This window comes from Pontibacter indicus (genome assembly GCF_900156345.1).
GTDB lineage: Bacteria > Bacteroidota > Bacteroidia > Cytophagales > Hymenobacteraceae > Pontibacter > Pontibacter indicus.
In genome coordinates, this window is record NZ_FTPP01000002.1 from 1 (window position 1) to 57671 (window position 57671).

The window sequence follows — 57671 nt, forward strand, 5'->3', positions numbered from 1 at the left end:
TTGTGAATTGACGCGGTGGGAATCTTTAAGATTCGCCCGCGCGGATGTACCTATTCTTGTTTTCTTTTCTGTCTCAACAATCTCTCAAAGAACTTCCCGGAAGACTTCTTCTTCCGCTAGCGCCCCGGCGTTCCAGGGCGTGTGTTTTACTCTTACTACCGTGCCGACCGTCCGTTGTTTTCGGTGTGCAAAGGTCGGAAATCTTTTCCAATCCGCAAGCAAAATCTCAATCTTTTTTTCTTTTTTTTCTCAGTTCGTTTAACTGAGAGGCACTTTCCTTTCCGCTCTGGCAACCTTCGTTCCGGAGCGGGCTGCAAAGGTAGGCAGACTTTTTCAATCCGCAAGCGCTCTGCAAAACTTTTTTTTCTTTTCCTTCAGGCCCTGTTAAGGCAGCCTTCCGAAACCCCCTTCCTTGTGAAGCGGGCTGCAAAGGTAAGCAGAGTTTTTCATTCCGCAAGCCCCGGGCAAAAGTTTTTTTTCAGTATTTGCTCCGATGCCTTCAGCCTTACTTCCTGCATCTGGGCCGCCCTGCCGGCTGACCTTGTGTCCCTGGCGAGGTTTCGTTCGCGTTGGGATTACAAAGGTCTGAAAAATATCTTAATTCGCAAGGGGCATGTTATAACATTAGTCTCTGTTTTGATGCGGTTCCATTTAACTAGCTGGTTTGCACCATCAAATTTTCGAAAATAATTTAAAAGTTTTTCACTTCAACATCTAGCCACATTCTATTGCACCGTTTTTACCGCTATTTATACCTGTTACAACCTCTCCGAAACGAAACAAGGTGTAGACTTTCGCTCCGTCTACACCTTGTTGATCTTACTCCATTATATATAGCCTGCTACACCGCTGCTGCCTCAGCATATTCCTTCAGATACCTATACCTTTTAGTCAGCTCCCCGTTTCTGGCAATGGTCGCTCTTTCGAGCATCCCTCCTTCGTCATTATTAAAGAACTGCGGGAATACATAATCTATAATGTTACGTCCAAAGTCGCGGGAAGCATTGCGCGGTAGTTCGCAAGGCAGATTGTCTACCGCCATTACGGTAATGTTTTCTTTTCGGCTAAAGGCTGGCTCAAGCTCTCCTGTCTCCGGATTATAATCAAAAGCCGGATCAGGTATAGTGGTGGAGCGCTTGGTCGTAGGTATGGAGCCGTCCACGTCGCAGGTGATGTCGGCAATGGTGTCTATCTTGAAGTCGGGCTGGCGGGTGTCCTCCTCTGAAAACAGCTTCGGTGCACGCGGGTCCCAGTAGGCGCAGGCCATTAACAAATCCGTCACTTTTGTGAACTTGCGGAACGTGGATTGGTATAGCTCAGGGTGCGCGTAGAAATCCGGCGAGTCCCATACCTCCACATCGGGGCGGTTGTTGTAATCGCCGGAGTGTAGTTGGGCGTATACCGGCTCGCTGAACTGCTTATATAAGTAGTCGAACACGCTCACTTTCCGGATACCCATTTTATCGAGCACTTCCATCGCGCCGCCTGCCACACGGCCCCCGCCTGTCACGGCAATCTTAATAGGCGGTAGCTTCACTTTAAAGTATTCCTCCTGCATGTCTTCCATCTCGTGGCAAAGGTAGGCGGGCTTCAGGTCGAAGAGATTCCACTTTTTGCCATAAGTAAGTATGCCGTTGTAAGCGCCCACTATACCTGCATACCTGCCGAAGGCTACTACCCGCTGTCCCTGTGCGTTGGTCAGGAGTTCATAGTCTATTAAGGTGATGTTCTTGTCGAGCACGGCACGTAGCAGCTTGGCGTTGTGCGGCTGCTTCTTTATAGTATGTGAAAAGAAGAAATACGTCTTATTCGGAATCAACTGGTCAACCGGCACTTCCTTCACGCCCATGAGCACGTCGCAGTCGCGCAGGTCCTGCTGCAAAGGTATACCCAGCTCGGCATACTCCTCGTCCGTAAAACAGCGGACATCGCTCGGCTGCACGATCACCTCTGCATCAGGAAACTCCTGTATGGCTTCTTCGCACTTTTTAGGGGTGAGCGGCACGCGTTTGTCTACCGGCACTTTGCCTTCCTTAATGATCCCAATTTTGACTTTTTTCATAGGTGCCTCTTTCTGAATTGTTCTGCTGGATTTTGTGTTTACTAGTCTGTAGTCTGAAGTGGATAATGCCTGGACATCCGGTTGCCTGCGCTTTGCAGCACACACCATTATAGAAGCGTCGGCAATTTGCAGCCTCCTGCCACATACAGAACTATTTAGCTTTCATGCTTCAATATAATAAACAATTACTATTACTTTTGTAGAAATTATTGAAAGAGAGCCTTTGGCTTGTCTTCCACTGGAAAGTTAAAACCCAAATTCCCAATCAATACTTCATCATTATGATTCTTAAAACAAAACCTGCTGACACTTTTAAGGAGCGCCACAACGGTCCGGACAAAGAGCAAATGCAGGACATGCTTAAAACCATCGGGGTGAACTCGCTGGACCAACTGATTGAGGAGACCGTACCGGCCGCCATTCGACTTAAGAAGCCGCTGAACCTGCCAAAGGCTCTTTCTGAAACCAACTTCCTGAAGCAATTCGGTGAGATCGCCAGAAAGAACAAGGTATACAAATCGTATATCGGCTTGGGCTACAACGACACCATCTTGCCGCCTGTTATCCAGCGTAACATTCTGGAGAACCCGGGTTGGTATACTGCCTATACCCCATACCAGGCTGAGATCGCGCAGGGTCGTCTGGAGGCGCTGATCAACTACCAGACCATGGTGATGGACCTGACCGGTATGGAGATTGCCAACGCATCGCTGCTGGACGAAGGTACTGCCGCCGCTGAGGCCATGGGTATGTTCTACGCGCAGCGCAAAGGCGCCCGCAAAAATGCCAACCGCTTCTTCGTATCCAACCAGGTGCTGCCACAAACGCTGGACGTACTGGTATCGCGCGCTACGCCGATCGGGATTGAGCTGGTAATCGGCGATCACCGTGAGGTGGATTTCTCTGACGAGACATTATTTGGTGCCCTGGTGCAGTACCCTGCTGCCGACGGCGCCATTTTTGATTATACCGACTTCATCAGCAAAGCACACGAGCAGGACATCCTGGTAGCCGTGGCAGCTGATATTCTTTCTCTGACGCTTCTGACACCTCCGGGTGAGATGGGCGCCGATGCGGTAGTAGGTACAACGCAGCGTTTCGGTGTGCCAATGGGCTTTGGTGGTCCGCACGCTGCTTATTTTGCCACTAAGGATGCCTTCAAACGTGTTATCCCGGGCCGTATCATCGGTATCTCGGTAGATGCCGCTGGTGACAGAGCCTATCGTATGGCATTGCAGACACGTGAGCAGCACATCCGTCGTGAGAAAGCGACCTCCAACATCTGTACGGCACAAGTACTGCTGGCGGTGATTGCCGGTATGTATACCGTATACCATGGCCCACGCCGCCTGAAGTACATCGGCCTGAACACGCACGCCCTGGCGCAGCAGCTGGAGAAGGGCTTGAAGGCGCTTGGCTTCGAGCAGCTGAACGAAGCTTACTTCGACACGCTGAAAATTGCGGTGGAGAGTGCTGATATGAAAAATGCCATCCGCACCGAGGCGGAGGCTGCGGGCATGAACTTCCGTTATTTTGAAGAAAACTTCATCGGTATTTCCCTGCACCAGAACACCGAGCTGGAAGATGTGAAAGACATCTTGGCGGTGTTTGCCAAAGTAGCTGGTAAATCTGCTGATGTATTGAACATCGACGAGCTTCCGGAGGAGACTGAGATCACCTGGTCTGAGAAACTGATCCGTACGAGCGAGTACCTGACGCACGAGGTGTTCAACAAGCACCACTCCGAGCACGAGATCCTGCGTTACATGAAGCACCTGGAGAACAAAGACATTTCGCTGGTTCACTCCATGATCTCTTTGGGCTCTTGTACTATGAAACTGAATGCTACGGCTGAGATGATTCCGATCACCTGGCCGGAGATCGGGCAGCTGCACCCATTCGCGCCTGCTGACCAGACGCAAGGGTATGCTGAGATCTTCAAGAACCTGGAGGCCTGGCTGTGTGAGATCACTCGTTTCGACGCGATGTCGCTGCAGCCAAACTCGGGTGCACAGGGCGAGTACGCTGGTCTGATGGTGATCCGTGCCTACCACGAGTCACGCGGCGATCATCACCGCAATGTGGCGTTAATCCCTTCTTCTGCACACGGTACCAACCCAGCTTCGGCGGTTATGGCCGGCATGAAGGTAGTGATCGTGAAGTGCGACGAAAGAGGTAACATCGACGTAGCGGACCTGCGTGCGAAAGCAGAGCAGCATAAGAACGAACTGTCTTGCCTCATGGTAACGTACCCATCTACACACGGTGTATATGAGGAGTCGATCATTGAAATCTGCCAGGTTATTCACGACAACGGTGGCCGTGTTTACATGGACGGTGCCAACATGAACGCCCAGGTAGGTTTGACTTCGCCAGCGCACATCGGTGCTGACGTGTGTCACCTGAACCTTCACAAGACCTTCTGTATACCTCACGGTGGCGGTGGTCCTGGCATGGGCCCAATCGGTGTGGTAAAAGACCTGGCTCCGTTCCTGCCTGGTCACGCTGTAGTGGACCTGGGTCGTCCGGAAGCAATCAATGCCGTGTCGGCTGCGCCTTGGGGTTCTGCCTCTATCCTGCCGATCTCTTATGCCTACATCGCGATGATGGGCGGCGAGGGCTTGACGGAAGCAACCAAAGTGGCGATCCTGAACGCCAATTACATCAAGGCGCGTCTGGAGAAACACTATCCGGTGCTGTATGTAGGTGCTAACGGCCGTTGCGCACATGAAATGATCCTGGATTGCCGTGAGTTCAAGAAATACGGTGTAGAGGTAGAGGACATTGCCAAGCGTCTGATGGACTATGGTTTCCATGCTCCAACGGTATCGTTCCCGGTAGCGGGCACCCTGATGGTGGAGCCAACTGAGTCGGAAGCACAGGAAGAACTGGATAGGTTCTGCGATGTGATGATCTCGATCCGTGAGGAAATCCGTGAGGTTGAAGCAGGCAAGGCTGACCAGAAGAACAACGTGCTGAAGAACGCACCGCACACCCAGAAAGTTGTTTTAGTAGAAAACTGGGAGCGTCCTTACACACGTGAGAAAGCTGTATTCCCGATGTCCTACCTGCGCGACAGCAAGGTATGGCCAACCGTTAGCCGCATCGACAGCGCTTACGGTGACCGTAACCTGGTGTGCTCTTGTGCTCCGATCGAAGCTTACAACGAAGATCACAACGAGATGGTAGCTGTTGGCTAACCCGTCTTAAGCTTATACCTGAAAAGCCTGGCCCTTTTGGTCAGGCTTTTTTGTTTTGGGAGCGTGTAGTCGCCTCTCCTTTACCAGCCTACCCCTCCTAGAGGTAGCAAGGGTCTTAAGTCCTTAACTTATTTTCTGTCATTTCGGCCTGGGGGTAGGAGCCCTCTATTGGGGAGAAACCTGGAATAACGAAGCGCTCTGAAAATCCCCAACTCTCTCAGTGCCTTCAAGCTGACAGTATAGCCTACAACTGCTTCTAAAGCTGGCAGCATTCCCTCAAAACTCCACCGCCATACCTAGCCCCTGCCCCGCGCCGTATACCTGTTTTAGACAATATCCTATACCTAAACCAACACGCTATGCGAAATGCTATACCTCCCATCAAACAATGGCTATACCTGCTACCTGTCCTGCTGATCGGTTTGAGCGGCTGCATACCTTCTATTACGGCAGACAGCACCTACGACCGAAGTGTAGATTTTCAGGTATACCGAACCTTTGCATTGCTGGAACCGGCAATGGCCAATACCTCAGCTGATCCAAACTTGTATGAGCCGTTGCTGGACAGACGGATGCGCGATGCCATCGCGGCTGAATTGGTGAAGAAGGGCATGACGCTGGATGCGGAGAATCCGGATCTGCTGGTGGCTTACGATGTGTCGGTGGCGCAGGATGCTGCCACGGCTTCGCCTGACTTCGGGTACGCTTATTGGTTTGGCTATCGATTCAATTACAATACGGCCGATTTCCAAGGCTATAGGCCCGTGGCCCAGTATACGCCCGGCACGATGCTGATCGATCTGATTTCGGCCAGCACCAACGAATTGCTGTGGCGGGGTGTGGCAGAAGGCGAGATCACGGTGACACAGACTGACGAAAGCAAGATCAGAAGGTCCATCATCAGCATCTTGTCGCTATACCCACCTAACCAACCACCCAGAAGGTAGCCTACAAACGGTACGACAGATTGAGGCCGCCATAATAATTGCGTGAAGCGGCCGGCTGAAAGTAGCGCCCGCCAAAAGCATTCAGGTCATTGCCTAGGCTATACTTCTGGTCTGTCAGGTTTTCGGAGCCGGCGAAAATGTCCAGCGCAAACTTGTTCCCTAGCTCACGTCGCAGCCCGAGCCGTGTCCCGGCTACGAAGTAAGAATCAGCATACACAGTGTTTTCGTCCGTGAGCGGAATCTCGTCTACATAGTTTCCCGTCAGGTATAGGTATAGCCCAAAGCGGGTGGCCAGGTCGAGGCCGGCAGTCAGGGTATGCGGGGCCACACCGGTGAGTTTGTTGCCGCTCAGGTCGGTGTCGTCTTTCTGGTAATCGCGGAAGCGGAAATGGCTGTAGGTATAGCTGCTCCATACCTTGAGCAGACTCACCGGCTGCGTCGCATCTTCGAGTAAGGTATAGCCCAAGGCTGTCTCGAGTCCGCTCTGGGAAGTAGCGCCCACGTTGCGGAACACAGCGATGCTCGACAGATCCTGCCGACTTGCAATGGTTTCGCGCAGCCTGAAGTGAAAGGCCACCACATCAAAACTCAGCTTTCGGCCCAAAGTATAGCCGCGTATACCGGCCTCGTAGTTAATGCCTTTCTCCGCTTCCAGTTCCTGGTTCAGGGCACCGTCCGAAGTCAGCAGTTCTTCTTCGGAAGGCGGAGAAAAACCGGCACTCACACTACCATGTACTGATATCTGCTCAGTCAGCCGTTTGAGCAAGGCTACCCGGGGCGAGAGCACGGCACTGAAATCGCGGGTATACTGGTAAGGTCCGCCGGCCGGAGCCTGGTGTAGACGGGTGATTTCATATCGGGTATCGTTCAGACTGAGAGCAGCCGTGGCTATCCAGCTGCCGGGTAGTTCGAACTCGGCTTGTGTGAAAAGCAAACCTGTTTTGGCCAGCACTTCGTCATCGGTGCGCAGCGAGTCCGTGCGGCCGCGGTTATTGCCGTAGGTGCGGGCAGCCTCGAAACCGCGCTGGTATTCGCCACCGAAAGTAACGGTTGTAGGTATAGCACCCAAGTTGGCATTGTATACAAAGCGGCTGCGCACGCCATACTCCTGGTTGGTATTGCGCTCGTAATCGGTGTTGAAGGGGTGGTCCCTATACCTGAAAAGGCCGTAAACAGCCGTCGTGTTTTTAAGGTTCTCCGTGAAACGGTACTCCTGCGACAAGCCAAGATTTATACCTTGCTGGTTCATGGACGCATTCTGGGCTACGCTCCCGAACATCCCGCCACGTGCCTGCTTTGGGTCCTGCTCATACTGCTCTCGGGTCAGTCCGCCGGGCAGTTGGTAAAAAAGATCGGAGAAGATCAGGTTAGCCTGGATGGTGCTCTTCTCAGATGGGTTGAAAGTAGCGGTAAGCAGCAGCGTTTCGCGGTCCATGCCCGATTGCTCGCGGTAGCCGTCGAGTTGCTGTCGGGTGTACTGCAGGTATAGACTTTGCTTCTCGCTGCCCACACTGGCGCTGGCGGTGTAGCGCTGCAGCCCAAAAGAGCCGAAAGTGGTGCCGGCCTGCAGCAATTTCTCTCCGGGAGTCGCCCTGCGGGGTTCGAGCAGCACCGTGCCACCTGTGCCTGCCCCGTAAAGGCTGCCCGCCGGCCCTTTCAAAATTTCCATGCTGTTGAAGTTCGCCGCATCCAGCAGGTTCAGATTCGTGATGCCGTTCGATTCGGTAAAGGGAATTTCGCTCAGGTATACCTTCACGTTTCGTATCCCATAAGGCGAGCGCAAACTGCTACCCCTGATCGAAAGGCGGTAACTGGCCGTGGCCCGCTCCTCCATCCGCACACCCGGCACGGTATTCACCGCCCGCACCAACGAGCTTTCGTCAAAGCGCTGCATCACCTCCCGGTCGATGATGCTCAGGGCGCCGGCGGTTTCCAGCAGAGGCCGGTTTGTTTCGTAGCCCGTCACCACCACCTCTGACAGGCTGGCTGCCAATGGTTGCAGGTATACCTGCAGTGCTATACCTGGCTGGGTGCGCTGCAGTGAAACCGTATCGGGCCTATACCCGATGTGTGAGATCAACAGGAAAGAAGCCTCGTCTGCCACGGTCAGGCTGAAGCGACCAGAGGCATTGGTTAGGGTTTGTTCGCCGCTACTGGCTGTGATGGTCACTCCTTCCAGCGCCTGACGGGTTTGGGATCGCATAACCTGCCCCGAAACCTGCTGTTGGGCATGAGTCAGCAAAGGCAGTAGCATCAGGGTAGTCAGGGAACAGAGGCGAAGCAGGGGGAGTATGAAGTTCATGAGTGCAAGTTGGCTGCTAACAAAACGGCTTTTATCTGGCAAGGTTAGCATCACATAGAATTTGCTATTCCTTACCGGTTGCAACAATCATAGCCGGTATTCGGTTAAATCAAAACACAAATTCTCTCCACAAACTTAACCGAACCAAAGCTATGAAGAAAATACTTACAACTACCGCCTCCCTAAGCCTGGCTCTGGCGCTCACCAATTCACCAATATTTGCCCAAGAAGGCGAAAAGCCAGTAAGCGCTTCTGTAGAGGGCCACATCTTTAAACCAGCCCGCGTAGATGCCACCGATGCCCGTGTGAAGCAACTCAAAGTACCGGCCGGCTTCCAGATCACCAAATTTGCCGAGAACCTGAACAAGCCGCGCATGATTGCCGTGAGCAAGGAAGGCGTAGTTTACGTGACCGACCGCGACAAAGGCACCGTGACCATGATCCGCGACACGAACAAAGATGGCAAGGCGGATGAGCAGAAAGTGGTGGCCACGAAAGAGCAGATGCACGGCATTGCCATACGCGACAATAAAATATGGCTGGCAACCGTCAAAGAACTTTATACCGCCAACATCAACAAGGACGGCACCCTATCCGAACTGCAACTGTTGGCTGACGATCTGCCGGATGGCGGTCAGCACCCGAACCGCACCTTGCGCATCGGCCAGGACAACAAGCTCTACATTTCGATTGGCAGCACCTGCAACGCCTGCGACGAGCCCAATAAGGAACACGCCACTATTCTACAGGCCGACCTCGACGGTAAAAACCGCAAGGTATACGCCAAAGGCCTGCGCAACACCTTGGGCTTCGACTGGCACCCGCAAACGAAAGAGATGTTCGGCATGGACCACGGCATTGACTGGCTCGGCGATGATGAGCAGCGCGAGGAGCTGAACAAGATTGAGCAAGGCGCTGATTACGGCTGGCCTTACATCTACGGCGAAGGCAAGGAAAATCCCGGTGACCAGCCCAAGGACATGAGTTACGAAGAATACAAGAAGAAAACAAAGTACCCGCTGCTCACTTATACCGCCCACGCTTCCGGCCTCGACATGATCTTTTACCGCGGCAACCAGTTTCCAAAAGAGTATAGCGGCGATGCCTTTGTGGCTTTTCACGGCTCCTGGAACCGCTCCAAGCCAGCTGGCTACAAGGTGTCGCGCATCCGGTTCGAGAACGGACAACCCAAAGAGTTTGTGGATTTCGTGACCGGCTTCCTGGTAGACGATAACAAGGCGCAGTTTGGCCGTGTGGTTGGCCTGGCGACACATACCGATGGTTCCCTGCTCATCACCGACGATTCCAATGGGGTGGTGTACCGGGTGGCTTATACTGGAGGCAAGAAATAGGCTGCTTCCTTGGCATAAAGTTAAATAAAAAGGCTCCGTAGAATCTGCGGAGCCTTTCCAAACTATGAAAGCTAATGAAACTTTGATTTCCCTATAAGTGAGCCCCTATTTGATTCGGAACTCTGTTCTTCTGTTTTGCTGGTGCATTTCCTCCGGACAAGACACCCCGTCGGTACAGTTGTTTACCAGCCTTGTTTTACCGTAGCCTTTGGCAGTCAGCCTGTCTTTGGCTATACCTTTTGTGATCAGGTAATCCACGGCGGCCTGTGCTCTGCGCTCTGAAAGCACCTGGTTGTACTTCAGGCTTTCGCGGCTATCAGTATGTGAGCTCAGCTCGATCCTGATGGTCGGGTTTGCCTCCAGCACTTCGGCCAGCTTGTCCAGTTCTTTGGCAGCATCCGGACGGATATCCCACTTGTCCAGGTCGTAGTAGATGTTCTCCAGCACAATAGCTACGTTCTTCTCGTCGCGGTCGAATACCATGGCTACCTGCACCGTATCTGCGGCTGTTTTTGGCACTTCCACCTTCACATTTTGGTTGAGGTAGCCTTGTTTTGAGCCTTGCATGACATAGGAGTTTCCTTTGCGACCATCCATAAAGTACTGCCCTTTTGTATTCGTCAAGGCAGTGCTGCTGTCGTTCATATTCTGCTGCGCGATCAGGAGCTGTACCTGCGGCAGTGGAAGCTGCACATTTTTCTTCTGCTCGTTCTGCTTGCGCTCCAGTGTGGTCACAGCTATTACAACCGGTTTCTGCAACACTTTAAAGCTGTAGATATCGTCGGTGCCGTTGCTGCTTTCGCGGTTAGACGACAGCAGACCGGTTTCCTCGTCTTCGTTGAACATGATGCCATAGTCGTTCTTCGACGAGTTGATCGGATGGCCCATGTTATTCACGGCTGTCCAGGCGGCGTGCTTGCCCTCAGCGGCGAAAATATCGAGTCCGCCCATGCCCATGTGGCCGTCAGAAGAGAAGTAAAGTTTACCATTCTGGTCCACGTAAGGGAAGCTTTCACGACCCGGCGTGTTGATCAGGATACCGGCGTTCACAGGTTCTCCCCAGCTGCCGTCCGGCTGGCGCAAAGTATAGTAGATGTCCGTCTCGCCCACACCGCCCGGCATGTCCGACACGAAGTACATGATCTTGCCGTCAGGCGACAGGGCCGGATGCCCCACGGAGTACTCTGTTACATTGTTAAAAGCAAAAGGCTTGATCTCGGTCCAGGTCGTGCCGCGTCGTTGCGAAGAATAAATCTCCAGTCGGTTGATGTACTCCTGCACCTGCGACTTGTCTACCCAGCTGGTTGGGTCGGCGTTGCCAGACTTGCGCTGCTGTACCAGTTGCGTACGCGTGAAATACAGTGTCTGTCCGTCTTCCGTGGCCGAGGCCGTGGCGTTGTGGTACTGGTCGTTGATCATTTCATGCAGTGCAGCGGGTTTGCCCCAGTTGCCACCGCCGTCGCGGCTGGCCATAAAGAGCTGCAGGTAGGGGCGACCGGTCCAGCCGTAGGTGCCGGCAGTTTTTCCTTCCTGATCCACGCCACGGTCCGAAGTGAAAATGATCGCGTCCTTGCCGTAGTTCATTGGGCTGAAGTCAGAGAAACCTTGCGCGTTCAGTCCGCTCAGGCGCTGCACCTCGGCCAGTGGCATTTTCTGGTTGATCCAGTTCATGGCTTTGTCGCAGGAGGCCATCAGGTGCTGGGCACGCTCCTCTGCAGCCGGCACTTCTTCGGCCCACAGCATGTACTGCTGCTTGGCTTCGTCGTATTTGCCGTTGCTGCGCAGCGCCTCGGCGTAATGGTAAATGTTCTGCGGGTCACGGCCTGGCATGGCCACCACTTGGGCGTACCAGCGCTCCGCTTCCACGGTCTGGCGCGTTAGACGGTAAGAGTCGGCGATGCGCTCGGCTGTTTTCACATCCGGCTTGCGCTTCTCGGCCGCTTTTTTGTACTGCTCCAGAGCCAGAGCAAATTCAAACTTTTCGTAGTGCTTGTCTGCTTTGCGGAGCTCCTGCTGCGCCTCGGCTACAGGTGCTGCGCCCAGCAACAGGGCAGCGGTAAGGTATAAGGGTATATGTCTGAAATTCATATGCGGTAAGAGCTAATATTAAAAGTATTGCGGCGTCAGCATTTTCGTGTCCTGCTTCTTGAAGAAGTAGTAACCTACCGAGATCTCGTGCGAGTGGAAACCGTTCAGGTCGTTGAGCATGCGGTCGTAAGAGTAACCCAGACGTAGGGCGTTGGTCACCTGCAATTCAGCGATTAGGGCCATGGCAGTGCGTTTCGTCACCGGGTCGGCCTCCTCATTCTTGTTGAAAAGGTTCATGCTGGTGCGGTATGAGCTACCCAGCCACAAACGGTCGCCCAGCAGCACAAAGCCATTCAGGTCCACGTTGGCGGGCGCGTTGAAATCTTCTTTGATCAGCACGCTTGGCTTCAGCTTCACAAAATTGCTCACATCGAACACATAGCCTGTGGTGAAGTAATAGTGGCGAACCGGCTCGATCTGGAAAACATCTTTGTACTGGATCAGGTCAGAGGCGGAAAGGCCGGCATAGAAACGCGTTGTGTTGAAATAAACACCCAGCTTCACATCCGGGCGGTAGAAAACATCCTTGCCGGCAGGTATGCTCGGGTCATCCACTATACCTAGTTCCGAACCATCCACTACGCTCTGCACCACACCGGCTGCTATACCTAAGCTCAGCGTTCCGCGGGCGCTCACCGACACACGGGCCGCCGCATTGGCATAAGCCGAGGTGGTAGAATAGGCACCGATCTTGTCACGGGTAAAGTTCAGGCCCAGGCCCAGGCGTTCGTGGCTGGTCAGGCCGTCTACGCTCAGTGCCTGCGTGGTGGGCGCTCCGTCTATACCCGTCCACTGCGAGCGATGGAAGGCGTTGATGTTGAGCACACCTTTGGTACCGGTATAGGCCGGGTTGATGGCCATACTGTTGAAGATGTACTGCGAGTACTGCGGGTTTTGCTGGGCGTTCGCGGCAAAGGTGAAGAGCAGCGCCAGCAGGGTATAAAGTATTCTCATGGTAATAAAATTTTCTAATGTATGCACTCGCTTATCGGAAGATGGTCACGTAGCCGCTATACTCCTGGTACTTGCCATCGCATAGTTTCACCCTCACTTTGTAGAAGTAAGTACCCTGCTCCAGTCCTTTGGCAGCCCAGTCGTTCTTGTAGTTCTTCTGCTTGAACACCTCAGAACCCCAGCGATTGAAGATCACCATCTCGTTGTCTGGGAACTTGTCCAGGTTCTTCACCAGCCACTCGTCGTTCTTGCCGTCGCCGTTCGGGCTGAAGGCTTTCGGGAAGTCAAGCTGACCGTCTGCCAGTTTCGCGTCCATGTCGATGCTGAACTCAGCTGAGCCTGCGCAGCTGCCGTTGTAAGCGATCACGCTCACGCGGCCAGTGGCGTTCGGGTTGCTGGCTTTTACCTTAATAGTAGCCGTGCCCTGACCAGATTCGATGGTGAAGCCTTCTGTCACCGTCCAGGTATAGGAGGTGGCTCCTTCCACCGGATCGGCAGTGTAGATCAGGCCTTCGCATACGCTGCTGTTGTCGGTAATGCGGGTCACAGGAGCAGGAGGCATCGTGATGTCGATGTTCAGGGTAGACCAGTCGCTGGCGCCGCATGCGTTGATGGCACGCACCCGCACCACGCCACCTGTTTCAGCAGCCGCTACGGTAATGCTGGTGCCGTTGCTGGCTCCTTCTATCGTCAGGCCACCGGTCGTTTCCCACTCGTAGGAAGTAGCGCCAGGTATAGCCTCAATGCTGAAGGAGTTGTCGGTGCTGTTGAGGCACACATTCATATTGCTCTTGATCGCACCAGGGGTTGCCGGCTTCAGCGATGGCGATACAGCTACTTTGGCTACCGCACCCGCACCGCAGTTTTTCACGGTGTTGGTCGCGTATACCTCAATGTCGCCGCTCGTCTCACCTACTGTTACGGTGATGCTGGTACCCGTCAGTTTATCGGCGCTCCAGCCCTGCGGCACTGCCCAGGTATAGGCATGGCCTGCTTCCGGCGACTCGATGCTGAAGGTAAGCGTTGCCCCGATACAGCCTGTCGTAGCGGTGCTGGAAATGGATGGTGCCTTTGGTTTCAGAGTCACTTTCACTTCGCGGCTGAAGGCGGCACTTGCATTACAGTCGTTTCCGGCTTTCACACCAATCTGACCACCCGTTTTACCTACTTTCACTTTTACGATTCTGCCGTTTTCATCTTCGCTCACCACCGTCCAGTCTGCTGCCGGGAAGGTCCAGGTATAGCGGGAGGCACCGGTTACTACTGGTGTGCTATAAGTTATCTCCTCGCCTTCGCACAGGTCCAGGTTGCCTGCGATAGCAGTAGGTATAGCCGGTGTTGGCGTCACGATCAGCATCTTCTCGGTGGTGGTGCTAAAGCCGCAGGCGTTGGTTACCGTCAGGTATACCTTGCCACCCAGCAGACTCTGGCCTTTCGGACGAACGCTCACGCTGGTGCCGGCATCGTTGGTGCCTTCTACAAACTCGAGGTTGCTGTCCAGTGTCCACTTATAAGTCAGTCCGTCTACAGCCGTTGCACGCAGGGCGATGCCGGTGGTGCTGTTGAAGCACATGGTCACGTCTCCTGTAATCGCAACGCCAGCCGGTTCGCCGATCACGTTCACAGTGGTTTCAGCCGTCTTCTTGACGTCCTTGCACTGGGTGTTCACGTTAACTTTTACTGTCTGGGCATTCAGGGCAGTACCTGCAGTCACCGTAATCGTGCTGCCGTCAGCTGACTTGCTTACCGTTCTCCAGCCTGCCGGAAGGGTCCAGGTATAGGTGCCACCAATTACATCCGAAGTTGCCTTGAACGTCAGCTCACCGCCACGGCACACCGAAGTTGGCGCATCTACAAACGACAGTTGAATGTTCGGGCTGCATTTCACTTCCGGAATCACTACTTCATCTTCGTCGTTGTCCGGATCAGAGTCACCAGGATTTCCCGGATTATTCGGGTCGCCCGGATTATTTGGATCGGTCGGGTCGGTCGGGTCAGTAGGATCTGTTGGGTCGGTTGGGTTTACAGGATCTCTGCCGATGATGCGCGCAATGTTGTGCACCTGGCCAGCCTTCATCAACTGTGCATTGATCACTAGCTCGGCTGTTGCTTTTGCCTCCAGCAAAGGTATCTTGAAAGAGCCGGTGGCTGGGTCGTAAGAAGCGCCATTACTTACAGTAAAGTCTACCAGGCGAAGGCCTTCCGGCAGTTTCTCCCCAACCACAATGTTTTTCTCTACTTTGGCGCCGTTGTTCGTCACCACAATGCGATACTGCACCATTTCGCCTACAAAATATTCAGCCTTCGCATTTACCAAATCTTTGGTCACGCCAAGGTCAGGCAAGATGATCTCTACCTCGTCTTCGTCGTTATCCGGGTCTTTGTCGTTGTCTGGCGTGCGGTCGATGATGGTGGCCACGTTGCGGATGGCCCCCGTACCGACGATTTTGGCATAGACAATGAGTGTAGCAGAAGCCTTGCCAGCCAGCGTCGGGATGTTGTAGATGCCTGTGGCCGCATCGTAAGTCGTGCCGTTGGTAGCCGTATACCTTACAAAAGCCAGCTCCTTCGGCAATTGCTCCCGCACGTTGATGTTGGTTTGAGGCGTAGAGGCGTTGTTCGAAACCTTGATCTCAAAAGCCACCACGTCGTTTACCAAGTACTTTTCTTTCGGATCAATCAGCTTCTTCGTTATACCCAGGTCAGGCAGCACGATCTCTACTTCATCTTCATCGTCATCCGGATCTTTGTCATCCGGGCGGTCGATGATGGTGGCCACGTTACGGATGTTGCCCGTGCCCACAATCTTAGCATATACAATTAGGGTGGCTGTAGAATTGCCAGCCAGTGTTGGGATGTTGTAGATACCCGTAGCAACGTTAAAGTTGGTACCCGACGTCGCTTCGTGGCGCACATATTCGAGGCCGCTTGCCAGTTGCTCTCTTACGTTGATGTTTTTCTCCTCTCTGGAGGACGAATTTATGACCTTGATCTCATAAGCGATCACATCGCCCAGATTGTAACTCGATTTCGGATCAACGATGCGCTTGGTCAGCCCCAGATTCGGCAAAATGATCTCTTCGTCATCCTTGTCGTCATCAGGATTCGGATCCGGGTCATCTCCGATAATGATTACTTCGTTCTTGATATTTCCGGTGCTGATAATTTCAAATACCAGTTGGAGGTTCTGCTTTTCGTACACGGCCATATCGCCAATCACCCACTCGTCTTTCTCCCGGTCGTAGGTGCCTCTGGTAGCCGATTTTACTTCCACCAGTTTCAAGCCGGAAGGGACGTACTCCTTCACCACCACGTTGCGGGCTATACCCGGTCCGTTGTTGGTGGCCGTAATGGTATAGGTCACGCGCGCGCCCAGCGACACGTCTTTGGTGTCAACGATCTTACTTACAGTCAGGTCGGCGTTGGTCACGTTCTGCAGCACCGTCGGGTTGTTATCGAAATAGATGGCACCTCCAATGGAAATGGCGCGGCCATACAGCGATACCCCTTTCCCGAAGGTGATGTCGCCTGTCGCGATGATGTTGCCATAAAGACTACTCGGCGCCTGGATCTCCACGTCGCCGTCTACAACCCAATAAATGTTCTTGGTCTCAACGCCTACCCCTGAAAGGCTGAGGGCGCCCGGATTCACTTTCAGGTCGCCGTCGATCTTAAATACGAAGATAGGAGAGCTGCCACCCTGCGTCACCAGCAGCGAAATACCGCTGATTGTGGCGTTGCCCGTGATGCTGTATACCCCAGGGTAGATTTCGCGGCCATTGCCCAGGTTCGGGTTGAGGTTTTCGCTCTCTTGCATGGCCATAAACTCCCGGTACAGCCTGTTGGCGTCGGCCATGGCCTCAGCTGCCAGCTCAGTTCCCTTCTCTTTCTTACCTGTTACCTCCAGGTATTCCTCTCCGATAATGACTTTGCCAGGACTGATGCCAATGTCGCCACGGATCCAAGTGGTTTGGGGGCCTTTCACCACAATCTGCTCATTGGCCAAAGCAATGAACCTATTGACGCGGCCTAAGTTGATTTCTGTCTGTCCAAAGCTAAGGGTGTAGGTGGCAGTCAGAAAAAGGGTGAGAAGCAGTAAAATTCTACTCATAGGGAATATGTAAAAAAGCGTATTAAATCAGGCATAAATATAAAAGTATTTTCATAAACTTTTACTATATCATGATACTTATATATTAAAGATAAGTTTAGTACAATATAAAAAATACAATATATACCTTGCATTAAAATGTTGTAACAGCGATTGCATGCTATTATTCCTAGATGATTCTGGGCAATATTTTTTTCAACAGCAGGTAATTCCAGTACAAATATTTGAATATGTGCATATATATTTTAGTTATTAACTGAATATCCGGATATACTAATAAACCGTCCGTAGGTTACGAAAATGTACACTTTGTACGCCTTTTGTTATACAGGGCGGCAAAGAAACTGAAAAAGAATCAATTAGGACAGGAAAATTTAGTGAATGAAATCAGTACAATAAAAAAGCGCCCGGCCGGTTTTGGCAAACCAACAGGCGCTTCCAATAAGAAAGCAAAACTTTCTAAAAATTCTTTAAAAGATCCTAAAAAACCAGCTTTATACGTTCACATGGCGCTCGGCATGGTACGATGAACGCACCAACGGGCCCGATTCAACATATTTTATGCCTCGCTTCAAACCCTCTTCTCTGTAATGTTCAAATAAATCGGGGTGAATGAACTCCGCCACCTCAATATGGAGCTTAGTTGGCTGAAGGTACTGGCCCAGCGTCAGGATATCGCAACCGTTGGCGGCCAGGTCATCCATAGCTTGGTATACCTGCTCGCGCGTTTCGCCCAGCCCCAGCATAATACCGGTCTTGGTGCGCTTGCCATACTCCTTGGTGCGGCGGATCTGCTCCAGGCTGCGGTCATACTTGGCTTGCGGGCGCACACGTCGGTACAGCTCCTTCACCGTCTCCATGTTGTGCGATACCACTTCCTGGCCTGGCGAGATCATCGTGATCAGCGCGTCCCAGCTCGCTTTCACATCAGGTATAAGGGTTTCGATAGTAGTGGCAGGAGAAAGCTCTTTCACCATGCGCACGGTCTCGTGCCAGATGGCGGCACCGCGGTCTTTCAGCTCGTCGCGGTTCACAGAAGTGATTACGGCGTGCTTCACGCCCATCAGCTGTATGGCTTCGGCCACGCGGCGTGGCTCGTCTACGTCGTATTCGTTGGGGCGGCCCGTGGCCACGGCACAGAAAGAGCAGCTGCGCGTACACACATTGCCCAGAATCATGAAAGTAGCTGTGCCGGCTCCCCAGCACTCGCCCATGTTCGGGCAGTTACCGCTCTCACAGATGGTATGCAGCTTGTACTCGTCTACGATGTTTCTCACCTTCGCATACTCTTTCCCTACCGGCAGCTTTACGCGCAGCCAGTTTGGCTTGCGGGGCTGACCCAAAGCATTGAGCCCCTCGGGCTTAGCGTTGGGTTGTATTACCGGAAGTGTCATCATTTCATCCATACTGCAAAGATAGGCATTATGCGTTAAGACTTCAGCAAATGCACCGGGAAATTAAGGCAGCGGAGCCTATACCTGGCGCACTTCCTTTTCAACAAACAGCAGTCTGGAAATGTTCTGGGAGGCCCTTACTTGCGACGGCCGTAGTAGATATTGAGGTACACGGAAGTGAAAGTGCTGTAGTTTTCGGTCTGCGGAATCATCACCATGTCCTTGAAGTATTTTTCCACCAGGAAGCCTACTTCTATACCTGTGATGCTCTCGCGGTAGCGGCCATATTCGAAGCTCATGCCCAGCTTGGCGTGCACCCCCAAATTGATGTTGGTTTCACCCAGGCCAGTGAGCACATTGGCGTTGCCGAGTGTGTTTTCGAAGTTCAGGTGCTTTTCCGGATCGTAAGCCTCGGTGCGAACGTCGTTGCCCAGACCGCCGCCATAATCGTAGCGGATGTAGTAAGGTATAAGCAGCCCGAGCGAGGGACCAACCGCCCCCAGGGCATTCACCTGCACGCCGCTTTCGGCAGCTTTCCGGAACAGCACGTGTTCCAGCCCATAGTGCGGCCGCACAGCGAAGAAGTGGTTTTGCTTACCTGCAATGAAGTGGTCGCCGGAGCCAGGGTTGTAGAGCCTGTTTTCCTTCGGATGCTTGATCTCCACAATCTCGAGTCCGCCGAAACGGTAAAAGCGCTCTTTCATGAACCAGGAGTTGCGCACGAACGCGCCGCCCAGCAAACCGCCGTTCGAGTTCAGGTTGATGCCGTAGCTTAGTTCGTTCTTGAAGTCGTCGTCAGACTGAGCTGTTGCCGGCAACACCAGCAGCAGCGTCAAAACGATTGTGAGGACCAGGTTTCTTGCCACCTTTATACAGTTTGGGTTAGGTATGTTCTCTCAAAAAACCGGATACCAAATCAGGCATCAGGCGTTCGAAGCCATACAGCCCGGCAAAAAACCCCAGGCAGGTAGGGCTGCTGTTAAGTAGTACTACAGATGTTTAACCGAGGGCCCGTCTACGCCGCTGCACATCAAACCGCCAGGCTCTTTTTCATGGAGTCGATGCTGATGCCCAGGTGCGAAGCATCATACGTGCACATACCGTCCTGGATCAGCAGCAGCTGGGGCGACTGGTGCTGTACCTGAAACACTTCCGCTATTTCGTTCGAAACCGGCCGGTAACGCAACAGGTCAAGGTAGTATGGCTTAATATGGTCTACACTGGCTCCGTCCCACTGGCGCTCCAGCCTGCTTTTGGCGGTGGAACTGATGGAACAGGATGTACTGTGTTTGAATATCACCACCGGGGTGTTCTTCGATTCTTCAATTATGGTGTCTAGCTGCTCTGTACTGGTAAGCGGATGCCAATTCATCTTTATCAGGTTAGATTTACTTCTCCTTCTTCCGGAAAAGTCTGAATTTATTTTTCTCACGGTCAGCCACCGGTCCGGACTGCACGGCATCTCTGGCGCCATCGTGCCTGGTCCTGAACAAGCCTGTAGCCGGACGCTTGCGCACTTTGCCCGACTCGCCTTTTTTCAAGGTATAAGCCTCCATGTTCAGGTGGGTTTCCTTGTAGGTGTCCGCCTCTACCTGACTGGCGTCGCGCAGGGCTTTGCGCATCAGGCGCCCGTGCTTGTCTGTCATGGTATAGCTGATCTGACTAAACGCCGGCAACGCCGCTAAAAGCAGCATGCCCGTCATCATAACCAAACGTTTCGTTAGCCTATTAAAACCCAGCTTATTCATAACAGCTTTCCGTCTACAGTTGTTATACTGAATTCGGGAATAGGGGTTGCTCCCTTAAAAAATTCCCATTCGCTTCTTCTTCACACGTCCGTTCTTGTCCATGCTTACCTTCACCGACTCCATGCCGGTGGCGTTCTTGCCCGATACCTTGGCTGTCTTTCCCGGCTTCGGACAAGGGATGATGCCCTTGCGCTGGCAGCCTGTTCCGAACAGCAGCGCCATGCACAGCAGGCCGAGTACCCAATATCTACTTTTCTGCATCACAAGCAATATACGTGTATCTTTTCTATTTTCTGCTAAAACGCCAGGATGCTCTCCACCTTCTCGCGCAGGCGCTGCTTCGGCAGGAACTCCTGCTCCAGCGGTGGCGCAAACGGCACAGCCGTGTCCAGACTGGCAACCCGTGTTACCGGACCGTCCAGCAGCTCGAAGCAGTGCTCCCCGATCCAGGCCGCTATCTCACCACCGATGCCGCCGGTCATGGTGTCTTCGTGCAGCACAATCACGCGGCCGGTGCGGGCTACGGTATCGCGCACGGCCTCTTTGTCCCAAGGTATAAGCGAGCGTAGGTCTAGGATGTCGAAGCTGATGTCGGTCATCTCCTGCTGCAGTTGCTTGGCCCAGTGCACCCCCATACCGTAGGTGATGATCGAAATATCCGATCCTTCGGCTACCACTCTGGCCTTGCCGATTTCCACGGTGTAGTAATCGTCCGGAATCTCCTGGGAGATGGAGCGGTAGAGCAGCTTGTGCTCGAAGTACATCACCGGGTTCGGGTCTTCGATGGCGGCATTCAACAAGCCTTTGGCATCGTAAGGAGAGGACGGGTATACGATCTTCAGGCCCGGCGTATGGAAGAACCAGGCTTCGTTGCTCTGCGAGTGGAACGGACCAGCCGCCGTACCGGCGCCTGTCGGCATGCGCACCACCACGTCGGCATTCTGGCCCCAGCGGTAGTGGCTCTTAGCCAGGTTGTTCACGATCTGGCTGAAGCCGGCGCTCACGAAGTCGGCAAACTGCATCTCTACCATGCTCTTCTTGCCCTTCACCGACATGCCCAAACCTATACCTAAGATAGCCGATTCGCACAGCGGGGTGTTGCGCACACGGTCTTTGCCGAACTGGTCCACAAAACCTTCCGTTATCTTGAACACGCCGCCGTATTCGGCAATGTCCTGGCCCATCAATACCAGCTCCGGGAAGCGCTCCATGCTCTGGCGCAGTCCGTCGGAAATGGCATCCACAAAGCGGCGCTCTGATTTGGCGTCGGTGGCTGGTTTAATCACCTCCTGCTGGAAAGGGGCATACATGTCCTCCAGTTCCTCCTCGCGGCTCGCTACCGGCATTGGTGTCGCAAAGGCAGTCTGCAGTCCTTCTTCGATTTCGACCTTGATCTCCTCGCGTATACCTTCCATTGCCTTCTGGGTCAGGATCAGCTCCTCGAGCAGGTAGCGCTCAAAGTTCTCGACCGGATCTTTTTTCGACCACTTCTCGAACAGCTCCTGTGGCACGTACTTGGTACCGCTGGCCTCTTCGTGCCCGCGCATACGGAACGTGATGGCCTCGATCAGCATCGGACGTGGGTTCTTGCGCATGCTGTAAGCGGCCTGGCGCACCGTGTCGTATACCTCAATGATGTTGTTGCCGTCGATCTGCAGGGCATCGATCCCGTAGGCCGGCCCTTTGTCGATGAAATGCTTGAACTTGAACTGCTCGTTGCTCGGTGTGGAAAGACCATAGCCGTTGTTTTCGATCATGAAGATCACCGGCAGGTTCCAGACAGCCGCTACGTTCAGCGCCTCGTGGAAGTCACCCTCCGAAGCGCCGCCGTCGCCGCTGAACACCAGCGCCACTTTTTCTTTCTTATCCAGCAGGTCGGCCAGCGCAATGCCATCGGCCACGGCCAGCTGCGGACCCAGGTGCGAGATCATGCCCACGATGTGGTGCTCGTTGGTGCCGAAGTGGAAAGAGCGGTCGCGGCCCTTGGTATAACCGGTCTTTTTGCCCTGAAACTGTGCAAAGAGTCTGTCCAAAGGCACCTCGCGGCTCGTGAACACGCCCAGGTTGCGGTGCAGCGGCAGAATGTACTCGTCTGACTCAAGCGCCATGGCCGAGCCTACGGAAATAGCCTCCTGGCCGATGCCGGAGAACCATTTGCTCACTTTGCCCTGGCGCAGCAGCACCAGCATGCGCTCCTCGATCATGCGGGGCTTCAGGATACCTTTATATAAGGCGATCAGTTCGTCGTCGGAGTATTCTTTGCGGTTATAGTTCATCTCAGTGATGCGAAAAATTCGTTGTGGTATGGCAGCATAACGTTTGCTTTGGCCGCCGATTATGGTGCTAATTTATAAATTTGTTCGGTACTTCGTGCCTTACCGTCCCCGGCCTGTGCAACATGCAGCGTCCGGAAACCCGTAAAGAGAGCAAAAGCTACAGAAAACCTGTCAGGCCTGCAAGTATTTGCGGGTTTTGATTGAACAGGCTGCAATGTATACCTGTTGCAGAAGAAAAGACAGGAAGGAAATCAGGCAAAGGTAACAGGAGTTGCCGCCCTTTAAAGAGAAGAAAATTATGATACAGTTCGAGGAATTTACGTTGGATAACGGCCTCCGTGTGATCGTGCACGAAGACCATACCTCTCCCATGGCCGTGCTAAACGTGCTCTACGACGTGGGCTCCCGCGACGAGGAAGAGCAGCACACCGGTTTTGCGCACCTGTTCGAGCACCTGATGTTCAGCGGCTCCAAAAACATACCGGTGTACGACGAGCCCCTGCAGCGCGTGGGCGGCGAAAACAATGCCTTCACCAGTCCCGACATCACCAACTATTACCTCTCGCTGCCGGCCCAGAACATTGAAACCGGTTTCTGGCTGGAGTCGGACCGCATGCTGGACCTGGCTTTCAGCGAAAACGGACTGGAAGTGCAGCGCAAGGTGGTAGTGGAGGAGTTTAAGCAAAACTACCTCAACCAGCCTTATGGCGATGTATGGCTGAAGCTGCGCCCGCTGGCCTACGAGCAGCACCCTTACAAGTGGGCGACCATCGGCAAAGAGATCGCGCACATCGAAGACGCGACCATGGACATCGTGAAAGCGTTCCACAGGAAACATTACTCCCCGAGCAACGCCATATTGGTCGTAGCAGGCAACATCACCTTTGAGCGGGCGAAGGAGCTGACCCAAAAATGGTTTGGCCCTATACCTGCCGGCGAGAAATATACCCGCGCTATACCGAACGAGCCGAAGCAAAAGGCCCCGCGCGTGCTTGAAACCAGCGCCGACGTGCCCTTAAGCGCCATCTACAAGGCCTACCACATGCCGCACCGCAACCACGAAGACTACTATGCCATCGACCTGATCAGCGACATCCTGGGCCGTGGAAAGTCCTCGCGCCTGTACGAGCAATTGGTAAAGGAACAAAAACTTTTCAACTCCATCTCGGCCTCTGTAACGGGTTCCATCGAGCCGGGACTGCTCATCATCCAGGGCAAACTGAACGAGGGTGTGGACCTGCATGAAGCCAATGCTGCCATTGAGGCTATCAACAAGGAGTTGATGGAAACCCTGGTGGACGAAGAAGAGCTGAACAAGGTGAAGAACCAGGCCGAGACCTCCATTGTGTTTTCGGAGATCGAGCTGTTGAACCGCGCCATGAACCTGGCCTATGGCAAACTGCTGGGCGATGCCAACTTCGTGAACACCGAAGGCGAGAAGATACAGGCCGTGACGCCGCAGGACATTTTGCGCTGCGCCAAACAGGTGCTCGACCCGAACAACTGCTCTACCTTGCTTTACAAGGCGGAGAAGAAGGAGCAACTCGCAGCGCAGGAGGCTTAGACTAAGGTATAGAGATTGCATCTGAATCGGCTGTTTGGAAACAACAGCCGATTTTCTTTTTTTAAGGTATAGCTAGCAACCCTTTGGCCTTCAACAGGATCACCTCTATAAACAAACCCAACCTATACCTTATGAAAAAACTTCTCCCCTTCCTCCTTGGCCTTGCCCTGACCCTGACCGCCTGCGACAAAGACGACTGCAACCCCGCCCGAAACGCTGCTCGTTTTGAAGAAAACAAAGCCATTGCGGTTAACTATAACGAAGGCGCCCAACAGGATTACTACCAGGTGGTGGATGGGGAGAACATCGTTTTCAGGTATAACCACACAGCCGCCGAATGCAAAATGTGATGGATGACGAATGGGGCTATACCTTGACCTTCGAAGTAGACAAAAACGCGACAACTTTTCGGTTTGCAGGTGCTGAACTTCCAGCTGCCAATGGGTTTTACAGAGAATCGGGTGCATGGGTAAGCGGCAACACCTATCCTTTGCAAGGTGGCTTGATAGAGGGCTCCAAAATGGCCAATGGCAAATGGCGTGTGAAAGCCGATGTCACAGTACTGCCTGCAACATCAAGCTCACTTGCCAAGCGCGTTACTTTTGATACGGTGTTTGAGAAGTAAGTTGCCACCCCGAAAACTTCGGTATAGGCTGCTCATACCTGTTCGTGTTCGCGCCGATAGCCGTACCCACTCCCTATACTTGTCGCGTACCGGGCAGGCGCTTCTTTACTTCCGTTCATTCACAAAAAGCATACTTCTTCAGATTTCCTTCAGGATCGCGCTGTATCTAGGTATAAGTATTATTTTAAACTTAAAACTTAGAACCATGAGAGCAACCGCTTTTGCATTTCTTTTAATGACCGGAACTTTGCTATCCTGCGATAACAACGACGATGACGTGAAGGTTGAGGACGTGCCTGCCGCTGTGCGCGAGGCCTTGATGAGCAGCTTCCCGAATGCAACAGGTATAGACTGGGAGAAAAAGGGAGAAGACTTTGAAGCCGACTTTGACGTGGACAGAGTAGATTACAACGCCATGCTCACTGCATCGGGCACCGTGATAAAACACAAATACGACATCCCTGAAACGGAGCTTCCGGAGGCTATCCGGGCTACCATCACGCAGAACTATGCTGAGCACAAAATAGACGACCCCGAAGTGCTGGTGCAGAATGGCGACACCTTGTACCAGGTGGAGCTGGACCACACTACCAGCAAGGATGAAAAGCTCGTTTTCTCGAGTAACGGCCAGCAGGTAGACCAGGCTTACTGGGATTAATTAAGAACCTACCGTTAGCACCTTAAGAGAAGCCCGGAGCAGTATGCTTCGGGCTTCTTTATTACCGGTAAATACATTAACACTTAGCCTCATTGCTATACCTTACCGACACCCTTTATACCTGGCTACTGCTCTCATCAGCAGCGAAGTAGCCAAAATGGCGTGTTCTACAAATTGTCTTCAGAATTAATTTGTAATCTTAGGCCTTATTCACCTACTTGTGGTTTATAGCATTCTTATGAAGCAGCAACTCACCGCCATTCTTCTGTTTTCAGTCTTCCTGTTTTCCTGTGATGACGACGTAATGCCAGAGAAAGTACCGTTGGAGGTGCGCCAGAATTTACTCAGCGCTTTCCCGATGGCCTACCACATCGAATGGGAAAAGAGCGGAAAAGACTTCGAAGCCGACTTCACGGTGTATGCTGCGGAACACAGTGCCCTTTTTCGGGAGTCAGGGCAGCTGACACAGTATAAACATGCCATACCTGCCACAGCGCTGCCAGAAGCTGTTGTCAATGCCATTGCCACTAAACACCCAAGGTATAAGGTTAGCGCGGCCGATGCACTTGTGAAAGGAAACGTTACCTGCTACCAGGTGGTGCTAAAAAGCAACACTGCGGAAATAGAGGTTGTTTTTTCAGCAGACGGCCAGCAACTCCGCCAATCGTTCTGGGACTAAACAAAAGATTCCTCCACCTAAGCCAGACAAACTGCCAGTCGCAACTTTTTAGGCATAACATTTGTATATACAAACAACAGTTATACCTTTGCACCTAGATTACAGCCATGCGGATAGAAGACGAAATACAGCAGAAAGACTTCAAGGACGACCATCGTCGCATGGTGGTCAATCTGTTGTTCACAAACAATTGGCTGAATCAGCAGTTTATACCTTTCTTTAAGCAGTATGGCCTCACGCTGCAGCAGCACAATGTGCTAAGCATTGTGCGCGGCCAGCAACCAAAGCCCGTTTGCTTTGGCGAGGTGCAGGAACGCATGGTGGACCGCAATTCCAACGTAACGCGCCTCGTGGACAAACTCATTGAGAAAGGCTACGTCACCCGCGATATCTGCCAGGCGAACCGCCGCATGATCGAGCTGAGGCTGACACCGCAGGGGGCGGAATTGCTAAGCAAAATAGACGAGCAAATGCCCGCCTTTTTCCAGCGCTTCCATACCCTGACGAAGGAAGAGGCCAATTTACTGAGCCAGCTGCTTGACAAGCTGAGAGGCTGAAACATTTTTTTACTTAAACATTTGTATACACAAATAATTTACAAATTGAGATCAAGTCTATGAAAAACATCACCATAAAAGGCGCTACCATACCTGCTTTAGGATTAGGCACTTTCCAGCTGGAGAACGAGGTGGCACGCGAGATAACGGCTGCTGCCTTATCAGCAGGCTACCGCCACATTGATACGGCGCAGGCATACAAAAACGAGGAAGGCGTTGGCTCGGCCATCAAAAACGCAGGTATAGACCGCAACGAGATTTTCCTGACCACAAAAGTTTTCCGGGAAAACCTGGCTAAAAAAGACTTTCTACCCTCGGTTGAGCAAAGTCTGCGGGATCTCAAAACCGACTATGTGGACCTGCTGCTCATTCACTGGCCAAACCGCAACGTGCCGGTAGCCGAGTACATGGACCAACTCATGGAAGCGCAGCGCAAAGGCTATACCCGTTTCATTGGGGTGAGCAACCACACTACGGCCTTGCTGAACGAGGTGCTGGCCACCAGAGCCGACATCATTACCAACCAGGTCGAGTATCATCCGCTCATCAACCAGACCAAACTCCATACCTACCTCCGCGAAAAAGGCATTTCGCTGACCGCCTACAGTCCCATCGCGCAGGGCAAGGTACTGGGCAACCCGGTACTGAAGGCCATCGGTGAGAAGTATGGCAAAAGTGAAGTGCAGGTATCGCTGCGCTGGCTGGTGCAGCAAGAAGCTGTGCTGGCTATACCCAGGACCTCGAAAGCGGAACGCCTGCAAGACAACCTGAACATTTTCGACTTTGAGCTGTCTGCAGAAGACGTGTCCCGAATCGATCAACTCAAAAAAGACCACCTTCGCGTGGTCAACCCAGCCTTCGCCCCGGATTGGGACTAGGAAGTAAGAAAGTTTTGAAGGTAGAAAGTTAAAAAGTATTCTCTGTAGGGACAGGTCGCGACCTATCCGAATTGTGCATAGAAATTGGCAGGCACCAACTTGCCCAAATCGCGCACCAGAAACTAACAATTTAACCATCAACAATTTAACAATCAACAATCAGCAATTTAACAATTGAACATATGTCACAAGCACTTTTAAAGCCGATTACATTACACGACCTGACGCTGAAGAACCGCGTTGTGATGGCTCCCATGACACGCAGCCGCGCCGACAACGAGGACAATGCAGCCAATGACCTGATGGCTACTTACTATGCCCAGCGCGCCAGCGCCGGCTTGATCATATCAGAAGGATCGCAGATTTCGAAGCAGGCCGTGGGTTATATCAATACCCCTGGCATCTATAGCACCGAGCAGATAGAAGGCTGGAAAAAAGTAACTGCGGCCGTGCACAAAGAAGGCGGCAAGATTTTCCTGCAGCTGTGGCACGTAGGCCGCATGTCGCACCCCGACTTTCACGACGGAAAGCTGCCGGTTGCTCCGTCGGCCATCAACCCGGACGACAAGGCCTACACCCCACAGGGCTTCAAAGATACCGTTACACCACACGCACTGACCATCCCGGAGATCAAGCAGATTGTGCAGGACTTTAAAGTAGCTGCCCGCAACGCCATCGACGCGGGTTTTGACGGTGTGGAGGTGCATGGCTCTAACGGTTACCTGCTGCACCAGTTCTTTGTGAGCACTGCCAACGTGCGCACCGATGCCTACGGTGGCTCCGTAGAGAACCGCGCCCGCATTTTGTTTGAGGTGCTTGATGCCATCAAGGAAGTGGTGCCGCAGCACCGTATTGGCGTGCGCCTGAACCCAAGCATGCACGGCGGCTTCGGCATCACGGTAAACGAGGACACCATCCCGACCTTCGACTACATTGTTGACCAGCTGAACAAGTATAACCTGGCTTACGTGCACCTGACAGAGGCATCGCCGGCCAACAAGGATGTGCCGCACATCGAGCCGCAGGTAGCCAAGCGCTACCGTCCGATCTACAAGGGCAACCTGATCATCAACGGTGGCTTTAACCAGGAAACCGGCAACAAAGTAATTGCCAACGGCGATGCCGACATGGTGGCCTTTGGTGTGCCGTTCATTGGTAACCCCGACCTGGTAGAGCGCTTTGCCGAGAATGCCGAGCTGCAGCAGGCCGACCAGAGCAAGTTCTACGCTCCCGGACCGGAAGGCTATGTAGACTATCCTACCCTGGCAGAAGTGGAAGCCTAAGCAATTTTTTGAATTTTATCAGGCAACAGCCAGCTACCCTCACCGGTGGCTGGCTGTTGCTTTTTAAACCATTGTGCCGCTTTTAAGTCTATACCTCTGAAAAAAGCATCTGTGCTAGCAACTATAGGGCAAAAGCAGCTATATTTACTTTTTAATATTTGCCGTATCAGGCATATTGCAATACCTTTTTTTCGTACTTACGCTACATGAAACTGAAAATAAGAACCGGCTTCGGCTACGACGTGCACCAGCTGCACGAAGGGCTGGACTTCTGGCTGGGCGGTATCAAGATTCCGCACACGCACGGCGCGTTGGGCCACTCCGACGCCGACGTGCTGGTCCACGTGATCTGCGACGCCCTGCTGGGTGCCGCCAACATGCGCGACATCGGCTTCCACTTCTCCGACCGCGACCCGCAGTACAAGGGCATCGACAGCAAGATCCTCCTCAAGGAAGTGGTGCATCTGCTCTCCCGCGAAGGCTACGAGATCGGCAACATCGACTCGACTATCTGCCTGCAGGAGCCGAAAGTGAACCCACACATTCCGGCCATGAAAACGTGCCTGGCCAAGGTGATGGGTATATCGGAGCACGATATTTCCATTAAGGCCACCACCACCGAGCATCTGGGCTTTGTGGGCAAAAAAGAAGGCGTGGCTGCCTTTGCAACTGTACTTATCGTCAAACAATAACCTAATTCTTCACCTTACAGCAAACCATGAAGTATAACAAGTTTTATGTGTATGCGCTCGCAGCCCTCCTGACCACAGGTTGCGCCAAGACGCCTACCACGACCAGCACGACGGCTACAGCTCCCGTAACGGAGGCCGAGCGCCTGCGCGAAGCCGCACCAAAGTATGCAGCCACGATCACGGCCGCTGACTTGTCCAAACACCTCAACATTATCGCTTCGGACGAGTACGAAGGGCGCGACACTGGCTCCAAAGGCCTGCAGATGGCAGCCGATTACATCTCCAGGGAGTTTAAGGAAGATGGCCTGGTTGGTCCTGTAAAAAACAACAGCAACCCTTATTACCAGCCAGTTAATCTGGAACGAAGCCAGTGGGGCGAAGGCTACATCATGGTAGGCAAGCAGAAGTTCATGATGGGCCAGGACTTCTTTGTGTTGGGTGCTTCGCCATACCAGACCGAGCAGACTGCTGAAGTGGTATTTGCTGGCTACGGCATCGATGCAGACAACTATTCTGACTACGCCAACCTCGACGTAACCGGTAAAATGGTGGTTGTACTGGGCGGTGAGCCAAAAGGCGCCGACGGTAACTATCTGCTAAGCGGTACTGACAAAGCTTCTGACTGGGGCAACGACTTCCGTACGAAACGCAATGCAGCCACTAAGCGCGGTGCCAAAAGTGTGCTGATCGTGACAGGTGCCAACGCTGGTGAGTTTGGTACCATGACGGCGCGCTACCGCAATTTCCTGACGCGTCCGTCAATCGGCCTGAAGAACAACGGTGCACAGGGAGGTTCTGCTGTAGCCATGATGGTATCGCCACAGGTTGGTGCCGCATTGCTGGGCACTACACCAGAGAAAATGCTGGCCCACGCCAACGCCGTAGCGAAAGCCGGCAAGCCAACTCCTGGCACTTTCACTGCCGTGAAAGACGTGAAAGTGAAGACAGAGCGTAAGAGCGAAGCGCTTCCGTCTGACAACGTGCTGGGCTACATCGAGGGAACTGACAAGAAGGACGAAGTGATCGTGGTAACCGCGCACTACGACCACGTAGGTATAGAGGATGGTGAGATCTTCAATGGCGCCAACGACGACGGTTCAGGAACAGTAGCTGTTGTAGAACTGGCAGAGGCCTTTGCACAGGCTAAGAAAGATGGTTTCGGACCACGCCGCAGCATCCTGTTCATGCTGGTAACAGCGGAGGAGAAAGGCTTGCTGGGTTCTGAGTACTATGCCAATAACCCAGTTTTCCCGCTGGAGAACACGGTAGCCAACATCAACATCGACATGATCGGCCGCATGGACTTCGACGCAGAGAAGACCAACGACCAGAACTACATCTACGTGATCGGTGCTGACAAGCTTTCTTCTGAACTGCACCAGATCAACGAAGAAGTAAACCAGAAGCACGTAGGCCTGCGCCTCGACTACAAGTTCAACGACGAGAACGATCCGAACCGTTTCTACTACCGCTCTGACCACTACAACTTTGCCAAGCACGGCATTCCGATCGTGTTCTACTTCAACGGGGTGCACGCCGACTACCACAAGGCAACCGACACAGTAGACAAAATCCTCTTCGAGAAAGCTGAGAAAGCTGCCCGCCTGGCCTTCCACGTGACCTGGGAACTCGCTAACCGTGACAACCGCATTGTAGTGGACAGCAATAAAAAATAGGTTTTTGGAGTTAAGAGTTATGAATTAAAAGTTAAGAGTCAGGCAGCGCGAACTTATCGGCACCCATACTCACCACTTTTAACTCTTAACTTTCAACTCTTAACTAATTATATTGGTTTTGAGGAAAACACCCTAACTTTAAGGGTGTTTTTCTTTTTACAGCACTTCCTGAAATCAGTTGTTTCAGGAAAGACCATAGGGTTTATCTTATGAGTAGACTAAAACAGTTTCTGCAGGACGCCGAAACGAAATCTTTTGACCTGGGCCACCGCTCCACCATTAAGTTCAACATCGGCAAGTATAACGCCGCTGTGCAGCGTGGCCTTACCCAATACAGCGACCACGAACTCGCCCGCGAGCGAGCATCTTTTATAAAAACGACCACCATCAATAACCTCGACAAGTACCTGATGGAGTTCGAGTCGAATTTCACGGCCCGTGGTGGCAAGGTGATCTGGGCCCGCAACGCTGAAGAGGCGTTAAAGGAAATTGGACAGATCATGAAGCGCAAGCGTGCCCGTTCGGTGGTCAAGTCGAAGTCAATGACGACGGAGGAAATTCACCTGAACAACTTCCTGGAGAAAAACGGCATTGAGACAGTAGAGACAGACCTGGGCGAGTACATTGTGCAGTTGGCCGAGCAAAGGCCCTACCATATCGTGACACCAGCCATGCACATGTCCAAGAAGGACATTGCCGACCTGTTCGTAAAAAAGCTTCAGATTGCCCCAACCGACAGTGCCGAAGAACTGGTGGCCACCGCCCGCCGCCTGCTCCGCGACAAATACACCGAAGCTGAGGTAGGTATAACCGGCGGCAACTTCCTGCTAGCCGATATCGGTGGCGTGGCCATCACCGAGAACGAAGGCAATGGCCGCTTGTCCACCGCTTTCCCGAAAACGCACATCGCCATTGTCGGTATAGAGAAGATCCTACCCTCGGTAATGGACCTGGATTTGTTCTGGCCACTGCTCAGCACGAGCGGCACGGGTCAGCAGGTGACTATTTACAACACCATCTTCACAGGTCCGCGCCAGCCAAACGAGAAGGACGGCCCGGAGGAAATGTATGTGGTGCTGCTGGATAACGGGCGTACTGATCTTTTGGCGTTGCCGGAGAAGCGGGAAGCGTTGAACTGCATCCGATGCGGCGCCTGCCTCAACGTGTGCCCGGTCTACAAAAACATCGGTGGCCATACCTACGAGAGCACCTATAGCGGCCCGATCGGTTCGGTAATCACGCCGCACTACAACGGCATGGCCGAGAACAAGCACCTGAGCTTTGCCAGTTCCCTTTGCGGCGCCTGCACCTCGGTGTGCCCTGTCAAAATCAACATCCACAACCTGCTGCTGCTCAACCGCCGCCAGAGTGTGGAGCAAGGCTTTGCCGAAAAGAACGAGCGCACGACCTTTAAACTGTGGTTAAAGGCCATGAAAAGCCGAAAGCTGTTGAACATGGCGCCTGCTGGCGTGAAGAACTTTGTGTTGAAACAGGTGCTGAAAGATACGTGGAGCAAACGCCGTGAGCCAATTAAAGTAGCACCGAAGTCGTTTAACCAGCTTTGGAAGGAGCGAGAGGGGAAGTAACTGACTATGGCGCGAGCATCCTCGCTCGTGCTATTGAAAGCCACAAAAACAAAAAGGCCTGCATCTTACATGTGCAGGCCTTTTACGTTTCTTTCTGCGCCTGGTCTCCCAGGCAATTATTATTACCGTCGTCCATACGCTATACCTTAAAAAATAGCCTGAGCGAAAGGCTTCCTTGAAAACACCGTTACTTCATCCACATCCTTCAAACGGCAGATGAACCGTGTCATACGCTCCACACCAAAGCCAGCGCCGGCGGTTTTCGGCAGCAAGCCTGCCTTGGCTACTTCCAGGTAGTGCTTAAACGCCTCTGTGTTCGTACCCACCTCGGCCATACGCTTCAGAATCTGCTTGTACTCGTGCTCACGCTCACCACCCGACAAGCCTTCACCAAAACCTTCCGGCCAGATCACATCGTAGTTCAGGTAAGTGCCGCGGCGGCTTTGGTCTTCTTTATCGTAGAACTCACGCTTGTGGTTGATCAGCCAAAACGGCTCGGTTGCTTCCTCTGACTTCAGCTTTTCGTAATCACCGCCCAAGGCTGCTTCCAGTTTTTCAGTCCGGTATACGGGCCACTTTTCGTACTGCGGCAGCAACTCGCCACGCAACTCCAGTAGGGTTTCTGCCATCTCGCTGTTCAGGCGGGCAAAAATGAAATTCACTAGTTCTTCCATAAACTCCATTACGAAGAATCGGTCCTTGCCCCGGAACTCGAAGTCTACCTGTGTGAACTCGAAAAGGTGGCGGCCGGTGTCGGCGCGATCCGAGAACTCCAGGCGCACGTTGGGTGACACAATGTAGAGACTGTCCAACTCAGCGTTTACCAGGGCAAGCTGCTTGTGGAAGATCATCGACTTGGTGAGGCTCCAGCGCTGGTCAGCGTAGCCAATAGAGGCATCGACCACGCCGTGGTTGAGCGGATCGGTGATGGGTGAAAGCATGAGCGGCATCAGCTGCGTCAGCCCTTTTTTGAACATAAAATCGTGCGTGGCACGAATAATCCCCTGCTGTACTTTGAGCACTTTGGGCAGGGACACGCGACTCAGGTGCTTCATGGTCGTCTCGAGCACGGTCGGTTCTGTGAGTGTTTGCAATTCCATTTAACTAATTTTTAATGGTTTATAGTATTGCAAACTTACCTAATGAAGATTTTTATTGAAAAACATTTAACATTTAATTAATTTTGTTGAAAACAAACCAATATATAGCATTTATTTTTGCTAAGACTTTAAAACATAGGACATAGATTGGGCATGGATTTACGAATTGATAATCTTGACCGCCAGATTCTGCACCTGCTGATGCAGAATGTGAACCGCGCCTACACCGACATTGCTAAAGAGCTGGGCGTTTCGGGCGGCACCATACACGTGCGCCTCAAGAAAATGACGGAAATGGGCATCGTGCAGGGCGCACAGTTGTTGATTAACCCAGCGGCCATCGGCTACGACATCTGCGCCTTTATCGGGGTGTTTCTGGAGAAGGGCTCGGCCTACAAGGAGGTGGTGGAGAAGATGCGTGACATCCCCGAGATTGTAGAACTGCACTATACCACCGGCGCTTACAGCATGTTCGTTAAGATCATCTGCCGCGACACGAAACACCTGCGCGAAGTGCTCAACGAGAAAATGCAAGGTATAGCGGGGGTGCACCGCACAGAGACGTTCATCTCGCTGGAGGAGAGCATCTCCCGGCAAATTTCAGTGGGGATAGAATAGGTATAGCAAAGCCGCTCCGGATCGGTCCGAAGCGGCTTTGCTATACCTGTGTTTTGTGACTTTCTGCTTTTGTATTCAGCTATACCTTAACTCAACTTCTGCAGCGCATTTCTCAGTCTGCCCAGCGAGTCTTTTATACTTTCCAGCGAGGCACCACCTACCGACAGGCGGAACCAACCCAGGTCTGGTGACGACCCGAAGGCGGAGAAAGGTACCACGGCCAGCTTGGCTTCTTCGAGTATGTAAAAGCTGATGTCTTTGCTGGTTTGCAGCACTTGGCCGGATGGTGTGGTTTTGCCTGCCAGGTCGAGTTTGGCAGACAGGTAAATGGCGCCCATTGGCTCGATGGCATCCACGTTATACCCTTCGTTTTTCAGGTCTTTGAAAGCGTGGTAAAGCATATCCAAACTCTCACGCACATTTTGCTTGAACTCGTCCAGGAACACATCCACGGCATCGGTCTGGTGCAGGAAGCGGGCGGTTGCCATTTGCTCGGCCTTCGGCGCCCAGGCACCCACGTGGCCCAATATCGCCTTCATCTTGTCGATCACCACCGTCGGGCCGAACGCGTAGCCTACCCGTACGCCGGTAGCGGCGAAGCATTTGGAAGTGCCGTCGATGTAGATGGTGTAGTCGCGCAGTTCGGGGCGTAGGTTCACCGGGTCATAGTGCTTGTGCTCGCCAAACGTCAGCATCCAGTAGATCTGGTCGTAGAGGATGTAGAGCGGTTTTTCGCCTGCTCCACGGCTCTTGTTCTCGGCTATCACCAGGTCGCAAATGTCCTCGAGGTCTTTTTTGGAGAACATGGTGCCCGTCGGGTTGAGCGGCGAACACAGCGCCAGCAGGGTGGCGCCCTTCAGACTGGCAGCAACATCAGTAGCTGTCGGCATGAAGTTGTTCTCAGGGCTGGTCTCTACCATCACTGGCGTAGCGCTGGAAAGGTGGCAGTAGTGGTTGTTGTTCCACGACGGCGTCGGGAATACCACTTTGTCGCCCGGGTCTACGAGGGCCAGGTAAGTGGCGTAGATGAGCGGACGCGAGCCACCGGCCACCAGGATGTCGTTTTCAGGGTAACTCAGGCCCAGCCGGTCGCGGGTGAAGTCGGCTACGGCTTTGCGGAGTACGGCCACACCATTGGCTGGCGGGTAATTGGTATGTCCTTCGGCGTAAGCTTCAGCAATGCCTGCCCGCAGCTCGCCAGGTATAGGATATATCTTGGGATCGAAGTCGCCGATGGTAAGGTTGCAGATTTGCTCGCCTTTGGCAATCATCGCGTTTACTTCACCGGCAAGCTTGATAATCTCGGAGCCGATGAGGTTCTGGGCCATTTTGGAAACGGTCATGCGCCTGTTATTTAGTACGCAACAAGATACTAACTTCTGAAAGAAGTATGGCCCAAAGGCGATACAAAAACTGATTTTTAGCTGGCAAAGTGCTGTTGGTTATTAGGTATGACAATTCTGGATTGTCATCTCGACAGAATGGAGAGATCTGGATTATTTCGGGGTACTCGCAATATTTCAGATTTCTCACTTTGTTCGAAATGACAGTGAAATCAGCTAAACTGACAATGGTGAGATAATCGTGATTAAGAGGGCAGACCAAATAAGCCTACCACTTATAGTAACTGCTCTCCTCCCCGTCATTCAGAATGTCGGCGGCGGTGTTGGGGCTGCGGCTGATGTCGGCTAGTTTACGCTCGCGCCACACGGCGGCTGACTCACGGACCACATCCAGATGAGCGTCTGACTTCAGGCGTTCTTCTTCGCGTTTGGCTTCGATTTCAAACTCCTGGCGGGCGGCAAATTTGGCTTCGGCCACGGCATGGCGGGTGTCGTATTGTTTCTGGCGCTCCTGCACGCGGTGCATTTCCTGCGTGGTGCGCTCGTGCTCCACGCCTTTCAAAATGTCGTCGTATGGGCCTTTGCTGGTAATCAGTTTGGTGAAAATCGGGGCGGTTTCGAGGCAGACGAACAGCAGCGTGATGAAGAACACCGGTAGCCAGGGCAGCTGGTTCAGGGCGTCGATCCGGGCCATCAGGCCGTCGTAGTTCGAGAAGCTCTGCTGCCCTTCGGCCACCTGGCTATCGTACTGCTTCATGAGGTCGGCGATTCGCTGCTCTTTTACCAGTATGCGGTCGGCGGCGCTGGCCTGTAGCAGCTTCAACTCTTCGTCCACTTTGTCGTACTGGCGCTTCTTTTCTTCGTAGATCGGGCCTCTGCCTATCTTGCCTGTGCCACCTGTACCGTCCGCCTCAGCTGCTACTTGCTCGTAAAGCTTGTTACGCTCCTGCACTTTGGCCTCTATTTCGGCCCGTATACCTGCAATTTCAGACTTCACGGAGTCCACCTCAGCAAACTGCTTGTTCACCAGCGCTTTGTGCTGAATGGCGAGCTCAGCCTGCTTTTCTTTCAGGACAGCCTGAATCTCTTTGTCGAATATCTTCAGCTCCAGCGGTTTCGAAATCACCACAGCCAGCACCAGTGCCAGCAGGATACGCGGCGTCACCATTAGCAGTTCTTTCCAGAAGCGGCCTTCTTTGCGAATGGTGGAAACGATGAAGCGGTCGAGGTTGAAGATAACGGCACCCCAGAGCAGACCAAAGGCCATGGCCATCGGCGCAGAATCGAACACCGTGTAGAGGGCGTAGCCGCCCGACAAGCTGGCCAACACGCCTGTAAACAGAACGGTGGCGCCGACACCGGCATACTTAATATGCTCCGACTTAGAGCACTTCTCCAGAATGGTATCGTCGGCGCCGGCGCACCACCAAAAAAATTTCTTCATGTGAGATCCTGTTCAGGTTAAAGCGGGCGCAGAGGCAGCCTGCAATTACAACGCGCAACTTACTGAGGTTAATACTTTTAGCCCCCAAAATGTGACGAACCGCCTCTAAAATGTGACGAACTGTCCCGCTACTGCGGCAACACACGCCTTAGCTAGTTAAGTTCAACCAATTTACTGCCCGTATCACCCCTTTTTTTGAGTACGCGAATACAGGTATAACGACTTGCCAGCATCAACACAAAAGGGCAGCAGTTCAGCGATTTTTCATGTATAGAAAATAAGGATAGGCCACAAGGAGATGCGGCATCAGGTATAGGTATAAAAAGAGTAAGGCAGCGACCTCTCCAGCCGTTGCCTTACCATACCTATCAGCTAAAAAACTTTCTAACTTTTTAAATCTCTAATTTTCTAACTTAAATCAGCTGTTCTCGTCTTCGTCCGGCAAGATCTCCACATCCTGCACCAGCACGAACTTCTCGATTTCGCGGGCGCGGGGTGTGTTGGCCAGTCCACCGAGGGCGGTTTCCTTGTACTTGCGCTCCATGCTCTCACCGACCTCACCGAGGGCTGCCACGCACTGATCGACAGGTATAACGGCATTTACGCCGGCAATGGCGAGCTGCGAAGAAGAATACGCAATGGCGGCTGCACTGGCGTTGCGCACAATGCACGGCACCTCTACCAGACCTGCCACCGGGTCGCACACCAGGCCCAGCATACACTGAATCGTGATGGCTACTGCCGTGAACACCTGGTCTACGTTGCCGCCGAGGCAGTACACAATGGCGCCGGCCGCCATGGCTGCCGCGCTGCCCGTCTCAGCCTGACAACCACCCACGGCGCCAGCCAGCGAGGCGTTCTGCTCAATGATGAGCGCTATACCTGCGGCTACCAGCAGACCTTCGTGAATCTTGCGGTCGTCGAGTCCGTGAAGCTCCTGCAGCGTGGTGAGCGTGCCAGGCAGTATACCAGAGGCGCCGGCCGTTGGGGCTGCTACTACGCGGCCCATGCAGGAGTTCACCTCCTTGGCACCCAGCGCGCGCGACACTAGCATCTGAAACTCCGGCGACAGCACCGTTACCGGCGACCTGGCTACTTTCTTGGCACTGTTGTTCACCATGCCGGAGCGGGAGGTCATGTCTTCGGTCAGGCCGGTCTGTACGGCGTCCTTCATCACCTCGTAGGCCTTGGCAATGTTTTCCCAGATAAACTCCTCGGTGCGACCCTTCTGCTCTATTTCGTACTCCAGCACGGGCTGGTATAGGGGTTCGCCGGTTTCAGCGCAATGCTTCTCCCAGCTCTTAAAATCGTTGAATAATAGGGACATATTGTATAGCTTGTACCTTGCCCGCGACTTGGCGGACAGGGGTGTTAAAGATAATCTAAATTTCAGGAATCGGCTAGACTCCCGCTCCTTTTGATAACACGGCTCGCGGGGTGAAACGTTCTGTTTCGGCGGGCGCTGCTGTTCCCCCTCAACCTATACCTGCCGACTCCGTTTTTGAGAGTGAACGAGCTATACCTATACCTGATGGAAAACAAAGACAAAAAGCGCGTGGCCATGCGCATACACGGCCGGGTGCAGGGCGTATTTTTCAGAGCCAGCACCCAGGGCAAAGCGTTGGAACTTGGCCTGTATGGTTTTGTGCAGAACGAGCCTGACGGCACCGTATACCTGGAAGCCGAAGGCAATCCCGAGGCGCTGAAACAACTGGAGAAATGGGCGCACCAAGGCCCGGACCGCGCGCGGGTTGAGAAAGTGGAAGTAGAGGAGAAGGAGGGATTAGCAGGGTTTGAACGGTTTGAGCAGCGGAGGTAGGTAAAGGATGTTAGGATAATTAATTACATTTACTGAACCATCAAGTAGTTGTCAACCAATGGCAGAGCGAATATTTGGGCATATACCTAATGTTTTTGAAGGCGATGTATTTGAGAACAGAATAGCCCTCTCACATAGCAAAGTTCACAGGCCTACTCAAGCAGGTATAAGCGGCTCCCAAAAAGAAGGTGCGGATTCCATTGTACTTTCTGGAGGGTATGAAGACGATCAAGATTTAGGAGACGTAATTGTTTATACTGGGCATGGTGGTAGAGACCCAATCACAAAAAAGCAGGTAACTCATCAATTTTTATCAGACAAGAACCTAGCTCTGGCAATAAATTGTCAAAACGGCTTGCCGGTAAGAGTAATCAGGGGAGCAAATCATAAATCTAAATTCTCTCCAGAGTTTGGTTATAGATATGAGGGCTTATATAAAGTCGTTAAATACTGGAGGAAGACAGGAAGATCCGGCTTTAATGTATGGCTATTCCGACTTGAAAAGATTACTGTTGATCAAGCTCTTACCTACCAGGTAAGTGAAGATTCCCCCATCTATTCAAAGACAACCAGAACGCTAACTGCGCAGCAAAGATTAAATCGCGATTACAGCCTTACTTTGAAGATTAAGGAGATTTATAATTTCCATTGCCAGGTGTGTAATACAAAAATCTTTACAAATGCCGGATTCTATGCAGAAGCTGCACACATCAAGCCTCTAGGCGAGCCACATAATGGGCCAGACACTCTGGATAATATACTTTGTCTTTGCCCTAATCATCATGTCATGTTAGACTTTGGTGGTTTTACCATTGATGACGATTATTCTTTGATTGGCTTGGAAGGAAAACTCTATGTTAAGCCAGAACATAGAATAAATAGTGAGTTCATTAGGTATCATAGGGAACACTTTACATTTAATTTACCTCACGCTTCCCAGCCAAGTTCCTAAAACGCTATAAACATCTTAGAGCAACTCGCCCCCACCGTCAGCAACCAGAAGCACACTATGATTGCCGCTTTTGTGCCGCTGGAGCTTACTCGATTGCTTGGAGCACCTGAACAGGTATAGCCGCTACTACAATCCGGCTCTGGCGAAGGCCATCTACGCAAACACTGGGCGCAAAACCAAACAGACGATCAGCTATACCTGGCTGGACAAAAAGTCGCTGGACATGGCGCGTAAAAAAGCAGCTGCCCGTTAACCAGACAGCTGCTTAAAAATATTTTCTGCAAATGGAGCGGCTACAGCGAGTTGTAGTAAGCCACCAGTTTGACCATATCACGGTCTTCGCGCAGGTTCAGCGCATTCGATTTGATGTACGTTTCCAAATAATCTTTCCGATCAGGTATGGCAGCCAGAATGGAGCTTTTCGATTTCTTCACTTTCACCGCCTTGTCGCCTTTGGCAATGTAGTAGTCCTCGCTTGCCTGCACCTCCCGGTCAATGGTGGCCGAGCTGTAGTGCTTGCGGTCGAAGATCTTCTTGGAGGTTCGCTTCAGAAGCACCACCTGTCCGTCGGCCAGCACCTCCATGAAGGCATTGGCAGGCACCCCGTCGCCGCTATACCCTGAGCGGAAAGTGCGCTCTACCGGCTTGTTGTTTTCAATGTACGTTATCTTGAACTCCTGCACCGGCTCCAGCAGCTCCTTCACGTCTCCGTTCTTGCCTTTAAAGATAATGGCCTCCCGCACCTGATCGTACATCAGCTCGATGCCCTGGTATACGGTGCCATTCTTAAGCGTAAGCGAGCCTTTCGCCCACTCTTTGTGCACGTAGGGCGAGCCGATCATGGTGATGGTGTTGTACTCGTGCACCGGACGGGCCTCCATGTCGTTGGTGTGCGTAAACTGCGCCACCGCATTCGCACTGAACAGGCAGAAGGCCAGCATGGCAAAACCTAAGCGTAAAGCAACTGTTTTCATATACCGCAATATTTGATGAATAGATTAGTTTACAAAGAGTTATAATACATCACTAATTTTGTCATGTCCTGCTCCTTCCTCAGGTCGAGCCGGTTGGTCCTGGTGTACTGCTCCAGTTCGGCCTGCTTGCCGCCCAGCGCCTGCAGCAGCGATCGTCTGTCTTTCTTCAGCTTCGTGAGTTTCCCGTTCCGGTCGGCCAGGTAGTAGTTTTGCTGCTCCAGTATGCTTTTCACCTTGGTGGCAGAGCCGTAGGGCACCTCTTCGTGCACCCATTTGAAAGTCCACTTCAAGAGCTGGGTGGGGCCATCGGCCAGCACTTCGTAAAAGGCACTTGGCGGCGTATCGTCTGCCGGGGCATAGCCACTTCGGAAAAGCCGCTTCTTCAGCTCAAACTCCTTCACGGGCTGCACAAAGAACTGCGCCTCGCCTCTGCCGTTTGCGAACATCAGCTCATCTGCCACCTGGTCGTATTTCAGGCGAACACCCAAGTAAGCCTTGCCGTCCTGCATCTTCACCCATCCTTCCTGCCATGCATCGTCCAGATAGGGCGATCCTTTTACATCCAGGTATTGTTTCACCATCACCGGGCGACCCATAAAGTCAGTGATCTCGGTCTGGGCATAGGCTTTGGAGCCACAGAGCAGAAAGACTGCGCCAATCAAAACCAACCGAAGCACAAACGCTTGCCTCATCCGGAAAACAGGAGTTAATGATGGATGAATATAAGACTTTTTTGTCAATAACCGTAGCCGAAGCACCAGAATAATGTGTGCCGTGTTTTGCCCCTTCTTAAAGCGGCCAAATTTAACTTTCTTGCGCCCGATTTTGTTCTTACCAAGTCCTTCAGTAAACGGGACGACCTGACCATGCGCGAAAAAATAGTTAGTTATAGTTTCTTCTTTTTGGGATTGCTGTTGTTCGGCTTTGCCAACGCCATTGCCGTGAAAGTGAAGTACCTGGGCCTGCACCCCTGGGAGGTGCTCAACGTGGCGCTGTTTCAGCAGTTAGGCTTCACTATTGGCACCTGGAGCGTCATCGTGGGCTTGGTCTTTGTCATCATTTCGTGGTTCGTCAACCGCAAGTACATCAACGTGGGCACTTTCCTCAACGCGCTCCTCATCGGGCCCTTTATGGACCTATTCCTCTGGCTCGACTTCCTGCCCGCCGCCACCAACACCTCGCTCGACTACCTGAACCTGGCTGCTTCGGTGATCATTGCAGGTATAGCCGGCGGACTGTATGTGGCGGGCGGCGTGGGCGCCGGTCCGCGCGACGGGTTTATGCTGGCTTTGTCGGAGCGCCTGAACGCGTCCGTGAGCCGTACCCGCATGGTGGTGGAGTGCCTGATTTTGGGTATAGGTTATCTGCTGGGCGGCCCGATCTTCATCGCCACTTTCTTCTATACCTTCATCATGAGCCCGATTTTCCAGGTCACACTTCGCTTTTTCCAGCGGATGCGTAATAACCTGATTGAGGCGAAGGTAGCGGCGTAGGTATAGGTATAGGTATAGGTATAGGTATAACTGCCGATGCAGGATTCGGATAAGATTGCTGATGCACAATTGACAGTGTATGATTGCCGGTGCACGATTCGGACAGGTCGCGACCTGTCCCTACAGAAGACAGGTATCCTTCCACAACGTTACGGTGTAATGTCGCTACAACAACTTTCTAACTTTCTCCCTCCCAAACTTTCTAACTCAGACTCACTCTCACTTCTTCCTTCGCTCCTGTGCTCAGGTCGATTTTGAATAATTGGTGGCTGTTCGTGCTGGTGACCCAGAGGTGGCCGTTCAGGTATAGCACGTCGTTGGGTTCGTGCAGGCCGGCCGTGAGGGTGCGCACACGGTGGCGCTGCATGTCGAGCACTTTTATCTTGCCATTGTAGGTGTCGGCTATGTACACGTCGCTGTCGATCACTTCCAGCCCCACGCAGTGCTGCAGCAGCGCATCGTCCACGTGCCCGTCCACATCGCCAAAGTCGAACAAACCGCGACCGAGTGGGGTGAGCACCATACCTGTTTTGAGGTTGACGGTGCGGATGGCGCTGGCTTCGGCGTCCGCTACATAGAGCACTTCACCGCGTATGGAGAGGCCGCTGGGCTGGTTGAAGGCGGCTTCGTCGAGCAGGCCGTCGGTGAGGGCCTCGCGGCCGCTGCCGGCAAAGCGGTATACCTGTTCGGCTTCCAGGTCCATGCGCAGGATCTGGTGGTTGCCGGCGTTGGCAATGAACATGCTTTTACCGTGTATGAGCAAATCCCAGGGACTGTTGGGGTTCACGGGTTCGCTGCGCTTGTCGTCGTGAAAGTAGTATTCGAGTTCGCCGGTGCCAGCGGCCGTGCTCACTGAGCGTTGTTCCAGGTCTACTTTACGAATAGCGTTGTTTTTGGCATCGGCCACATAAAGGATAGAGCCATGCAGGGCCAGCCCGTGCGGTTCGTTAAAGGTCGCCTCGGCATAGCCACCGTTGTTGAAGCCTCGCTCGCCGCTGCCAATCACCTCCAGCACTTGCCCTTGTTGGTTCAGCTTCAGGATTCGGTTGTGCCCGCTGTCGGACAGGAATAGGTTGCCGTCGGGGTCGCTGATCAGTTTGGAGGGAAAGGACAGTACACCCGTTTCGAGAACTTCAGCTTGTACAGGTATAGGCGTTTGGTTGAGCGTTTCTTTAAACTCTTCTTGCATGCGCTGGATATAGGGGCGCACGGTGTTGTACACACCCTCACCGGCATGTTGCCCCACCACTTTTCCGTTCGGGTCGATGAGCACCGTCGTTGGCCAGGCCCGTACGCCATACTGGTTCCAGATGGCAAAGTCGGCGTCGTTTACCACCGGGTGCTCTATCCCGAATTTCCGGATGGCCTGCCGTATGGTCTCGGTCTGCTTCTCGGCATCGAACTTAGCGGAATGGATGCCGATCACCACCAGCACATCGGCAAATTCTTCCTCCAGCCGGTTCAGATCCGGCACAATGTGCTGGCAGTTGATGCAGCCCAGCGTCCAGAAATCCAGCAGCACGATCTTGCCTCTGAAGTCTTTGATAGACCAGCTTCGGTCGGTGTTGAGCCAGCCGTGCGGGGTGTTGATTTCAGGTGCATTGACGCGTCCGGTGAGCATTTTCAGTGTGGTTTGGTGTGGATTCTCTCGTACAGGTATAGGTCAGGAAAGGTTGTTGGTATAACGCCAGCGGGTAGCTTTTGTGTATGTGCGCTGCAGCCGCCCCGCTATACCTGACAAGCGCATTCTCTGAAGCCAGAACAGCGCTTATGCCAAGAAGTTATTTTATCGTAAATTTGTCTAAAACTGCTGCGGCGCTATGGAGGAAACCTACCTGTCTGACTTCGGAACCATTCTGCTTTTCCTGATCGGGGGAGCGATTTTCGTGGTGATCGGTCTGTTTACCGCCCGGCTTTTGCGCCCCAGCCGACCAAACCCCGAGAAGCTGACGACCTACGAGTCGGGCGAGGAGCCGATCGGTAACTCGTGGGTGCAGTTCAACCCGCGGTTTTATGTGGTGGCGCTTATCTTCATCATTTTTGATGTGGAGCTCGCCTTCCTCTTTCCGTGGGCCACCGTGTTCGGCCGCCGCGACCTGATCGAAGCGACAGACGGCGTGTGGGGCTGGTTTGCCCTGATCGAGATGTTCATCTTCATCGGTGTGCTGGCCCTGGGCCTGGCCTACGCCTGGGTCAAAGGCCACCTCGACTGGATCAAGCCCAAGCCCGTGGTGCCGCAAAGCCGATCGCGTATACCCAAGGAGGTATACCAGCGCGTGAACGAGCGGAAATACGAGGTAAGGAAATAGACTACTTGACAAACGACTTTGTGACAAAGGACAAAAAAGGGTAAAGGAAGGTATAGACAGGAGTTTATTCTAAGTACCGTCAGCATTACTCACGATTCATTAATCATTACTCATTAACCATTAGTCATTACTCTTTGAACATTCCACAGGACAAGACGGGAGAAGGCGGTGTGATCGTCACCAAACTGGACGACCTGCTCAACTGGGCGCGACTGACCTCGCTGTTCCCGATGGGTTTCGGCCTGGCCTGCTGCGCCATCGAGATGATGGGGGCCTATGCCTCCGGCTACGACCTCGACCGCTTCGGCATTATACCGCGTGCCTCGCCCCGTCAGTCGGATGTGATGATTGTGGCTGGAACTGTTACCTTTAAAATGGCCGACCGCGTGCGCCGTCTGTACGAACAGATGCCGGAGCCGCGCTACGTGATTTCGATGGGCAGCTGCTCCAACTGCGGCGGCCCCTACTGGGAGCACGGCTATCATGTGGTGAAGGGGGTGGACCGCATTATACCGGTGGACGTGTACGTGCCTGGCTGCCCGCCCAGGCCGGAGGCGCTCATCGGCGGCTTCCTACGCCTGCAAGAGATTATCCGCCAGGAAACCATCCGCGAGCCGCGAGCCGTGCAGCAGATTATGGCGAAACGAATGACGGGGTTAATGACTAATGAAGAATTAATAATGAATAATGAGGGAACCGCAAGCACTGATGAGGCACCTGGAGCAGCAAGTGAGTATCTCGGCCAAGGCCCGACAGTTTCAGAGTCCGGCGGTGAGAAAAATCCATTAGCTTAATGTGTTCAGACAGTTTCCCACTATTAAATTATTCTTTCACTAGTACTGAATACTCATTATTCATTCGTCATTAATCATTAAAAAAAACCATGACTTTCGAGGAGCTTAGGGATCTTATAGTGTCACAGTTCGGCCCGGAGGTGATCGTATCGGAGAACACCACGAACCTGCAGCCTTTCCTGGTACTCCAAACAGAGCGCCTGGCGGAGGTGTGCCTCGAGCTGCACGACAACGAGCTGACCTATTTCGATTTCCTCTCGAGCGTGACAGGTATAGACAATGGCCCGGATGCCGGCACCATGGAAGTGGTGTACAACCTTTACTCTATACCTTACGACCATCACCTGATGCTGAAAGTGATCGTGGAGCGCAACAACACAGACGGGGAACCTATACCTGCTATACCTACCGTGAGTCACATTTGGCGCACCGCCGACTGGCAGGAACGCGAGATCTTTGACCTGGTGGGCATCCTATTCAAAGACCACCCCGACATGCGCCGAATCCTCTGCGCCGCCGACTGGGAAGGGCACCCGCTCCGTAAAGATTATCAGCTGCAGGACTATTACCACGGCATCAAAGTGCCCTACGACAAGCACAACGAAAACAGCGGCTTCCGCGGCGAGCCGGTTAAGCTAACCACTTCCGAAAATCCGTTTACAGACAAGCGGGAAAAGCCGGAGGTGTAGTCTCTCGTTTGACTCTTTAAACAGGAAACGGCTTGCTATCCTCAGGTAGCAAGCCGTTTCCTGTTTAGAATCCTATAACTTAAGACTTAAAGCACTTTCTCAAAGCATACGCTATTCTCCACGCCGGCATACTGTGCGTAATTCGGAATTTGCTGATAGCCACTCTTTTGGTAGAGGCCAATGGCTTCGGGCTGCTTCAGGCCTGTTTCCAGGATGCACCGGGCGTATGCGAGTTCCTGCGCCCATGCTTCCAGCTCAGCCAGCACCTTACTGGCTATACCTTGGTTTCTGCCTTCGGGAAGCACGTACATGCGCTTTACTTCCATAGTGCCTGATCACCATTAAATTCCGATATCCCTAGAGGGTATGTTCTGTTGGCTACTGTTTGGCAAACTGCTTCTCGTGCTCCAACAGCCACTGCTTGCGTTCCAAACCACCGCCATACCCCACCAGCTTGCCGTTTTTGCCAATGACCCGATGGCAAGGTATAACCAGGGCTATTCTGTTGAAGCCGTTTGCTGAGGCAACAGCCCGTACGGCGCTGGGAACCCCGACAGCCTCTGCCTGCTGCTGGTAAGAACGTGTTTCCCCGTACGGAATTTGCCTGAGGGACTCCCAAACCAGGTTTTGAAACACAGTTCCCGGTGAGTCCAGGCTAAGGGTAAAAGTTTTCCTGCTGCCGGCAAAGTACTCGGCTACCTCAACGCTAGCCTGTTTGATATGCTCGTTCTCACCTGCCACAATGGTGGCTCCCAGCAGCCTTTGCAGATCCTTAAACTCTGTTTCCAGCATCCTTCTATCAACAAACTCCAGCAAGCAGATGCCTTTTTCGGTCGCACACACGAACATGGGGCCCAGCGGCGTGGTTATCCGGTTCAGCAGGATCACGCTTTTCGATTTGCCCTGTTTAGGAGAGCTTCCCATCACCTTTTTGTAGGTATAGCCAAAACCGCTGAGGGACTCGTAACCGGCGTCAAAAGCGGTATCAGTGGCAGATCTGCCTCCTTTCAGCTCCAGCAGGGCCTGGTTTATCCGGTACATCCGCTGAAATGCCTGAAAAGTGATGCCATAATGCTGCTTGAACCACCTGCGCACTAGCACCGGGCATATCCGTTGCTGACGCAAGGTATAGTCAGAGACCTTCTCCTTGGGGTTGCTCCTAACCAGCTCTATCGCAGCATTTACCTGATCAGGCGCCTGGTTTGCGTTTTCGGTTGGTCGGCATATTTTGCACGGGCGGTAGCCATGGTCCAGCGCGTCTTTGAAAGTGGTGAAAAACTCAACGTTCGTCGCTTTGGGTTTGCGGGCGCGGCATGTGGCAATACAGAAGACAGAGGTAGTTTTTACACCGACGAAAAAGATGCCCACAAAACCCTGATTCCTATCAACCAGGGCTTTGTAATAGGTTTCTATTTTGTATGACTCTGTCACTAACATGGCGCAAACACCGGGCTAAAGTTCGAATCGCTTCTGACACTTTGCAGCAGGCGGGCAAACTGGTCATACATCCGCTCAAATAAAAAGTTGCCCATGCTGATCCGCTTCACCCCCAAAGCCTGCAAGCGCCCAAAGGCCGGCAGGTCGGGCATGCACATTACATTAAGCGGCAACCGGGTGCATTGCGCTACGGCACTGATGTCTTCTTCTTTTACCATGCACGGCACAAAAATACCATCTGCCCCCGCCTCTTCGTAAAGCTGCGCCCGCCTGATGGTTTCCTGCAATTGGTCAGGATGCCCGATCAGGAAAGTGTCTGTCCGGACATTCAGAAACAGGTCCTTTCCATCCCGGAGGAGCGCCTCCTTAATGGTTTCTAGTGTTCTGGCGAAACTGTAACTGTCGCACAGACTTCTCTCTTTATCTACCAGGCTGTCCTCTATGTTGATGCCGGCGGCGCCCATATCGGCTAACATGTTAATGTTTTCCAGGATGGCAGAAGGGGTACTACCAAAGCCTGCTTCAATATCTACTGTAAATGGCAGGCTAGTGCTTGCAGTAACTCTCTTGACCAGGTATACCAGATCAGTGAATTTCATTTTCTCGCCGTCCTCGTAGCCCAGCATTTTCGCCATGGCGGCACTGGATGTTCCGATTGCCTGAAAGCCTTGTTGTTCGGCTATCGTGGCGCTGGCCGCATCCCATACATTACAGATCAGGAGGGGCTCCGGTTGCTCGTGCAGTTGTTTGAAAGTCATAACGTTTCTTTTTGCAAAGAAGCCGATGAAGACGTCCGTTCAGCAACCGAAAAATAAACAAGTATTTTTTCTTCAGCGTTTCTGGGCAAAGCTGTGGCGTAGCTGCCTGGTAATGCCTTTTACATGCGGCCTTATTTTCCAGGCAGCCATTGGGCATCATGTATTTTTTTCAGTCTATCAGATTTTCACGAGTTCTACCCTTCGGTTTTGGGCCTTGCCTGCTTCGGTGCTGTTGTCGGCGATGGGGTTGTCCTGCCCGAAACCTTTGGAGGTGAGACGCTCAGGCGCTATGCCGGCTGCCGCTATCTCGGTTTTAACCGCCGAGGCTCTGCTCTCGGACAGGCCTTGGTTATGCGCTTTGTTTCCTGCATTATCGGTATAGCCGTTTATGGCGATCTTAAGCGATGGGTCATCTTTCAACACCTTCACAATTTCGCTAACCACTTCTTTCCCGTCAGGTTTCAGGGTGGCCTTGTCGGTATCGAAATTGATGTGCAGAACGGATTTTCCTTGCTCGGTGAGGTCCTGCTTTATTTTGTCGGAGGTTATTTTGGTAATGGTTTGCTCGAACGGCTTTTCCTGCACGATCTGGATGGAGGTGCTACTCGCCATCCCCTTATCGAGTGCAATGTAGACGTTGCCGTCGTTTCTGCGAATGACGTAGGTGGCGATCGGGTTGTTCCAGATGTCTATGCTGCCGTCGGTGCCGGAGTAAGTACACAGGTTTTTATAGGTTTCTTTTTGCTCTCCCTCCAGCTTTCCTTCAAATACCTTTACGCCCCCAGCCTGTATTATGGCATCTTCGAAGCTTTTAGTCAAAAAGCGCCCGCTAACTTTTGTCTCGCTCGAACGGTCCGGATGCACGTGCGCTCGGAACGTTTTCCCCTCTACCTCATAAACGCTCTCAGGGGTGACAAATACGATAAAGTCAAAATCGCTTGGCTTCACGTTGTTGATATACTGGGCACCTTGGGGAGCCGTGAAGAACGGGAAATCGCCGATGTCTTCCGTGGAAACAGGTATAGCACTGATGTCGAACGCGGGATTTTCTGCAGCTCCTGTTTCTACGGTGGGGGTTTCAGCCAATACAGTGGTGTTTTCTTCCAGAGCATCCTGGGTACTTTCACTCTTTTCGCTATTACAGGAAATTAACAATGCCAATGATAAAATTGCGGTAAACGTTTTTTTCATTTCGATTTTAATTTTAGTAAATAATGTCGGGAAAATACCCTACGCTCTTTTGCAGTATGCACCAGCGTGGGCTTAGGCTTAGCAATTGCGCTTAAAAGTTATTTCGTGTTACCCATGTTTATTTGCCTGCAAGGGCGTTCAGTGCTTCTGCTTGCGTGGCAACAAAGTTAACCTGTCTGTTTCGGTTGCTTTCGGAGATGAACTCACTAACACGTTTGCCAGAATATTTCGAGAAGTTGTCCACAATAGCCAGCCGGACACGATAATTGGAAAACTTCTGGAGTATTTCGCCTGCCATTCCATTTTTCAGGTCAAAGAAAGCTGGGGTGACGTTTTTCGCGTGAATGATAATCTTATCAAAGCCCTGGTAGTACAAGTTCCCTAATAAGTCTAACCCATCTTCAGTGCTGCTGATAACAGGGTTTTCCGAAATCACTTCGGCAACTTTTGTGTCGTTTATATGGTGGGTTTCTAGTTTCATTCTGTTTGTTTTCAAGGGCATTTATTACAATGCCTGCTTAGCTTTTAGTATAGGCTGTGAACGTGGCGCAGCCTAAATCGAACCTTGTTTGTATTTGTTTTTCTCTAGTGTCAGCCTGTGTAGCCAAACACACTCGCCTTATTCTAAGCTACGGTAGCTACTGCTGGCGATAATTCGTAGTTCGTGTTCGGGTACTGATTTGGTTGTGGAAAGAAGCGCGAACTGTTGGTTTGCATTATCAGGACTACTGATATTTATTAATAACATTTATAACCAAATCCTGGATAAAACCAATTGCTTTATAGTCTAGCACATCTAATGAGTTAGGATGAGCACAGGAATTACGAACTCCTAACTTTTCATCTAATATCTTTCGGGTATCGTTAGAGATTAATTTTGCAACTCGTAGTAATTCAATAAAGTCAGACTCTTTTATATCGCTAAAATCATCTTTTTTAGAAACAACTATTTTCTTATACTTCCCGTGACTTTGAATGGCTTGATTAAAAGTGTTTATTCTTGTTGGGTTTAGCACATAATCATATAAACAATCTATTGTTAATAACCATGTCATTGTTATAGCTGCCCGGTAAGATTTAATTTCGAAACAACTGATAGCTTCTTCTAGAAATCTTTTTTGCTCACCACCTTGTATATCATTTAACAAGTCACGCAGAGTTTGAGATACTTCCTTTTTGTGAGAACTTCCAAAATATTGTTCCTCTAATTCTTTCTTTATAGTTCGATGAATGCTATTGCCATTCTTGGTTAGTATGAAAACGGGAGGTTTACTCTTCCTCATCCTTGGTATTAAACTAGTAATTCCAGCAGGTGTAACTAAGCTATGTTTTTCGAATTCTTCTTTGATGTGTTTTGTCTCAAAGAACTCTTTTGAATGCTCTTTACAGTGGAAAAAAGCTATTAGCTTAATTTGTTCAACTTGTTGAAGTTTTTCAAAATCAGCAGTCTGCTCAATCAATTCATGAACTGTCATACTACTTATTTGCAATTTCGTGCTCTATATAATTTTCCCCAGCAATAGTAACTTTCAAATCCTCAGAATTCGAAGTATCTATCCACCCCTTCCTGTTTTTTGTGTCTCTTAAGCTTTGCACTATGTTAGGAACTTTAATACCCAAATGCTTATAACAGGTATAAATGTGATTTACATTTATATTATCTTCTTTTAGAATATACTTTAGATAGTATAAAATAACTATGTTGTAGTCGAAATTAGTCTTAGTCTCATATCCTGAAAAAAACTCTTTCAAACTTTTATCAGCTGCGGAAACCAAGTTAAGACTTGTTACTAAGGAATAGGATTGCCCTATACTTGATTTTGAACTCTTCCCATTAGTTGCGACCTTTTTTGGTTTCTGCTCCGCTTTCTTAGGTGTTTCCCTAGTATCTTCGACCTCTGTAATTTCATATGCTTCTGTCAATATATGCATATTGCTTGAAGCTTGATTTTGTGAAGGCAGCAGGCCATAACGATCAAATAAGTATTTAAATACTCTCATACGAGAATCATTATCTAAATCTGTTAAGTGCTCGTGACACTTTATTATTGCTTCAAGCTCTTTATCAATCATAAGTCTGTAATTATAAGTTGTTTGTAATTTTTTATTAAAAAGTATCGTATTAAACTGCTTTACCGCTTTATTAATTTAATCTATATTGAACTCGAATAACGAATATAGTAAATATATACGATACTATATTATTTTCTAAAACCACGTAGGTTATATCCATATTACCTAACTTTAATAATCCCCTCCCATAAGTCCCCCATTTTTCCGAACTTTGCTCTGCATTCATCATTAATCATTATCCATTAGTCATTAATCATTCCTCCCCCTTGTCTACCACGCACAAAGAATACCTGCTGCAATCGGAGCCGAACAAGTTCAGCTTGGAACACCTGCGGGCGGGTGAGATGATCGTGAACATGGGGCCGCAGCACCCGAGCACGCACGGCGTATTGCGCCTGGAGGTAGTCACGGATGGGGAGATTGTGCAGGAGGTGGCACCACACATCGGTTACCTGCACCGCTGCTTCGAGAAGCATGCCGAAAGCATGGCCTTTAACCAGACCATCCCCTACGTGGACCGCATGGACTACCTGGCCGCCATGAATTCGGAGCATGTGTGGTGTATGGGTGTAGAGAAACTGCTGGGTATCACCGACCAGATTCCAAAACGGGTAGAGTACATCCGGGTACTGGTCACAGAGCTCAACCGCATTGCCTCACACTTCCTGGCCATTGGTACCTACGCTATTGATATCGGGGCTTTCACGCCCTTTCTGTGGCTGCTGCGCGACCGCGAGCATATCCAGCGCCTGCTCGAGTGGACGAGTGGAGCCCGCATGCTGTACAATTACATTTGGGTGGGAGGCCTGTATTATGACTTGCCTATTGGCTTTGAGGAGCGCTGCCGCGAGTTTATCAATTACCTGAAGCCCAAGCTCGATGAGCTGGATACCATCCTGCTCACGAACAAAATCTTCATCGACCGCACCGCCAATGTGGGCGTGCTGCCGCTGGATGTGGCCATCAACTACGGCTGCTCCGGCCCCATGCTGCGCGGCTCCGGCCTGCGCCACGACCTGCGCCGCGTCGATGGGTATAGCGTATACCCGGAGCTGGAATTTGAAGTACCAATCGGCGAAGGTATGATGGGCACCACCGGCGACTGCTGGGACCGCAACTACGTGCGGGCGCTTGAGTGCCGCGAGTCCGTGAAGATCATCAGCCAATGCCTCGACCAGCTCACGGGCGAGCACAAGCGTACCCCTGACTTTGACCCGCAGGCGGCCTGCCCCAAAAAGCTGCGCATGACCGGCACGCAGGAGCTCTACTTCCGGGGCGAAACGCCGCGCGGCGAACTGGGCTACTTCTTCCGCACCACCGACCGCAGCGACGTGCCTTTCCGTTGCCACGGCCGCGCCCCAAGCTTTGTGAATCTCTCCGTTTTGCCTGAAATCAGCCGGGGTTGCATGGTGGCCGACCTCATTGCCATTGTAGGCTCTGTGGACATTGTGCTGGGCGAAGTGGACCGGTAGACTTCCTGTAAGTTCCTACTGATGACTGTGTGGTGCAATACTTTGTAGCTTCCTTTCAAAACCCATGGCAAGGCCAGCCGTTAAATTTCACGGATGTGCCTTTTGTAGCATATTGAGTTTTCCGACAAATTTTCCAGAGCATGCAGATAAGATTAAACCAGCTGTTAACGATCCACCTTCTTTGGCTTAGTATACTTTTCGCACCTGCCACGGCCCTGGCACAGGTGCAGCAGCATCCACCACAGAAACCGAAGGCCGATACGCTCCGGACAGTCGGCGATGATTTCTTCGCCCTGCCCGCCGACACCATTCTACCCGGTCAGAAACACCCCTTTACCGAGTCACAGCGGCTGGAGGGCGACAACAAACGCTACCTGAAGCGGGCCGTTATACCTGCCGTTGCGCTGATCGGTGCCGGTCTCTATACCATGGGCGGGCACGGTATCCTCAACAGCGACGATGTGTTTAACTACCGGCACCGGGTTTTCCCTGATTTTGCCACTAATGCCGACGATTTTGCCATGCTCGCGCCACTGGTGGGGCTTTATGGCTTCAACATTATCTCGTCGCAGAACAGGCACGAACTGGGCCGCCAGACCTTGCTGCTCGTTTCTTCCGGGGCACTTGCCTCCGCCATTGTCTGGCCTACCAAGAAGCTGACCGACAGAGAACGTCCAAACGGAAAGCCTTATGCCTTCCCGTCGGGGCACACAGCCTATGCCTTCACCATCGCCACTTTCATGGACAAAGAGTTCCGGCACAAGAGCCCTTGGGTAAGCGTGGTGAGCTACGGTATAGCTGGCGGCACTGGTGTGCTACGTGTGCTGAACGATGCGCATTGGCTCTCGGACGTGCTGGCCGGCGCGGGGGTAGGTATACTGGCGGTAAACACTGTGTATTGGGTGCATGCCAAACTCACGCACGGTGGCGGTCTGAACACGGCCATGTACCCGGTGGTGCTGCCTAACGGGCAGATGGGTATGGCGATGTCGCTTACTTTTTAATATATGATGATCTCACGCAAGGTATAGCCTGGCGCTTCCTGTTCTGTGAGGAGGCGCCAATTCTTTTTATATCTTTACCACATGCCCATACGCCACCTGCTTTTATGCCTATTCCTCTTGCTGCAGGTCAGCCTGGCCGCTGCACAGGTATACCAGGTGCGGGGCACAGTGCGCGACGCCAGCACACGCGAAAAGCTTCCCTTCGTGAGCATCGTGGTGAACAACGGCGAAACAGGCACCACCTCCAACCTGGAGGGGCAGTACCAGCTCCAGCACAACCGCCCGATCACCAGCCTGCGCTTCAGCTACGTAGGATATACCCCGCAAACCATTCCGGTCGATTCGGTAGCGCAGCTTGACATTGCCCTGCGCCCCGCGGCAGCCCAGTTGCGGGAAGTCGTCATTCATTCCGGCAGCAACCCGGCGCACCGCATTATCCGGCTAGCCAACCAAAACCGCGGCCGTCACCGCCTCGACAATATTCCGGCCTATACCTACCGCACTTACAACAAATTCATCCTGACGGCCAACGCGCCCGACGACCTCGACCTGAGCGATACCCTGCGCCTGACGGAGGAGGACTCTTCTGCCTTGCGAATGCGGAACCTGCTGGCCAAACAGCACCTTTTCATGATGGAGAGCATCACCGACTTTGCACAGCTGGGCAGCAACCTCTCCAAAGAAACCATTCTGGCCACCCGGGTGTCGGGGTTGCGGCAGCCGAGCTTTGGCGTAGTGGCCGCCGAAGCGCGGGTGTTCTCTGTGTACGACGACATGCCGGTGTTCTTTGGCAAGCGCTACCTGAGCCCGCTGAGCAATGGCAGCATTAGGCGCTACGACTTTGTGTTGCAGGAAAAAGCTGTGGTAGGAGCTGATACGGTTTTTATCATCTCGTATGCCCCGCAGCCCGGGAAGAATTTCAATGGCTTAAAGGGATTGCTTTACATCAACAGCGACGGCTGGGCCGTGCAGAATGTAGTGGCGGAGTCGCACGCCGATGACAAGCGCGGCCTGAAGCTGCAGCAGCAGTTCATGAAAGTAGATGGCCGGCAGTGGTTTCCTTCGGAGTTGGATGTGGAGATCACGGTGCAACAGATTTACATGCGGGGCCATCAGCCCTACGGGCACATCCGCACCTACATCACCAACGTCAACCTCAACCCGCCTCTGCGCCGCAGCGATTTTGGCGTAATCGCCCTGGAGCAGCGGCCCGATGCCTGGCGACAGCCGGAGCAACTCTGGCAAGCTTACCGGCCCGATTCGCTTTCGCCCAAAGAGCAGACCACCTACCAGCGCCTCGACAGCGTGGGCCAGGCACAAAAGCTCGACCGCACCATCCGCACCATGGAATACCTGATGGCCAAACAGCTGCCCATCGGCCCCATCAGCCTGGATCTGAACCGCTTGCTGAAGGTGAGTCGCTTTGAAGGCTTGCGCATCGGGATGGGCGCCCATACCAACAACCTGCTCTCAGAGCGCTTTACGGTAGGCGGTTACTGGGGCTACGGCCTGCGCGACAAGGAGCACAAATACGGGGCTGATGCTGCCATTAAGCTACACAAACCATCCGAACTCACACTTTCTGCTGCCTTTGCAGAAGACGTAGCAGAGCCGGGTGGCCATCGCTTGCCGTTCCGGGAGCGCGGCCTCCTCCGCGATCTGCGTCCCGCCCTCTTGCCCTTGCTGGACTATACCACGCAACGAAGTGCCGGCCTGAGCGGGCGCATGCTGCGCTATGTGCAGTGGCAGGCAGGTATACGGCAGGAACAACGCCGCCCGACGCTCCCGTTTTTCACACCCGAGCCAGGTATAAGCACGCCGGAGTTTAACTTGGCTGAGGTAACGGCAGGTATGCGCTTTGCCTATGGAGAACAGTACATGCAGCTCTTCAACCGCATGCTGCCCATGCCGAGCCGCTATCCGGTGCTCTGGCTCCAGTACACCAAAGGCATCGACGCCCTGGAAAGCGACGGCTATACCTACAACAAGCTCGACCTGCGTGCCGAAGGGACTTTCCGGCAGCGGAGCCTCGGCGAAACCAGTTTTGTGTTGGCAGGTGGCTGGGTGCAGGGCGATGCGCCCTTCGTGAGCCTCTACAATGGCTACGGAAGCTACAGTTCTCACTACAAGGTATATGCTGGCGAGGGGTTCGAGACGATGCGACCTTACGAGTTCTTCTCGGATCGCTACATGGCGTTGTTCCTGCGCCAGGACCTGGGCAAGCGCCTGCTCAACACCAAACTCTTCAAGCCCGACCTGGTGCTGGTGCACAACATGGGCATCGGCGACCTGCGCCAGTCTATACCTGACCTGCAGCCCCTGCAGTACGCCAACATGCGCAAAGGCTTTTTTGAATCCGGCCTGATGCTCAACAACGTGATCAGTTCTGCCTTCTCTGGTGTTGGAGTGGGCGCCTTTTACCGCTATGGCTCCTATGCCTTGCCGCGGGAGAGGGATAACCTTCGGATCAAACTGACGGCGACGCTAGCATTTTAACAGGGATGAATTTTTGCGAATAGACGATAAGCATTTCTATACCTGAAAGTACCCTTCTATACCTGACGAAAGAAAAACTTCTAAACCTGAGGAACCTCTTCTATACCTGTCACAAGAGAGTGGCTATACCTGATAAAGAAGAGCGACTGTGCGTTCGCCTGAAAAATGCGTACAACTATCTCTGAAGACAGAAGTATAAAAATAACATATGAAAATCCTATCCGCCCTACAAACCCGTGAAGCTGATGCGCAGACCATCAGCGAGGAAGGCATTGCATCAGACGAATTGATGGAGCGGGCAGCACGGTCCTTTGTAGGTTGGTTCGAGAATAAGTTCACGCCGGAGCGCCCGGTCTGCATCTTTTGCGGCCCCGGCAACAATGGCGGCGACGGGCTGGCTGTGGCCCGGCTACTGCACCACCGCCTCTTCGACGTGCAGCTATACCTGGTGAACGACGGCAGCCAGACCTCCCAGGATTTTCAGCTCAACCTGGAGCGCCTGCCGCATGAGGTTCCTCCCCACCGCATTACGAGCAAAAACGACCTGCCCGTTCTACCTGACAAAGCCTGCGTGGTCGACGCCCTCTTTGGCACCGGCCTCTCCAGACCTGTCACCGGGCTCTATGCCGATGTAATCAACTGGCTCAACGAGCACAGCACCTGCACCATAGCGATCGATATTCCTTCTGGTTTGTACACGGATAAGCAAACGCCTGCCGAGGGGGCTATCGTGCAGGCGGATCATACGGTGAGTTTTGAACTGCCTAAGCTGGCTTTTTTTCTGCCACAGCACGAGCCCTACGTTGGTGAATGGCATACTGTACCCATCGGTTTGAGCCCGGCATACCTGTCGGAGGCGAAGTCGAACTCCCACGTTGTGACGCAGGACGAGATCCAGCACCTGCTAAAGCCGCGCACCAAATTCTCGCACAAAGGCACGTACGGACACGCGCTGCTGTTTTGTGGAGGCTACGGCAAGATAGGAGCGGCCGTGCTGGCGGCCAGGGCTTGTTTGCGCAGCGGCGTAGGCCTGCTCACGGTGCAGACACCCGCCGTTGGTTACGATGCGCTGC

General features: G+C 52.5%; 50 protein-coding genes and 1 pseudogene (1 of these 51 running past the window's edge). 26 read left to right on the forward strand and 25 right to left on the reverse strand.

The window, feature by feature from the left end:
• Positions 1 to 841 precede the first annotated feature (841 nt).
• Positions 842 to 2062, reverse strand: coding sequence for an NAD(P)-dependent oxidoreductase (locus tag B0B12_RS08645; protein WP_076667872.1), 1221 nt, complete (start codon positions 2060 to 2062; stop codon positions 842 to 844).
• Positions 2063 to 2343: 281 nt separating this feature from the next.
• Here B0B12_RS08645 and gcvP point away from each other — a divergent pair, with 281 nt between their 5' ends.
• Positions 2344 to 5262: an aminomethyl-transferring glycine dehydrogenase gene (gene gcvP / locus B0B12_RS08650; protein ID WP_076667875.1), complete on the forward strand. Its 2919-nt coding sequence runs from the start codon at positions 2344 to 2346 to the stop codon at positions 5260 to 5262.
• A gap of 359 nt (positions 5263 to 5621) precedes the next feature.
• Positions 5622 to 6209: a DUF4136 domain-containing protein gene (locus tag B0B12_RS08655; protein WP_076667878.1), complete on the forward strand. Its 588-nt coding sequence runs from the start codon at positions 5622 to 5624 to the stop codon at positions 6207 to 6209.
• Between the two features lies 1 nt (position 6210).
• Here the strand turns inward: B0B12_RS08655 and B0B12_RS08660 are convergent, their stop codons facing one another.
• Positions 6211 to 8511 carry a TonB-dependent receptor domain-containing protein gene (locus tag B0B12_RS08660; RefSeq protein WP_244554652.1) on the reverse strand — a complete coding sequence of 767 codons (2301 nt, stop codon included), beginning with the start codon at positions 8509 to 8511 and terminating at the stop codon, positions 6211 to 6213.
• A gap of 152 nt (positions 8512 to 8663) precedes the next feature.
• Between B0B12_RS08660 and B0B12_RS08665 the strand changes: the two genes are divergently transcribed.
• Positions 8664 to 9863 (forward strand): PQQ-dependent sugar dehydrogenase, encoded by a 1200-nt coding sequence (locus B0B12_RS08665; RefSeq protein ID WP_076667881.1) that lies wholly within the window; start codon positions 8664 to 8666, stop codon positions 9861 to 9863.
• Between the two features lie 105 nt (positions 9864 to 9968).
• Here the strand turns inward: B0B12_RS08665 and B0B12_RS08670 are convergent, their stop codons facing one another.
• The 9 genes from B0B12_RS08670 to B0B12_RS08710 form a co-directional block, all read right to left on the reverse strand.
• Positions 9969 to 11951, reverse strand: a complete 1983-nt coding sequence (locus tag B0B12_RS08670) for an OmpA family protein (RefSeq protein WP_083704164.1) — start codon at positions 11949 to 11951, stop codon at positions 9969 to 9971.
• An 18-nt stretch (positions 11952 to 11969) separates the two neighbouring features.
• Positions 11970 to 12905: a PorP/SprF family type IX secretion system membrane protein gene (locus B0B12_RS08675; RefSeq protein WP_076667884.1), complete on the reverse strand. Its 936-nt coding sequence runs from the start codon at positions 12903 to 12905 to the stop codon at positions 11970 to 11972.
• A 31-nt stretch (positions 12906 to 12936) separates the two neighbouring features.
• The gene (locus B0B12_RS20670; RefSeq protein ID WP_076667887.1) at positions 12937 to 17016 is read right to left on the reverse strand and encodes an ice-binding family protein; all 4080 of its coding nucleotides are present in this window, start codon (positions 17014 to 17016) and stop codon (positions 12937 to 12939) included.
• A gap of 494 nt (positions 17017 to 17510) precedes the next feature.
• Positions 17511 to 18413 carry a lipoyl synthase gene (gene lipA, locus B0B12_RS08685; RefSeq protein ID WP_076670148.1) on the reverse strand — a complete coding sequence of 301 codons (903 nt, stop codon included), beginning with the start codon at positions 18411 to 18413 and terminating at the stop codon, positions 17511 to 17513.
• A 134-nt stretch (positions 18414 to 18547) separates the two neighbouring features.
• Complete coding sequence (locus B0B12_RS08690; protein ID WP_244554653.1) at positions 18548 to 19276, reverse strand: hypothetical protein; 729 nt, start codon at positions 19274 to 19276, stop codon at positions 18548 to 18550.
• A 164-nt stretch (positions 19277 to 19440) separates the two neighbouring features.
• Entirely contained in the window at positions 19441 to 19782 is a 342-nt protein-coding gene (gene ytxJ, locus B0B12_RS08695) for a bacillithiol system redox-active protein YtxJ (protein ID WP_076667893.1), read from the reverse strand.
• A gap of 16 nt (positions 19783 to 19798) precedes the next feature.
• Positions 19799 to 20104 (reverse strand): hypothetical protein, encoded by a 306-nt coding sequence (locus B0B12_RS08700; protein WP_170871839.1) that lies wholly within the window; start codon positions 20102 to 20104, stop codon positions 19799 to 19801.
• A 108-nt stretch (positions 20105 to 20212) separates the two neighbouring features.
• Positions 20213 to 20419 (reverse strand): hypothetical protein, encoded by a 207-nt coding sequence (locus B0B12_RS08705; protein WP_076667899.1) that lies wholly within the window; start codon positions 20417 to 20419, stop codon positions 20213 to 20215.
• Between the two features lie 35 nt (positions 20420 to 20454).
• Positions 20455 to 22434, reverse strand: coding sequence for an alpha-ketoacid dehydrogenase subunit alpha/beta (locus B0B12_RS08710; RefSeq protein ID WP_076667902.1), 1980 nt, complete (start codon positions 22432 to 22434; stop codon positions 20455 to 20457).
• 298 nt (positions 22435 to 22732) lie between these two features.
• Between B0B12_RS08710 and B0B12_RS08715 the strand changes: the two genes are divergently transcribed.
• From B0B12_RS08715 to B0B12_RS08765, 11 genes are all read left to right on the forward strand, one after another.
• Positions 22733 to 23998 carry a M16 family metallopeptidase gene (locus B0B12_RS08715; protein WP_076667905.1) on the forward strand — a complete coding sequence of 422 codons (1266 nt, stop codon included), beginning with the start codon at positions 22733 to 22735 and terminating at the stop codon, positions 23996 to 23998.
• 131 nt (positions 23999 to 24129) lie between these two features.
• The gene (locus tag B0B12_RS08720) at positions 24130 to 24348 is read left to right on the forward strand and encodes a hypothetical protein (RefSeq protein ID WP_139337786.1); all 219 of its coding nucleotides are present in this window, start codon (positions 24130 to 24132) and stop codon (positions 24346 to 24348) included.
• The gene (locus B0B12_RS08725) at positions 24336 to 24623 is read left to right on the forward strand and encodes a hypothetical protein (protein ID WP_139337787.1); all 288 of its coding nucleotides are present in this window, start codon (positions 24336 to 24338) and stop codon (positions 24621 to 24623) included. Before B0B12_RS08720 ends, B0B12_RS08725 begins: the two co-directional genes overlap by 13 nt.
• A gap of 205 nt (positions 24624 to 24828) precedes the next feature.
• Complete coding sequence (locus B0B12_RS08730; RefSeq protein WP_076667914.1) at positions 24829 to 25281, forward strand: PepSY-like domain-containing protein; 453 nt, start codon at positions 24829 to 24831, stop codon at positions 25279 to 25281.
• Positions 25282 to 25519: 238 nt separating this feature from the next.
• Positions 25520 to 25960: a hypothetical protein gene (locus tag B0B12_RS08735; protein WP_076667916.1), complete on the forward strand. Its 441-nt coding sequence runs from the start codon at positions 25520 to 25522 to the stop codon at positions 25958 to 25960.
• Between the two features lie 107 nt (positions 25961 to 26067).
• On the forward strand, positions 26068 to 26517 hold the full coding sequence (locus B0B12_RS08740; RefSeq protein WP_076667920.1) for a MarR family winged helix-turn-helix transcriptional regulator: 450 nt from the start codon (positions 26068 to 26070) through the stop codon (positions 26515 to 26517).
• Positions 26518 to 26576: 59 nt separating this feature from the next.
• A complete protein-coding gene (locus B0B12_RS08745) occupies positions 26577 to 27395 on the forward strand; it encodes an aldo/keto reductase (RefSeq protein ID WP_076667922.1) in 819 nt (272 codons plus the stop codon).
• Positions 27396 to 27577: 182 nt separating this feature from the next.
• The gene (locus B0B12_RS08750) at positions 27578 to 28678 is read left to right on the forward strand and encodes an alkene reductase (protein ID WP_076667924.1); all 1101 of its coding nucleotides are present in this window, start codon (positions 27578 to 27580) and stop codon (positions 28676 to 28678) included.
• Between the two features lie 206 nt (positions 28679 to 28884).
• Entirely contained in the window at positions 28885 to 29370 is a 486-nt protein-coding gene (gene ispF, locus B0B12_RS08755) for a 2-C-methyl-D-erythritol 2,4-cyclodiphosphate synthase (protein ID WP_076667927.1), read from the forward strand.
• Between the two features lie 26 nt (positions 29371 to 29396).
• Positions 29397 to 31046 (forward strand): M28 family peptidase, encoded by a 1650-nt coding sequence (locus tag B0B12_RS08760; RefSeq protein WP_076667930.1) that lies wholly within the window; start codon positions 29397 to 29399, stop codon positions 31044 to 31046.
• Between the two features lie 209 nt (positions 31047 to 31255).
• Positions 31256 to 32632, forward strand: coding sequence for a LutB/LldF family L-lactate oxidation iron-sulfur protein (locus B0B12_RS08765; protein ID WP_076667933.1), 1377 nt, complete (start codon positions 31256 to 31258; stop codon positions 32630 to 32632).
• Between the two features lie 146 nt (positions 32633 to 32778).
• On the opposite strand, the gene B0B12_RS08770 is transcribed toward B0B12_RS08765, so the two are convergent.
• Positions 32779 to 33732, reverse strand: coding sequence for an asparagine synthetase A (locus B0B12_RS08770; protein ID WP_076667936.1), 954 nt, complete (start codon positions 33730 to 33732; stop codon positions 32779 to 32781).
• Positions 33733 to 33885: 153 nt separating this feature from the next.
• On the opposite strand from B0B12_RS08770, the gene B0B12_RS08775 reads away from it, so the two are divergent.
• Positions 33886 to 34350: an Lrp/AsnC ligand binding domain-containing protein gene (locus B0B12_RS08775; protein ID WP_076667938.1), complete on the forward strand. Its 465-nt coding sequence runs from the start codon at positions 33886 to 33888 to the stop codon at positions 34348 to 34350.
• Between the two features lie 86 nt (positions 34351 to 34436).
• Here B0B12_RS08775 and B0B12_RS08780 read toward each other — a convergent pair whose 3' ends face one another.
• From B0B12_RS08780 to sdaAA, 3 genes are all read right to left on the reverse strand, one after another.
• Positions 34437 to 35693, reverse strand: coding sequence for a pyridoxal phosphate-dependent aminotransferase (locus B0B12_RS08780; RefSeq protein WP_076667944.1), 1257 nt, complete (start codon positions 35691 to 35693; stop codon positions 34437 to 34439).
• Between the two features lie 268 nt (positions 35694 to 35961).
• Entirely contained in the window at positions 35962 to 37137 is a 1176-nt protein-coding gene (locus B0B12_RS08785; RefSeq protein WP_076667947.1) for a DUF4407 domain-containing protein, read from the reverse strand.
• A 418-nt stretch (positions 37138 to 37555) separates the two neighbouring features.
• The gene (gene sdaAA / locus B0B12_RS08790) at positions 37556 to 38464 is read right to left on the reverse strand and encodes an L-serine ammonia-lyase, iron-sulfur-dependent, subunit alpha (protein ID WP_076667949.1); all 909 of its coding nucleotides are present in this window, start codon (positions 38462 to 38464) and stop codon (positions 37556 to 37558) included.
• Between the two features lie 180 nt (positions 38465 to 38644).
• Here sdaAA and B0B12_RS08795 point away from each other — a divergent pair, with 180 nt between their 5' ends.
• The 3 genes from B0B12_RS08795 (at position 38645) to B0B12_RS20275 (ending at position 40161) form a co-directional block, all read left to right on the forward strand.
• Positions 38645 to 38956 carry an acylphosphatase gene (locus B0B12_RS08795; protein ID WP_342039370.1) on the forward strand — a complete coding sequence of 104 codons (312 nt, stop codon included), beginning with the start codon at positions 38645 to 38647 and terminating at the stop codon, positions 38954 to 38956.
• A gap of 58 nt (positions 38957 to 39014) precedes the next feature.
• Positions 39015 to 39908 carry a YDG/SRA domain-containing protein gene (locus B0B12_RS08800; RefSeq protein ID WP_076667952.1) on the forward strand — a complete coding sequence of 298 codons (894 nt, stop codon included), beginning with the start codon at positions 39015 to 39017 and terminating at the stop codon, positions 39906 to 39908.
• A 97-nt stretch (positions 39909 to 40005) separates the two neighbouring features.
• The gene (locus B0B12_RS20275) at positions 40006 to 40161 is read left to right on the forward strand and encodes a hypothetical protein (RefSeq protein ID WP_170871840.1); all 156 of its coding nucleotides are present in this window, start codon (positions 40006 to 40008) and stop codon (positions 40159 to 40161) included.
• Between the two features lie 40 nt (positions 40162 to 40201).
• On the opposite strand, the gene B0B12_RS08805 is transcribed toward B0B12_RS20275, so the two are convergent.
• Together B0B12_RS08805 and B0B12_RS08810 are read right to left on the reverse strand one after the other, a co-directional pair.
• Positions 40202 to 40882, reverse strand: coding sequence for a hypothetical protein (locus B0B12_RS08805; protein ID WP_076667955.1), 681 nt, complete (start codon positions 40880 to 40882; stop codon positions 40202 to 40204).
• A 29-nt stretch (positions 40883 to 40911) separates the two neighbouring features.
• Positions 40912 to 41574 (reverse strand): hypothetical protein, encoded by a 663-nt coding sequence (locus B0B12_RS08810; protein ID WP_139337788.1) that lies wholly within the window; start codon positions 41572 to 41574, stop codon positions 40912 to 40914.
• 174 nt (positions 41575 to 41748) lie between these two features.
• Between B0B12_RS08810 and B0B12_RS08815 the strand changes: the two genes are divergently transcribed.
• Complete coding sequence (locus B0B12_RS08815) at positions 41749 to 42375, forward strand: YczE/YyaS/YitT family protein (RefSeq protein WP_076667960.1); 627 nt, start codon at positions 41749 to 41751, stop codon at positions 42373 to 42375.
• A 202-nt stretch (positions 42376 to 42577) separates the two neighbouring features.
• Here the strand turns inward: B0B12_RS08815 and B0B12_RS08820 are convergent, their stop codons facing one another.
• On the reverse strand, positions 42578 to 43996 hold the full coding sequence (locus tag B0B12_RS08820) for a thioredoxin-like domain-containing protein (protein ID WP_076667963.1): 1419 nt from the start codon (positions 43994 to 43996) through the stop codon (positions 42578 to 42580).
• A 199-nt stretch (positions 43997 to 44195) separates the two neighbouring features.
• Between B0B12_RS08820 and B0B12_RS08825 the strand changes: the two genes are divergently transcribed.
• The 3 genes and pseudogenes from B0B12_RS08825 to B0B12_RS08835 all read left to right on the forward strand — a co-directional run bounded on the left by B0B12_RS08825 (position 44196) and on the right by B0B12_RS08835 (position 46167).
• Positions 44196 to 44684: an NADH-quinone oxidoreductase subunit A gene (locus B0B12_RS08825; RefSeq protein WP_076667965.1), complete on the forward strand. Its 489-nt coding sequence runs from the start codon at positions 44196 to 44198 to the stop codon at positions 44682 to 44684.
• A gap of 134 nt (positions 44685 to 44818) precedes the next feature.
• A pseudogene (gene nuoB / locus B0B12_RS08830) lies at positions 44819 to 45322 on the forward strand (NADH-quinone oxidoreductase subunit NuoB); the annotation flags it as partial.
• 245 nt (positions 45323 to 45567) lie between these two features.
• Positions 45568 to 46167 carry an NADH-quinone oxidoreductase subunit C gene (locus B0B12_RS08835; protein ID WP_076667968.1) on the forward strand — a complete coding sequence of 200 codons (600 nt, stop codon included), beginning with the start codon at positions 45568 to 45570 and terminating at the stop codon, positions 46165 to 46167.
• Between the two features lie 86 nt (positions 46168 to 46253).
• Here B0B12_RS08835 and B0B12_RS08840 read toward each other — a convergent pair whose 3' ends face one another.
• The 7 genes from B0B12_RS08840 to B0B12_RS08870 all read right to left on the reverse strand — a co-directional run bounded on the left by B0B12_RS08840 (position 46254) and on the right by B0B12_RS08870 (position 51626).
• Positions 46254 to 46493 (reverse strand): GNAT family N-acetyltransferase, encoded by a 240-nt coding sequence (locus B0B12_RS08840; RefSeq protein WP_083704166.1) that lies wholly within the window; start codon positions 46491 to 46493, stop codon positions 46254 to 46256.
• Between the two features lie 52 nt (positions 46494 to 46545).
• The gene (locus tag B0B12_RS08845; protein ID WP_076667970.1) at positions 46546 to 47604 is read right to left on the reverse strand and encodes a bifunctional transcriptional activator/DNA repair enzyme AdaA; all 1059 of its coding nucleotides are present in this window, start codon (positions 47602 to 47604) and stop codon (positions 46546 to 46548) included.
• A complete protein-coding gene (locus tag B0B12_RS08850) occupies positions 47598 to 48362 on the reverse strand; it encodes an isocitrate lyase/PEP mutase family protein (RefSeq protein ID WP_076667973.1) in 765 nt (254 codons plus the stop codon). The genes B0B12_RS08845 and B0B12_RS08850 overlap by 7 nt, the downstream gene beginning before the upstream one ends.
• Positions 48363 to 48539: 177 nt before the next feature.
• Positions 48540 to 49448, reverse strand: coding sequence for an OmpA family protein (locus B0B12_RS08855; protein WP_212564611.1), 909 nt, complete (start codon positions 49446 to 49448; stop codon positions 48540 to 48542).
• 223 nt (positions 49449 to 49671) lie between these two features.
• The gene (locus B0B12_RS08860; protein ID WP_076667979.1) at positions 49672 to 50034 is read right to left on the reverse strand and encodes a DUF4180 domain-containing protein; all 363 of its coding nucleotides are present in this window, start codon (positions 50032 to 50034) and stop codon (positions 49672 to 49674) included.
• Between the two features lie 244 nt (positions 50035 to 50278).
• Positions 50279 to 51028, reverse strand: a complete 750-nt coding sequence (locus tag B0B12_RS19935) for a hypothetical protein (RefSeq protein WP_083704167.1) — start codon at positions 51026 to 51028, stop codon at positions 50279 to 50281.
• A 1-nt stretch (position 51029) separates the two neighbouring features.
• Complete coding sequence (locus B0B12_RS08870) at positions 51030 to 51626, reverse strand: hypothetical protein (RefSeq protein ID WP_076667981.1); 597 nt, start codon at positions 51624 to 51626, stop codon at positions 51030 to 51032.
• 266 nt (positions 51627 to 51892) lie between these two features.
• On the opposite strand from B0B12_RS08870, the gene B0B12_RS08875 reads away from it, so the two are divergent.
• The 4 genes from B0B12_RS08875 to B0B12_RS08890 all read left to right on the forward strand — a co-directional run.
• Complete coding sequence (locus B0B12_RS08875) at positions 51893 to 53098, forward strand: NADH-quinone oxidoreductase subunit D (RefSeq protein WP_083704168.1); 1206 nt, start codon at positions 51893 to 51895, stop codon at positions 53096 to 53098.
• A gap of 140 nt (positions 53099 to 53238) precedes the next feature.
• Entirely contained in the window at positions 53239 to 54102 is an 864-nt protein-coding gene (locus B0B12_RS08880) for a phosphatase PAP2 family protein (protein WP_083704169.1), read from the forward strand.
• A gap of 81 nt (positions 54103 to 54183) precedes the next feature.
• Complete coding sequence (locus B0B12_RS08885; RefSeq protein WP_076667987.1) at positions 54184 to 56598, forward strand: DUF5686 and carboxypeptidase-like regulatory domain-containing protein; 2415 nt, start codon at positions 54184 to 54186, stop codon at positions 56596 to 56598.
• A 208-nt stretch (positions 56599 to 56806) separates the two neighbouring features.
• Positions 56807 to 57671, forward strand: partial view of a bifunctional ADP-dependent NAD(P)H-hydrate dehydratase/NAD(P)H-hydrate epimerase gene (locus B0B12_RS08890; protein ID WP_076667990.1) — the 5' portion only. It continues 647 nt past the right edge of the window; only the first 865 of its 1512 coding nucleotides appear in the window; the start codon lies at positions 56807 to 56809; its stop codon lies off the right edge, out of view.

What these genes read in the sequence shown, in the direction of transcription:
- B0B12_RS08645 (WP_076667872.1), bottom strand. Translation starts at nt 2,062, where the DNA reads ATGAAAAAAGTCAAAATTGGGATCATTAAGGAAGGCAAAGTGCCGGTA.
- gcvP (WP_076667875.1), top strand. Translation starts at nt 2,344, where the DNA reads ATGATTCTTAAAACAAAACCTGCTGACACTTTTAAGGAGCGCCACAAC.
- B0B12_RS08655 (WP_076667878.1), top strand. Translation starts at nt 5,622, where the DNA reads ATGCGAAATGCTATACCTCCCATCAAACAATGGCTATACCTGCTACCT.
- B0B12_RS08660 (WP_244554652.1), bottom strand. Translation starts at nt 8,511, where the DNA reads ATGAACTTCATACTCCCCCTGCTTCGCCTCTGTTCCCTGACTACCCTG.
- B0B12_RS08665 (WP_076667881.1), top strand. Translation starts at nt 8,664, where the DNA reads ATGAAGAAAATACTTACAACTACCGCCTCCCTAAGCCTGGCTCTGGCG.
- B0B12_RS08670 (WP_083704164.1), bottom strand. Translation starts at nt 11,951, where the DNA reads ATGAATTTCAGACATATACCCTTATACCTTACCGCTGCCCTGTTGCTG.
- B0B12_RS08675 (WP_076667884.1), bottom strand. Translation starts at nt 12,905, where the DNA reads ATGAGAATACTTTATACCCTGCTGGCGCTGCTCTTCACCTTTGCCGCG.
- B0B12_RS20670 (WP_076667887.1), bottom strand. Translation starts at nt 17,016, where the DNA reads ATGAGTAGAATTTTACTGCTTCTCACCCTTTTTCTGACTGCCACCTAC.
- lipA (WP_076670148.1), bottom strand. Translation starts at nt 18,413, where the DNA reads ATGATGACACTTCCGGTAATACAACCCAACGCTAAGCCCGAGGGGCTC.
- ytxJ (WP_076667893.1), bottom strand. Translation starts at nt 19,782, where the DNA reads ATGAATTGGCATCCGCTTACCAGTACAGAGCAGCTAGACACCATAATT.
- B0B12_RS08700 (WP_170871839.1), bottom strand. Translation starts at nt 20,104, where the DNA reads ATGCTGCTTTTAGCGGCGTTGCCGGCGTTTAGTCAGATCAGCTATACC.
- B0B12_RS08705 (WP_076667899.1), bottom strand. Translation starts at nt 20,419, where the DNA reads ATGCAGAAAAGTAGATATTGGGTACTCGGCCTGCTGTGCATGGCGCTG.
- B0B12_RS08710 (WP_076667902.1), bottom strand. Translation starts at nt 22,434, where the DNA reads ATGAACTATAACCGCAAAGAATACTCCGACGACGAACTGATCGCCTTA.
- B0B12_RS08715 (WP_076667905.1), top strand. Translation starts at nt 22,733, where the DNA reads ATGATACAGTTCGAGGAATTTACGTTGGATAACGGCCTCCGTGTGATC.
- B0B12_RS08720 (WP_139337786.1), top strand. Translation starts at nt 24,130, where the DNA reads ATGAAAAAACTTCTCCCCTTCCTCCTTGGCCTTGCCCTGACCCTGACC.
- B0B12_RS08725 (WP_139337787.1), top strand. Translation starts at nt 24,336, where the DNA reads ATGCAAAATGTGATGGATGACGAATGGGGCTATACCTTGACCTTCGAA.
- B0B12_RS08730 (WP_076667914.1), top strand. Translation starts at nt 24,829, where the DNA reads ATGAGAGCAACCGCTTTTGCATTTCTTTTAATGACCGGAACTTTGCTA.
- B0B12_RS08735 (WP_076667916.1), top strand. Translation starts at nt 25,520, where the DNA reads ATGAAGCAGCAACTCACCGCCATTCTTCTGTTTTCAGTCTTCCTGTTT.
- B0B12_RS08740 (WP_076667920.1), top strand. Translation starts at nt 26,068, where the DNA reads ATGCGGATAGAAGACGAAATACAGCAGAAAGACTTCAAGGACGACCAT.
- B0B12_RS08745 (WP_076667922.1), top strand. Translation starts at nt 26,577, where the DNA reads ATGAAAAACATCACCATAAAAGGCGCTACCATACCTGCTTTAGGATTA.
- B0B12_RS08750 (WP_076667924.1), top strand. Translation starts at nt 27,578, where the DNA reads ATGTCACAAGCACTTTTAAAGCCGATTACATTACACGACCTGACGCTG.
- ispF (WP_076667927.1), top strand. Translation starts at nt 28,885, where the DNA reads ATGAAACTGAAAATAAGAACCGGCTTCGGCTACGACGTGCACCAGCTG.
- B0B12_RS08760 (WP_076667930.1), top strand. Translation starts at nt 29,397, where the DNA reads ATGAAGTATAACAAGTTTTATGTGTATGCGCTCGCAGCCCTCCTGACC.
- B0B12_RS08765 (WP_076667933.1), top strand. Translation starts at nt 31,256, where the DNA reads ATGAGTAGACTAAAACAGTTTCTGCAGGACGCCGAAACGAAATCTTTT.
- B0B12_RS08770 (WP_076667936.1), bottom strand. Translation starts at nt 33,732, where the DNA reads ATGGAATTGCAAACACTCACAGAACCGACCGTGCTCGAGACGACCATG.
- B0B12_RS08775 (WP_076667938.1), top strand. Translation starts at nt 33,886, where the DNA reads ATGGATTTACGAATTGATAATCTTGACCGCCAGATTCTGCACCTGCTG.
- B0B12_RS08780 (WP_076667944.1), bottom strand. Translation starts at nt 35,693, where the DNA reads ATGACCGTTTCCAAAATGGCCCAGAACCTCATCGGCTCCGAGATTATC.
- B0B12_RS08785 (WP_076667947.1), bottom strand. Translation starts at nt 37,137, where the DNA reads ATGAAGAAATTTTTTTGGTGGTGCGCCGGCGCCGACGATACCATTCTG.
- sdaAA (WP_076667949.1), bottom strand. Translation starts at nt 38,464, where the DNA reads ATGTCCCTATTATTCAACGATTTTAAGAGCTGGGAGAAGCATTGCGCT.
- B0B12_RS08800 (WP_076667952.1), top strand. Translation starts at nt 39,015, where the DNA reads ATGGCAGAGCGAATATTTGGGCATATACCTAATGTTTTTGAAGGCGAT.
- B0B12_RS08805 (WP_076667955.1), bottom strand. Translation starts at nt 40,882, where the DNA reads ATGAAAACAGTTGCTTTACGCTTAGGTTTTGCCATGCTGGCCTTCTGC.
- B0B12_RS08810 (WP_139337788.1), bottom strand. Translation starts at nt 41,574, where the DNA reads ATGAGGCAAGCGTTTGTGCTTCGGTTGGTTTTGATTGGCGCAGTCTTT.
- B0B12_RS08815 (WP_076667960.1), top strand. Translation starts at nt 41,749, where the DNA reads ATGCGCGAAAAAATAGTTAGTTATAGTTTCTTCTTTTTGGGATTGCTG.
- B0B12_RS08820 (WP_076667963.1), bottom strand. Translation starts at nt 43,996, where the DNA reads ATGCTCACCGGACGCGTCAATGCACCTGAAATCAACACCCCGCACGGC.
- B0B12_RS08825 (WP_076667965.1), top strand. Translation starts at nt 44,196, where the DNA reads ATGGAGGAAACCTACCTGTCTGACTTCGGAACCATTCTGCTTTTCCTG.
- B0B12_RS08835 (WP_076667968.1), top strand. Translation starts at nt 45,568, where the DNA reads ATGACTTTCGAGGAGCTTAGGGATCTTATAGTGTCACAGTTCGGCCCG.
- B0B12_RS08840 (WP_083704166.1), bottom strand. Translation starts at nt 46,493, where the DNA reads ATGGAAGTAAAGCGCATGTACGTGCTTCCCGAAGGCAGAAACCAAGGT.
- B0B12_RS08845 (WP_076667970.1), bottom strand. Translation starts at nt 47,604, where the DNA reads ATGTTAGTGACAGAGTCATACAAAATAGAAACCTATTACAAAGCCCTG.
- B0B12_RS08850 (WP_076667973.1), bottom strand. Translation starts at nt 48,362, where the DNA reads ATGACTTTCAAACAACTGCACGAGCAACCGGAGCCCCTCCTGATCTGT.
- B0B12_RS08860 (WP_076667979.1), bottom strand. Translation starts at nt 50,034, where the DNA reads ATGAAACTAGAAACCCACCATATAAACGACACAAAAGTTGCCGAAGTG.
- B0B12_RS19935 (WP_083704167.1), bottom strand. Translation starts at nt 51,028, where the DNA reads ATGACAGTTCATGAATTGATTGAGCAGACTGCTGATTTTGAAAAACTT.
- B0B12_RS08870 (WP_076667981.1), bottom strand. Translation starts at nt 51,626, where the DNA reads ATGATTGATAAAGAGCTTGAAGCAATAATAAAGTGTCACGAGCACTTA.
- B0B12_RS08880 (WP_083704169.1), top strand. Translation starts at nt 53,239, where the DNA reads ATGCAGATAAGATTAAACCAGCTGTTAACGATCCACCTTCTTTGGCTT.
- B0B12_RS08885 (WP_076667987.1), top strand. Translation starts at nt 54,184, where the DNA reads ATGCCCATACGCCACCTGCTTTTATGCCTATTCCTCTTGCTGCAGGTC.